Origin of the sequence: Caldimonas mangrovi, assembly GCF_023721835.1 — a bacterium.
GTDB lineage: Bacteria > Pseudomonadota > Gammaproteobacteria > Burkholderiales > Burkholderiaceae_C > Caldimonas > Caldimonas mangrovi.
The window spans coordinates 225186-282856 of the sequence record NZ_JAMKFE010000006.1 but is presented as its reverse complement, the minus strand read 5'-3'; the positions used below and the strand labels follow the sequence as shown (position 1 = coordinate 282856).

34 protein-coding genes (2 of these 34 cut by a window edge) are annotated in these 57671 nt (G+C 66.5%); 12 read left to right on the top strand and 22 right to left on the bottom strand.

The window, feature by feature from the left end:
* The 3 genes in view from lpdA to aceE are tightly spaced (at most 18 nt apart) and all read right to left on the bottom strand, a layout consistent with a single transcriptional unit that may run on beyond the window.
* On the bottom strand, positions 1 to 1666 hold the 5' portion of the coding sequence (gene lpdA / locus M8A51_RS12540) for a dihydrolipoyl dehydrogenase (RefSeq protein WP_251778800.1). It extends 119 nt beyond the left edge of the window; only the first 1666 of its 1785 coding nucleotides appear in the window; it begins with the start codon at positions 1664 to 1666; the stop codon falls past the left edge of the window.
* A 10-nt stretch (positions 1667 to 1676) separates the two neighbouring features.
* Positions 1677 to 3332 carry a dihydrolipoyllysine-residue acetyltransferase gene (gene aceF / locus M8A51_RS12535; protein ID WP_251778799.1) on the bottom strand — a complete coding sequence of 552 codons (1656 nt, stop codon included), beginning with the start codon at positions 3330 to 3332 and terminating at the stop codon, positions 1677 to 1679.
* An 18-nt stretch (positions 3333 to 3350) separates the two neighbouring features.
* Positions 3351 to 6056: a pyruvate dehydrogenase (acetyl-transferring), homodimeric type gene (gene aceE, locus M8A51_RS12530; RefSeq protein WP_251778798.1), complete on the bottom strand. Its 2706-nt coding sequence runs from the start codon at positions 6054 to 6056 to the stop codon at positions 3351 to 3353.
* A gap of 188 nt (positions 6057 to 6244) precedes the next feature.
* Between aceE and M8A51_RS12525 the strand changes: the two genes are divergently transcribed.
* From M8A51_RS12525 to M8A51_RS12505, 5 genes are all read left to right on the top strand, one after another.
* Positions 6245 to 8785 carry a PAS domain S-box protein gene (locus M8A51_RS12525; protein ID WP_259371963.1) on the top strand — a complete coding sequence of 847 codons (2541 nt, stop codon included), beginning with the start codon at positions 6245 to 6247 and terminating at the stop codon, positions 8783 to 8785.
* A 10-nt stretch (positions 8786 to 8795) separates the two neighbouring features.
* Positions 8796 to 9419, top strand: a complete 624-nt coding sequence (locus tag M8A51_RS12520) for a response regulator transcription factor (protein ID WP_251778796.1) — start codon at positions 8796 to 8798, stop codon at positions 9417 to 9419.
* Between the two features lie 73 nt (positions 9420 to 9492).
* On the top strand, positions 9493 to 10344 hold the full coding sequence (folD, locus tag M8A51_RS12515) for a bifunctional methylenetetrahydrofolate dehydrogenase/methenyltetrahydrofolate cyclohydrolase FolD (protein ID WP_251778795.1): 852 nt from the start codon (positions 9493 to 9495) through the stop codon (positions 10342 to 10344).
* Positions 10341 to 12383 (top strand): M3 family metallopeptidase, encoded by a 2043-nt coding sequence (locus M8A51_RS12510; protein WP_251778794.1) that lies wholly within the window; start codon positions 10341 to 10343, stop codon positions 12381 to 12383. The genes folD and M8A51_RS12510 overlap by 4 nt, the downstream gene beginning before the upstream one ends.
* A 35-nt stretch (positions 12384 to 12418) precedes the next feature.
* On the top strand, positions 12419 to 13057 hold the full coding sequence (locus tag M8A51_RS12505) for a glutaredoxin family protein (protein ID WP_251778793.1): 639 nt from the start codon (positions 12419 to 12421) through the stop codon (positions 13055 to 13057).
* A 55-nt stretch (positions 13058 to 13112) separates the two neighbouring features.
* On the opposite strand, the gene rpiA is transcribed toward M8A51_RS12505, so the two are convergent.
* A complete protein-coding gene (gene rpiA, locus M8A51_RS12500; RefSeq protein ID WP_251778792.1) occupies positions 13113 to 13772 on the bottom strand; it encodes a ribose-5-phosphate isomerase RpiA in 660 nt (219 codons plus the stop codon).
* 59 nt (positions 13773 to 13831) lie between these two features.
* Here rpiA and M8A51_RS12495 point away from each other — a divergent pair, with 59 nt between their 5' ends.
* Positions 13832 to 14866, top strand: a complete 1035-nt coding sequence (locus M8A51_RS12495; protein ID WP_251778791.1) for a quinone-dependent dihydroorotate dehydrogenase — start codon at positions 13832 to 13834, stop codon at positions 14864 to 14866.
* A 4-nt stretch (positions 14867 to 14870) separates the two neighbouring features.
* Here the strand turns inward: M8A51_RS12495 and M8A51_RS12490 are convergent, their stop codons facing one another.
* From M8A51_RS12490 to M8A51_RS12475, 4 genes are all read right to left on the bottom strand, one after another.
* Positions 14871 to 15995 carry an NAD(P)/FAD-dependent oxidoreductase gene (locus M8A51_RS12490; RefSeq protein WP_251778790.1) on the bottom strand — a complete coding sequence of 375 codons (1125 nt, stop codon included), beginning with the start codon at positions 15993 to 15995 and terminating at the stop codon, positions 14871 to 14873.
* Position 15996: 1 nt separating this feature from the next.
* The gene (locus M8A51_RS12485) at positions 15997 to 16836 is read right to left on the bottom strand and encodes an N-formylglutamate amidohydrolase (protein WP_251778789.1); all 840 of its coding nucleotides are present in this window, start codon (positions 16834 to 16836) and stop codon (positions 15997 to 15999) included.
* Between the two features lie 117 nt (positions 16837 to 16953).
* The gene (locus M8A51_RS12480) at positions 16954 to 17985 is read right to left on the bottom strand and encodes an SDR family oxidoreductase (protein ID WP_251778788.1); all 1032 of its coding nucleotides are present in this window, start codon (positions 17983 to 17985) and stop codon (positions 16954 to 16956) included.
* On the bottom strand, positions 17985 to 19265 hold the full coding sequence (locus M8A51_RS12475) for a nucleotide sugar dehydrogenase (RefSeq protein ID WP_251778787.1): 1281 nt from the start codon (positions 19263 to 19265) through the stop codon (positions 17985 to 17987). The genes M8A51_RS12480 and M8A51_RS12475 overlap by 1 nt, the downstream gene beginning before the upstream one ends.
* Positions 19266 to 19725: 460 nt before the next feature.
* On the opposite strand from M8A51_RS12475, the gene M8A51_RS12470 reads away from it, so the two are divergent.
* The 3 genes from M8A51_RS12470 to M8A51_RS12460 all read left to right on the top strand — a co-directional run bounded on the left by M8A51_RS12470 (position 19726) and on the right by M8A51_RS12460 (position 34245).
* Positions 19726 to 32493, top strand: coding sequence for a non-ribosomal peptide synthetase/type I polyketide synthase (locus tag M8A51_RS12470; protein ID WP_251778786.1), 12768 nt, complete (start codon positions 19726 to 19728; stop codon positions 32491 to 32493).
* A 142-nt stretch (positions 32494 to 32635) separates the two neighbouring features.
* Complete coding sequence (locus M8A51_RS12465; RefSeq protein WP_251778785.1) at positions 32636 to 33301, top strand: alpha/beta fold hydrolase; 666 nt, start codon at positions 32636 to 32638, stop codon at positions 33299 to 33301.
* Positions 33302 to 33306: 5 nt separating this feature from the next.
* On the top strand, positions 33307 to 34245 hold the full coding sequence (locus M8A51_RS12460; RefSeq protein ID WP_251778784.1) for a serine aminopeptidase domain-containing protein: 939 nt from the start codon (positions 33307 to 33309) through the stop codon (positions 34243 to 34245).
* Positions 34246 to 34252: 7 nt separating this feature from the next.
* Here the strand turns inward: M8A51_RS12460 and M8A51_RS12455 are convergent, their stop codons facing one another.
* Entirely contained in the window at positions 34253 to 36136 is a 1884-nt protein-coding gene (locus M8A51_RS12455; protein WP_251778783.1) for a CocE/NonD family hydrolase, read from the bottom strand.
* 171 nt (positions 36137 to 36307) lie between these two features.
* On the opposite strand from M8A51_RS12455, the gene M8A51_RS12450 reads away from it, so the two are divergent.
* Genes M8A51_RS12450 through M8A51_RS12440 form a run of 3 tightly spaced genes read left to right on the top strand, consistent with a single transcriptional unit; the run spans position 36308 to position 39132 of the window.
* Complete coding sequence (locus tag M8A51_RS12450; RefSeq protein ID WP_251778782.1) at positions 36308 to 37015, top strand: 4'-phosphopantetheinyl transferase family protein; 708 nt, start codon at positions 36308 to 36310, stop codon at positions 37013 to 37015.
* Positions 37012 to 38337, top strand: coding sequence for a TolB-like translocation protein (locus tag M8A51_RS12445; protein ID WP_251778781.1), 1326 nt, complete (start codon positions 37012 to 37014; stop codon positions 38335 to 38337). The genes M8A51_RS12450 and M8A51_RS12445 overlap by 4 nt, the downstream gene beginning before the upstream one ends.
* Positions 38338 to 38358: 21 nt before the next feature.
* Complete coding sequence (locus M8A51_RS12440; protein WP_251778780.1) at positions 38359 to 39132, top strand: YdcF family protein; 774 nt, start codon at positions 38359 to 38361, stop codon at positions 39130 to 39132.
* 63 nt (positions 39133 to 39195) lie between these two features.
* Here the strand turns inward: M8A51_RS12440 and M8A51_RS12435 are convergent, their stop codons facing one another.
* The 13 genes from M8A51_RS12435 to M8A51_RS12375 all read right to left on the bottom strand — a co-directional run.
* Positions 39196 to 41400: an InlB B-repeat-containing protein gene (locus tag M8A51_RS12435; RefSeq protein ID WP_251778779.1), complete on the bottom strand. Its 2205-nt coding sequence runs from the start codon at positions 41398 to 41400 to the stop codon at positions 39196 to 39198.
* Between the two features lie 397 nt (positions 41401 to 41797).
* Positions 41798 to 43615 carry an InlB B-repeat-containing protein gene (locus tag M8A51_RS12430; protein ID WP_251778778.1) on the bottom strand — a complete coding sequence of 606 codons (1818 nt, stop codon included), beginning with the start codon at positions 43613 to 43615 and terminating at the stop codon, positions 41798 to 41800.
* Positions 43616 to 43915: 300 nt separating this feature from the next.
* On the bottom strand, positions 43916 to 45250 hold the full coding sequence (locus tag M8A51_RS12425; protein WP_251778777.1) for an O-antigen ligase family protein: 1335 nt from the start codon (positions 45248 to 45250) through the stop codon (positions 43916 to 43918).
* A gap of 15 nt (positions 45251 to 45265) precedes the next feature.
* Positions 45266 to 46405, bottom strand: a complete 1140-nt coding sequence (locus M8A51_RS12420; protein ID WP_251778776.1) for a polysaccharide deacetylase family protein — start codon at positions 46403 to 46405, stop codon at positions 45266 to 45268.
* Complete coding sequence (asnB, locus tag M8A51_RS12415) at positions 46351 to 48240, bottom strand: asparagine synthase (glutamine-hydrolyzing) (protein WP_251778775.1); 1890 nt, start codon at positions 48238 to 48240, stop codon at positions 46351 to 46353. The genes M8A51_RS12420 and asnB overlap by 55 nt, the downstream gene beginning before the upstream one ends.
* A 39-nt stretch (positions 48241 to 48279) precedes the next feature.
* On the bottom strand, positions 48280 to 49446 hold the full coding sequence (locus tag M8A51_RS12410; RefSeq protein WP_251778774.1) for a glycosyltransferase: 1167 nt from the start codon (positions 49444 to 49446) through the stop codon (positions 48280 to 48282).
* Positions 49439 to 51247: an asparagine synthetase B family protein gene (locus M8A51_RS26535; protein ID WP_251778773.1), complete on the bottom strand. Its 1809-nt coding sequence runs from the start codon at positions 51245 to 51247 to the stop codon at positions 49439 to 49441. Before M8A51_RS26535 ends, M8A51_RS12410 begins: the two co-directional genes overlap by 8 nt.
* Before the next feature lie 37 nt (positions 51248 to 51284).
* Complete coding sequence (locus tag M8A51_RS12400) at positions 51285 to 52478, bottom strand: glycosyltransferase (RefSeq protein WP_251778772.1); 1194 nt, start codon at positions 52476 to 52478, stop codon at positions 51285 to 51287.
* Entirely contained in the window at positions 52462 to 53682 is a 1221-nt protein-coding gene (locus tag M8A51_RS12395) for a glycosyltransferase (RefSeq protein WP_251778771.1), read from the bottom strand. The genes M8A51_RS12400 and M8A51_RS12395 overlap by 17 nt, the downstream gene beginning before the upstream one ends.
* A complete protein-coding gene (locus M8A51_RS12390; protein WP_251778770.1) occupies positions 53663 to 54838 on the bottom strand; it encodes a glycosyltransferase family 2 protein in 1176 nt (391 codons plus the stop codon). Before M8A51_RS12390 ends, M8A51_RS12395 begins: the two co-directional genes overlap by 20 nt.
* The gene (locus M8A51_RS12385; protein ID WP_251778769.1) at positions 54835 to 55623 is read right to left on the bottom strand and encodes a polysaccharide deacetylase family protein; all 789 of its coding nucleotides are present in this window, start codon (positions 55621 to 55623) and stop codon (positions 54835 to 54837) included. The genes M8A51_RS12390 and M8A51_RS12385 overlap by 4 nt, the downstream gene beginning before the upstream one ends.
* Positions 55620 to 57131 carry an oligosaccharide flippase family protein gene (locus M8A51_RS12380; RefSeq protein ID WP_251778768.1) on the bottom strand — a complete coding sequence of 504 codons (1512 nt, stop codon included), beginning with the start codon at positions 57129 to 57131 and terminating at the stop codon, positions 55620 to 55622. Before M8A51_RS12380 ends, M8A51_RS12385 begins: the two co-directional genes overlap by 4 nt.
* Before the next feature lie 138 nt (positions 57132 to 57269).
* Positions 57270 to 57671, bottom strand: partial view of an XrtA/PEP-CTERM system-associated ATPase gene (locus tag M8A51_RS12375; RefSeq protein WP_251778767.1) — the final stretch only. Its footprint extends 1731 nt past the window's final position; the window shows 402 of its 2133 coding nt (coding positions 1732–2133); its start codon lies beyond the right edge, outside the window; the stop codon is at positions 57270 to 57272.

Below are 57671 nucleotides of genomic sequence, written 5' to 3'. Positions count from 1 at the left end.
CTCCCATCTCGATCGCCAGCGCCACCTCGCCGATCATGTCGCCCGCATGCGTGCCGACGATGCCGCCGCCGACGATTTGATGGGTCTCCTCGTCGAACAGCAGCTTGGTGAACCCCTCGTCGCGTCCATTGGCAATCGCACGCCCCGACGCCGTCCAAGGGAACAAGCCCTTCTTGACCTTGCGGCCTTCGGCCTTGGCCTGGTCTTCGGTGAGTCCCACCCAGGCCACTTCCGGGTCGGTGTACGCCACGCTGGGGATCACGCGCGCATCGAAGGCCACTTTCTCGCCGGCCGCCGCTTCGGCCGCGACATGCGCTTCGTGCACGGCCTTGTGCGCCAGCATCGGCTGGCCGACGATGTCGCCGATCGCGAAGATGTGCGGCACGTTGGTGCGCATCTGCACATCGACCGGGATGAAGCCGCGATCGCTCACGGTCACGCCCGCCTTGTCGGCACCGATCTTCTTGCCGTTGGGCACGCGCCCCACCGCCTGCAGCACCAGGTCGTACAGCTGCGGCTCTTTCGGCGCGCCCTCGCCTTCGAACTTGACGAGGATGCCGTCCTTGGTGGCCTCGGCGCCGACCGTCTTGGTCTTCAGCATGATGTTGTCGAAGCGGGGGGCGTTCATCTTCTGCCACACCCGCACGAGGTCGCGGTCGGCGCCCTGCATCAGGCCGTCGAGCATCTCGACCACGTCGAGCCTTGAGCCGAGCGTCGAGTAGACGGTACCCATCTCCAGACCGATGATGCCGCCGCCGACGATCAACATGCGCTTCGGGGTGCCGCGCAACTGCAGCGCGCCGGTGGAATCGACGATACGGTCGTCCTGCGGCAGGAACGGCAGGCGCACCGCCTGTGAGCCGGCCGCGATGATGGCCTGCTTGAACCTGATGGTCTGCGCCTTGCCGGTCTTCTGCTGGCCGTCGCCGGTGGTTTCCTCGACCTGCACGTGGTGCGGGTCGAGGAAGCTGCCGTAGCCGCGTACCACCGTGACCTTGCGCATCTTGGCCATCGCCGACAGACCGCCGGTCAGCTTGCCGACCACCTTGCCCTTGTGCGCGCGCAGCTTGTCGAGATCGACGCTGGGGGCACCGAAGGCGACACCGAGATCGGCGAAGTGCTTGACCTCGTCCATCACCGCGGCGACGTGCAACAGCGCTTTCGACGGAATGCAGCCCACGTTCAGGCACACACCGCCCAGCGTTGCATAGCGCTCGATCAGCACCACTTTCATGCCGAGGTCGGCCGCGCGGAAGGCCGCCGAGTATCCGCCTGGGCCCGCGCCGAGCACCAGCATGTCGCATTCGAGGTCGGCCGCCCCGCCATAACGTGCCGCAGCCGGAGCAGGCGCGGTCGCGGGCGCAGGCGCAGGCGCAGAGGCCGGCGCCGACGCGGCGGGAGCTGCAGCAGGCCCGGCTGCCGGTGTGCTTTCCGAATCAAGCGTCAGGATCACTGTCCCCTGGTTGACTGTGTCGCCGACCTTGACCCTCACTTCTTTCACGACGCCGGCGGCCGACGACGGAATCTCCATCGACGCCTTGTCCGACTCGACGGTGATCAGCGATTGCTCGGCCTTTACGGCCTCGCCCGGCTTGACGAGCACTTCGATGACGCCGACGTCCTTGAAGTCGCCGATGTCGGGTACCTTGATATCGATCACTGCCACGAAGCGCTCCTTACAGCATCACGCGGCGGAAGTCCGCCAGCACGTTGGCCAGGTAGGTGTTGAAGCGCGCGGCGGAAGCACCGTCGATCACGCGGTGGTCCCAGCTCAAGCTGAGCGGCAGGATCAGCCGCGGCTGGAAAGCCTTGCCGTCCCACACCGGCTTCATCGACGACTTGCACACCCCCAGGATGGCCACTTCAGGCGCGTTGATGATGGGCGTGAAGTAGGTGCCGCCGATGCCGCCGAGCGACGAGATCGAGAAGCAGCCGCCGGTCATGTCGGCCGGGCCCAGCTTGCCGTCGCGCGCCTTGGCGGCCAGCTCGCTCATCTCCTTGGCGATCTGCACGAGGCCCTTCTTGTCGGCATCCTTGATCACCGGCACCACCAGCCCGTTGGGCGTGTCTGCCGCAAAGCCGATGTGGAAGTACTGCTTCAGCACCAACGTATCGCCGTCGAGCGAGGCGTTGAAGTCCGGGAACTTCTTCAGCGCTGCCACGCACGCCTTGATCAGGAAGGCCAGCATCGTGACCTTGACGCCCGACTTCTCGTACTCCTTGTTCAGGGTCACGCGGAAGGCTTCGAGCTCGGTGATGTCCGCATCCTCGTGGTTGGTGACGTGCGGGATCATCACCCAGTTGCGGTGCAGGTTCGCCCCGCTGATCTTCTTGATGCGCGACAGGTCGCGGCGCTCGACCGGGCCGAACTTCGCGAAGTCGACCTGCGGCCACGGCAGCAGGCCCGGCAAGGCGCCGCCGGCCGCTGCGGCGGGCGCAGCGGCCTTCTGTGCCTGCGTCCTGACCTGGCCGCTCATCACGCCCTTGACGAAATTGCGCACGTCGTCCTGGGTGACGCGGCCCTTCAGGCCGGTGCCCTGCACCTCGTCCAGCGGTACGCCCAGCTCACGCGCCAACTTGCGGATGCTGGGCGATGCATGGGGCAGCTTGCCCTTGTTCGCGGTGGGCTCATGGGCCGGCAACGCCGCCGTAGGCGGCGTGCGCTCGACAGGCGGGCTCGCCAATTCGGCCGAAGCGGCCACCATGGCCGGAGCCGGCGCTGCTGGCGCGGCCGGTGCCGGCGCGGTAGCGGGCGTCCCACCGGACGCTTCGACCACGGCGATCAGGCTGCCCTTGGACACCTTGTCACCCACCTTGACCTTCAGCGCCTTGACGACCCCGGCATGCGACGAAGGAATCTCCATCGAGGCCTTGTCGGACTCGACGGTGATCAGCGATTGCTCGGCCTTCACGGTGTCGCCGGCCTTGACCAGCACCTCGATCACCGCGACTTCGTCGAAGTCGCCGATATCCGGCACGATCACATCGACCGGACCGCCCGACGCTGCCGACGCAGGAGCGGGGCTTGCCGCAGGTGCCGGGGCCGGCACTGGTGCTGCCGGAGCAGGAGCCGCCGCTGCAGCGTCGCCCGCGCCCTCGCTTTCCAGCAATAGCAGCAAGCTGCCTTCGCTGATCTTGTCGCCGAGCTTGACCTTCAACTCCTTCACCACACCCGCGTGCGATGAAGGGATCTCCATCGAGGCCTTGTCGCTCTCGACCGTGACCAGGCTTTGCTCCGCCTTGACCGTGTCGCCCGGCTTGATCAGCACCTCGATCACTTCGACATCCTTGAAGTCCCCGATGTCGGGGACCTTCACTTCCACCAATGCCATTGCTTGTCCCCGTCGGTTTTATGCGTAAAGCGGGTTGATCTTGTCGGCGTTGATCCCGTACTTCTGGATGGCTTCCGCCACCTTGGCCATCGGCACGGAGCCTTCCTCGGCCAGCGCCTTCAGCGCCGCGACCACGATGTAGTGGCGGTTGACTTCGAAGTGCTCGCGCAGCTTCGAGCGGAAGTCGCTGCGACCGAAGCCGTCGGTACCCAGCACCTTGTAGGTGCGCCCCTTGGGCACGAAAGCGCGGATCTGCTCCGCGTAGTTCTTCATGTAGTCGGTGGAGGCGATGACCGGGCCCTTGTGCTTTTCGAGCTGCTGGGCGACGAATGGCACTTTCGGCGTCTCGACCGGGTGCAACAGATTCCAGCGCTCGCAGTCCTGGCCGTCGCGCGCGAGTTCGTTGAAGCTGGGGCAGCTCCACACGTTGGCCGCCACGCCCCAGTCCTTCTCGAGCAGTTCTTTCGCGAACATCGACTCGCGCAGGATGGTGCCGGAGCCGAGCAGGTTGACGCGCAACGTCTTCGTCGCGCCCTCTTCGAGCAGGTACATGCCCTTGATGATCTGCTCTTCGGTACCGGGCTTCAGGCCGGGGTGCGCGTAGTTCTCGTTCAGCAGGGTGAGGTAGTAGTAAACGTTCTCCTGCTTCTCGACCATGCGCTTCAGGCCGTGCTGCATGATCACCGCCACTTCGTGCGCGAAGGTCGGGTCGTAGGTGATGCAGTTCGGGATCGTGCCGGCCAGGATGTGGCTGTGGCCGTCCTCGTGCTGCAGGCCTTCGCCGTTCAGCGTGGTGCGCCCCGAGGTGCCGCCGAGCAGGAACCCGCGCGCCTGCATATCGCCGGCAGCCCATGCCAGGTCACCGATACGCTGGAAGCCGAACATCGAGTAGTAGACATAGAACGGGATCATGATGCGGTTGTTCGTCGAGTACGACGTCGCCGCGGCGATCCACGAGCTCATGCCGCCCGCTTCGTTGATGCCTTCCTGCAGGATCTGGCCGGCCTTGTCTTCCTTGTAGTACATGACCTGATCCTTGTCGACCGGCGTGTACTTCTGCCCCTCCGGGTTGTAGATGCCGATCTGCCGGAACAGTCCTTCCATGCCGAAGGTACGCGCCTCGTCGACAAGAATCGGCACGACGCGCGGTCCGATGGTCTTGTCGCGCAACAGCGCCGTCAGGAAGCGCACGTAGGCCTGCGTGGTAGAGATCTCGCGGCCTTCAGCGGTCGGCTCCAGCACCGCCTGGAACGCGCTCAGGTCGGGCACCGGCAACTGCTCGTCGGCTTTCGCGCGCCGCTTCGGCAGGTAGCCGCCCAGGGCCTTGCGGCGCTCGTGCAGGTAGCGCATCTCGGGCGTGTCGTCGGCCGGCTTGTAGAACGGCACGTCCGCAATCTTGTCGTCGGGGACGGGGATGTTGAAGCGGTCACGGAACGTGCGGATGTCGTCGTCGGTCAGCTTCTTGGTCTGGTGCGCGGTGTTCTTGCCCTCACCGCTCTTGCCCATGCCGAAGCCCTTGACGGTCTTGATCAGCAAGACGGTCGGCTGGTCCTTGTGGTTCACCGCGCGGTGGTAGGCGGCGTAGACCTTCTGCGGGTCGTGCCCGCCGCGTTGCAGGCGCCAGATGTCGTCGTCGCTCAGCTTCGCGACCATCTCCAGCGCCTTGGGATGGCGGCCGAAGAAGGTCTTGCGCACGAAGGCGCCGTCGTTGGCCTTGCAGGCCTGGTAGTCGCCGTCGACCATGTCCATCATGATCTTGCGCAGGATGCCTTCCTTGTCGCGCGCCAGCAGCGGGTCCCAGTAGCTGCCCCACAGCAGCTTGATGACGTTCCAGCCGGCCCCACGGAACTCGCCTTCGAGCTCCTGCACGATCTTGCCGTTGCCGCGCACCGGCCCGTCCAGCCGCTGGAGGTTGCAGTTGACGACGAAAATCAGGTTGTCGAGTTTCTCGCGCGCGGCCAGTCCGATCGCTCCCAGCGATTCGGGTTCGTCCATCTCGCCGTCGCCGCAGAACACCCAGACCTTGCGGTTGCTGGTGTCGGCGATGCCACGGGCATGCAGATACTTCAGGAAGCGTGCCTGGTAGATGGCCATCAGCGGGCCCAACCCCATCGAGACGGTCGGGAACTGCCAGAACTCGGGCATCAGCTTGGGGTGGGGGTAGCTCGACAAGCCCTTGCCGTCCACTTCCTGGCGGAAGTTGTTCAACTGCTCCTCGGTGATGCGGCCTTCCATGTAGGCACGTGCGTAGATGCCCGGCGACGAATGCCCTTGTATATAGAGCAGGTCGCCGCCATGGCCTTCGTGCTCGGCGTGCCAGAAGTGGTTGAAGCCGGCGCCGAACATCGTCGCCACCGATGCGAACGACGAGATGTGCCCCCCCAGGTCGCCGCCATCGGCCGGGTGCAGGCGGTTGGCGCGAACCACCATGGCCATCGCGTTCCACCGCATGTAAGCACGCAGGCGCTCCTCGATGTCGAGGTTGCCGGGGCAGCGTTCCTCGTCTTCCGGCTCGATCGTGTTGATGTAACCCGTCGTGGCCGAAAACGGCATGTCGATGCCCGATTGGCGCGCATGCTCGAGCAGCTGCTCCAGCAGGAAGTGGCCGCGCTCGCGGCCTTCACTTTCGATGACGGCGGACAACGCGTCCAGCCATTCACGGGTTTCTTGGGCATCGGCATCGTTGGCCGCCGCGCCCGGGAACGAATCCGGCACTGCAGACATGGGGTCTCCTCGCATGGGTGTGAAACTGCGGGCGCCAGTGTGGCATACGACCCGCCGTTTTTCAAATAGTGCGAATCATTTTCACATTATGAATTATTAAGGGGTCTGTCAATTTCGGCGCGCCGGGGCGGCCTGCATGCCGGAATTCCCTCCGGCACCGGCGCCGCACGCGGGATAATTCCGGCCCTATGCCCACCATACCGAGCGAGTTTCGTTCCAGTACCCACGAATTGCCACCAAGACCGCGTCGGCTGTTCGGGAAGTGGTGGCGCAGACAGTCGCCGGCCCGGCAAGACCGCTTTGCCACGCTGGGCCCGTTGGTGTCCGTCCTGCTGTTCCTCGCGGCCATCATTGCGGCCTTCTGGTACTTGCGGATCGAGGAACTGGAGCGCGAGCACGAGTCGGTCAAGCGCGACACCGAAGTAGCGCAACAGCAGATCCGGCTCCGCCTGATCGAGAACCAGGAACAGCTCGTGCGGGTGGCGCGCGAGATCACGACACGGGCGATCGATCAGGACGAATTCGTCGGCCAGGCCACCACGTTCGCCCGCGAACGCCCGGAGGTCGTCAGCCTGACATGGCTCGGCGCCGATCGCTCGCGACGCGTCAGCTACCTGTCGCCCAGTCACACGTTCAACGGCAGCCGCTACGCCGAGCCGGCGGAAGCCGCGGCATCGGCGGCATCCGGTCCCAAAGTGACGAAAAGCGAGCCGGAGTGGGCCTTCGAAGCGGCTCGCGACCTGCGCCAGCCGGTCTACTCCCGGACCTACGCCACGTCCAACGGGCTGCACGTGTTCCAGGTGCAGGTGCCATTGATCGATCGCAGCGCGTTCGTCGGCACGGTCGTCGCCGAATACTCGGTCGAGGCGTTGGTGCGCTACTTCGTGCCGACGGAAGTGTCCAACCGGCACGGGATCATGCTGCTGGACCCCAATGACCGGGTGCTGGCGAGCACGATCTCGCGGGTGAGCGCCAAAAACGGCGAGCGGCCGTCGATCTTTCACGACATCCCCGTCGCGCCGGTCGGCAACGGGCTGATCCTGCGCGGCCTCGGTTACCGCACCTCGATCGGCCTGATCAGCAACACGCTGTTCTGGATGGTGGCGGCGCTGAGCGCGCTGACCGTCTGGATGCTGCTCGGCACCTGGCGCCACATGCGTCGACGCCTGCAGGTGCAAAGTGCGCTGGTGGCCGAGACCAACTTCCGTCGCGCGATGGAAAACTCCATGCTGACCGGCATGCGGGCGATGGACCTGGAAGGCCGCATCACCTATGTCAATGCGGCCTACTGCTCGATGACGGGCTTCTCCGAAACCGAGCTGATCGGCAAGCTGCCGCCCTTCCCGCACTGGCCGCCCGACCGGATGGAAGAGAACCGGCGCCTGTTCGAGCAGGAACTGCAGGGCCGCAGCCCGGCCGGCGGTATCGAAGTGAAGGTGATGCGCAAGGACGGTACGCAGTTCGACGCCCGCATGTACGTTTCGCCGCTGGTCGACGCCAAGGGCAACCAGACCGGCTGGATGACCTCGATGACCAACATCACCGAGGCCAAACGCATCCGCGACCAGCTGTCGGCCTCGCACGAGCGATTCACCACGGTGCTGGAGGGGTTGGATGCCGCCGTCTCGGTGCTGTCGGTGCAGCAGGGCGAGCTGCTGTTCGCCAACCGCTCCTACAGACTGTGGTTCGGCGCCGACGCGCGGGGCCACGCCCTGCTTGCCGGCGAGCACCCGACCGAAGTGGACGTGACGCTGCCCGATCATGATGACAGCGTCGACAACCTGAGCGGCCTGCCGACGCAGGAGTTGACCGAAACCGGCTCCGACCCGCGCGAGGTCTACATCGAGTCGCTCGACAAATGGTTCGACGTCCGGGCCCGCTACCTGCAGTGGACCGACGGGCGTCTGGCCCAGATGCTGATCGCGACCGACATCACCGCCCGCCGCCGTGCCGAAGAACAGGCGGCGCAGCAAGCCGAGAAGGCCCAGGTGACGAGCCGGCTGGTGACGATGGGAGAGATGGCGTCGTCGGTCGCGCACGAGCTGAACCAGCCGCTGACCGCGATCACCAACTACAGCAACGGCATCATCTCGCGTGTCAAGGCCGGCACGATCTCGACCGAGGACATGCTGGTCGCACTCGAGAAGACCTCGAAGCAGGCCCAGCGCGCCGGGCAGATCATCCATCGCATCCGGGCCTTCGTGAAGCGCAGTGAACCGCAGCGTCAGGCGGCGCAGGCGCGCGAAATCGTCGAGGACGCGGTCGAACTGGCGATGATCGAGCTGCGCCGCCGCAACGTCGGGATCCATACCTATGTTGCGCAACGCCTGCCGTCGCTGATGGTCGACCCGATCCTGATCGAGCAGGTGCTGCTGAACCTGCTGAAGAACGCGGCCGAGGCGATCGACAACGCCAAGCTGGCCCCATCGCGCCGCAACATCGAACTGCGTGTGATCCCGCGGCACACGCCGGAAGAAGGCGGCGTGATCGAGTTCAGCGTGACCGACAACGGGCCCGGCCTGAAGGAAGAAGTGCTGGGGCGCATGTACGAAGCCTTCTTCTCGACCAAGGCGGACGGACTGGGCATCGGCCTGAGCCTGTGCCGCTCGATCATCGAGTCTCACCGCGGCCGGATACGTGCCGAGAACTTATACAATGGCCCGAGCGTGGTCGGTTGCCGGTTCTCGTTCACGTTGCCGGTGGACACCGCCACACTCTCCCATCACTGAGAACCCGCCCATGAGCTTGATCCCCAAGAAAGGCACCGTCTATGTCGTCGACGACGACGAGGCAGTGCGCGACTCGCTGCAATGGCTGCTGGAAGGCAAGGACTACCGGGTCAAGTGTTTCGACTCGTCGGAGTCCTTTCTCTCGCGCTTCGATCCCCGTGAAGTGGCGTGCCTGATTGCCGACATCCGCATGGACGGCATGAGCGGGCTGGAGCTGCAGGACCGCCTGCTGGAGCGCAAGTCCCCGCTGCCGATCGTCTTCATCACCGGCCACGGCGACGTGCCGATGGCGGTCAGCACGATGAAGAAGGGCGCGATGGACTTCATCGAAAAACCCTTCAAGGAAGACGAACTCGTCTCGCTCGTCGAGCGCATGCTCGACCAGGCCCGCTCGCTGTTCTCGCAACAGCAGGAAGCCGCCAGCCGCGACGCGCTACTGTCGCGCCTGACCACGCGCGAGGCCCAGGTCCTCGACCGCATCGTCGCCGGCCGCCTGAACAAGCAGATCGCCGACGATCTGGGCATCAGCATCAAGACGGTGGAGGCCCACCGCGCCAACATCATGGAAAAACTCAACGCCAATACCGTGGCCGACCTGCTCAAGATCGCCCTCGGGGCGCAGGCCAAGGCCTGAACTCAAATCCGACCCCAGGGCCGCTTTGCCAAGCGGCCTTTTTCATTTCCAGAACCTCGCTCCGGATTCCGCCATGACAGCACGCATCATCGACGGCCTCGCCGTGTCCCAACAGATCCGAGCCGAGGTGGCCGAGCGCGCTGCCGCCCTGACCGCGCGCGGCCTCAAACCCGGCCTCGCGGTGGTGCTGGTCGGCGACAACCCGGCCTCGCAGGTCTACGTGCGCAACAAGGTCAAGGCCTGCCAGGAGAACGGCCTGCACTCGGTGCTCGAGCAGTATCCGGCCACCCTGACCGAGGCCGAGTTGCTGGCCCGCGTCGAGGCACTGAACGAGGATCCGGCCATACACGGCATCCTGGTGCAGTTGCCGCTTCCCGCCCACATCGACAGCCACAAGGTGATCGAGACGATCTCGCCGTTGAAGGATGTCGACGGCTTCCACGTCGCCAGCGCCGGCGCGCTGATGGTCGGCCAGCCGGGCTTCAAACCCTGCACGCCCTACGGCTGCATGAAGCTGCTGGAGTCGATCGGCTGCGACCCGAAGGGCAAGCACGCGGTCGTCATCGGCCGCTCCAACATCGTCGGCAAGCCGATGGCGATGCTGCTGCTGCAGGCCAGCGCCACGGTCACGGTATGCCACAGCGCCACGCCCGACCTCGCCCACTTCACGCGGCAGGCCGACATCGTCGTCGCCGCGGTCGGCAAGCGCAACATGCTGACGGCCGCGATGGTCAAGCCCGGCGCGGTGGTGATCGATGTCGGCATGAACCGCAACGACGCGGGCAAGCTGTGCGGCGACGTGGACTTCGAAGGCGTGTCGAAAGTCGCATCCGCCATCACCCCTGTTCCGGGCGGGGTGGGGCCGATGACGATCACAATGCTGCTGGTCAACACCATTGAATCGGCGGAACGCGCCGCCAGATGAGCCCCATGACCACGTCGCTCGACCCGAATCCCCTGCTCGACTTCTCTGACCTGCCTCGATTCGCCGACGTTCGGCCCGAGCATGTCAGCCCGGCGATCGACGAGTTGCTGAAAGGCGCCGAGGCGGCGCTCGAACAGGTGGTCGGCGACACCGTGCCCGCCGACTACGACGCGATCTCCGCGGTGCTCGACGTCGCCACCGAGCGGCTGGGCCGCGCCTGGGGCACCGTGGGCCACCTCAATTCGGTGGCCGACAGCCCGGCGCTGCGCGCCGCCTTCAACGAAAACCTGCCGAAGATCACCGAGTTCTACACCCGGCTGGGTGCCGACGAGCGGCTGTACGCCAAGTACAAGGCGGTGGCGGCGCGCCCCGACGTGAAGGATCAGCCTCGAGCGCGGCAGAAGGTGCTCGCCAACGCGATGCGCGACTTCGTATTGTCCGGCGCCGAGCTGCAAGGCGCGGCGAAGGAGCGCTTCGCGCAGATCCAGGAACGCCAGGCTGAGCTGTCGCAGAAGTTCTCGGAGCACGTGCTCGATGCGACCGACGGCTACAGCTACTTTGCGACCGAAGAGGAACTGGCCGGTGTGCCTGACGACGCCAAGGAGGCCGCCCGGGCAGCCGCGCTTCGCGACGGCAAGGACGGCTACAAGATCACGCTGCAGTTCCCCAGCTACTTTCCCGTGATGCAGTACGGCAGCCACCGGCCGCTGCGCGAAACGCTCTACACCGCCTATGTCACGCGTGCATCCGAACTGGGCCAGCCCGAACACGACAACTCGTGGGTGATGGCCGAGCTGCTGGCGCTGCGCCAGGAAGAGGCACAACTGCTCGGCTACCGCAACTTCGCGCAGGTGTCGCTGGTGCCCAAGATGGCCGAATCGCCCGAGCAGGTGATGGATTTCCTGCGCGACCTGGCGCGCCGGGCTCGCCCGTACGCCGAGAAGGACCTGGCCGAACTGCGCACATTCGCACGCGCCGAGCTGGGCATGGACGAGTTGGCGGCCTGGGACCTGGCCTACGTGTCGGAAAAGCTCAAGGAGCGCCGCTATGCCTTCAGCGACCAGGAGGTCAAGCAGTACTTCACCGAGCCCAAGGTGCTCGAAGGCCTGTTCAAGATCGTCGAGACGCTGTTCGAGGTGTCGATCCGCCCCGATCAGGCCCCGGTGTGGCACCCGAGCGTGCGCTTCTTCCGCATCGAGCGCAGTGGCCGGTTGGTCGGCCAGTTCTACCTCGACCCGTACGCCCGCGCCGGCAAGCGCTCGGGCGCGTGGATGGACGACGTGCGCGGCCGCTGGGCCCGGCCCGAAGGCCGGCTGCAGACACCGGTGGCGCACCTGGTGTGCAACTTCGCCGAGGGCGTCAACGGCAAGCCGGCGCTGCTGACGCACGACAACGTCACGACGCTGTTCCATGAGTTCGGCCACGGTTTGCACCACCTGCTGACGCAGGTCGACGAAATCGGCGTGGCCGGTATTTCAGGGGTCGAGTGGGACGCGGTCGAGCTGCCCAGCCAGTTCATGGAGAACTTTTGCTGGGAATGGGACGTGCTGAAGCACATGACCGCTCATGTCGACACGGGCGAGCCGCTGCCGCGCGAGTTGTTCGACAAGATGCTCGCCGCGAAGAACTTCCAGAGCGGCATGCAGACGCTGCGCCAGATCGAGTTCTCGCTGTTCGACATGCGGCTGCATGCCGAACCGGGCAGCGAATCGCGCGTCCAGCAGATCCTCGACGATGTGCGCGGCGAGATTGCCGTGCTGATGCCGCCGGCGTTCAACCGCATGCAGCACAGTTTCTCGCACGTCTTCGCCGGGGGCTATGCGGCAGGCTATTACAGCTACAAGTGGGCCGAGGTGCTGTCAGCCGACGCTTACAGCGCGTTCGAGGAGGCCGGCGTGCTGAATATCGAGACCGGCCGCCGCTACCGGCAGGAGATCCTGGAAGCCGGCGGCAGCCGGCCGGCCGAAGAAAGCTTCAAAGCCTTCCGTGGCCGTGAACCACGCATCGATGCGCTGCTGCGACACGAGGGCATGGCCTGATAGCATCTGAGCCTTGCACCGACAGAGGGACCGGGATGAAGCACATCGCGCGCTGGGCGCTGCCCACATGTTTGAGCCTGCTGGCGCTGGGGGCCAGCCTGCCCGTGCAGGCGCTGTACAAGGTGGTCGGCCCGGACGGCAAGGTCACCTACACCGATCGGCCGCCGACCGAGCAAGGCCGTGCGCAGCCCCTGTCGCCCTCCGGCGGCACCGGCAGCGAAGCGCAGCCGCTGCCTTTCGAGTTGCGCCAAATCGCCTCGCGCTACCCGGTCACGCTGTACACCACCGCCAATTGCCAAGCCTGCGACGCGGCCCGTTCGATGCTGCGCCAGCGCGGTATCCCCCACGCCGAGCGCACGGTCACGACGCAACAGGACTCGCAGGCCTACACTCAGCTGACCGGCGGCAACGAGCTGCCGATGATGCAAGTCGGCGGCCAGCAGGTGCGCGGTTTCTCGTCGACCGAGTGGTCGTCTTACCTCGACGCCGCCGGCTACCCCAAGCAATCGCGCCTCCCCAGCACCTACACCTACGCGCCTGCCACGCCGATGGTCGCGGCGCAGCCGGCGCCGGCTGCACAACAGCCGGCCACCGCACCGCAAGCGACCCCGTCGCCTGCCACCGCAGCACCACTGCCTCCTGCGGGCAACGCGCCCCCGGGTTTCAAGTTCTGAGCACAGCATGCGCAAGAGCCGCCTTCGGGCGGCTCTTGTGTTTCAGCATGCCGGGCTACCAGGCAAGGGTGCGAACGCCATCTGCGGTGCCGAGCAGACACACGGCGGCCTTGTTGCGCGCGAAGATGCCGCAGGTCACCACCCCCGGCCACTGATTGATCTCCGCTTCCAGGGCAGCCGGATCGGTGATCGCAAGCCCGTGCACGTCGAGAATCAGGTTGCCGTTGTCGGTGATCACGCCGTTGCGCAGCGACGGATTTCCTCCCATCGCCTCGAACTTGCGCGCGATCTGGCTGCTGGCCATCGGTATCACCTCGACCGGCAGCGGGAAACGTCCCAGGGTGTCGACCAGCTTCGACGCATCGGCGATGCAGACAAAGCGCTCAGCGATGTCCGCGACGATCTTCTCGCGCGTCAGCGCCGCGCCGCCACCCTTGATCATGCAGCCGGCGCGATCGATCTCGTCGGCCCCGTCGATGTAGACCGGCAGCCGCTCCACGCTGTTCGAGTCCAGCACCGGGATGCCGAGCGCCTGCAGTCGCTCGGTGCTCTTCAGCGAGCTGGAAACGGCGCCGGCGATGCGATCCTTGATCTTTGCCAGTTCGTCGATGAAGCAGTTGACGGTCGAGCCGGTGCCGACACCGACCACCGAGCCGGGCACCACGTGATCGATCGCCGCGCGCCCCACCAGGGCCTTGAGTTCGTCTTGGGTCATGAAGAGGTGCCGGCGCGCCGGCCCGTTTGAGACAATCCGGCGATTATCCAAGACGCCTTATGTCGATCCTGCCCTACGCCCTTGCCCGCCCTTTCCTTTTCGGCCTCGACGCGGAAGCCGCCCACGAGCTGACGCTCGGCACGCTCGCCCGAGTTCAACGCACCCCGCTGGCCTGCCTGTACGGCGAAACCCGGGTGGACGACCCGGTCACCGTCGCCGGCCTGCGCTTTCCGAACCGGATCGGCCTGGCGGCCGGGCTGGACAAGAACGGCCGCTGCATCGACGGCCTGGCGTCGATGGGCTTCGGCTTCATCGAGGTCGGCACCGTGACGCCGAAGGCCCAACCGGGCAACCCGAAACCCCGCATGTTCCGGCTGCCGGAGGCCGACGCGCTGATCAACCGCCTGGGCTTCAACAACGACGGACTCGACGCCTTCGTCGCCAATGTGCGCACCGCCCGCTTTCGCCAGCAAGGCGGCGTGCTGGGCCTGAACATCGGCAAGAACGCCGCGACGCCGATCGAACGCGCCGTGGACGACTACCTGATCTGCCTCGACGGCGTCTACCCGCACGCCGACTACGTGACGGTGAACATCTCGTCTCCCAACACCAAGAACCTGCGCGCGTTGCAGTCGGACGAGGCGCTCGACGCACTGCTCGGGGCCGTTCAGGAGCGGCGCGAACAACTGGCCGCGACGCACAGCCGTCGGGTGCCGGTGTTCGTGAAGATCGCTCCTGACCTCGACGACGCGCAGGTCGGCGTGATCGCCGCGACCCTGAAGAAGCACCGCATCGACGGCGTGATCGCGACCAACACGACGATCGCCCGCGACGCGGTCAAGCATCTGCCGCATGGCGATGAAATCGGTGGCCTGAGCGGCCGCCCGGTGTTCGAGGCCAGCAATCGCGTGATCCGCCTGCTGCGCGCCACGCTCGGTCCCGGCTACCCGATCATCGGGGTCGGCGGCGTGATGAGCGGGGAAGACGCACGCACGAAGCTGGCGGCAGGGGCCGACCTGGTGCAGATCTACACGGGGCTGATCTACCGCGGCCCGGCGCTCGTGCGCGAAGCAGCGCTGGCGCTGAAAGGTTGAACGTTCAGCGCGTCGGCAATGCGAGGTCCGCCGCCACGTCTGCCAGCGCAAGGGCCGCGGTCAGGCCGGGCGACTCGATGCCGAACAGGTTCACCAAGCCCGCAAGCCCGTGTTCGGCCGGCCCTTGCAGCCAGAAGTCGCGCGCAGGCTCGCCGGGTGCCTGGAGCTTCGGGCGCACGCCGCTGTACGCGGGGCGCAGCGAGCCGTCCGGCAGTTCGGGCCAGTAGCGGCGTATCTCGGCATAGAAGCTGTCGGCCCGCATGGGATCGACGCGATAGTCGAGTCGCCCCTGTGCGTCCGGCACGATCCATTCGACATCCGGGCCGAAACGCGCCTGCCCGCCCAGGTCCAGGGTGAGGTGCACCCCGAGCCCGGCCGCCTCTGGCACCGGGTAGATCAACCGCGAGAATGGCGCACGGCCGCTGAGGGCGTAGTAGCTGCCTTTGGCGAAATGGGCGCTCGGGACATGCTGTGGCGCCAAGCCCTGGAACCGAGCGGCAAGGGACGGTGCCCACAAACCTGCGGCGTTGACCAAGACACCGGCTTCCAGCGTCATGGGGGACGCGCCGCCAACGCTGACCACGTGGCCTTGCGATCGGCACTGCACCTCCGCGACCGGGGAGGCAAAAGCGACCGCACCGCCGGCCGCTTCCAGATCAGCCTGCAAGGCAAGCATGTAGCCGTGGCTGTCGATCACGCCGGTCGACGGCGACAACACCGCCGCCACGCATGCCAGCCGCGGCTCCAACACCCGCGCCTGGTGCGCGTCGAGCCATTGCAGGTCGGTGACCCCATTGCGTGCGGCCGCATCGACGACGCCATGCAGCGCGGCCAGCTGTGCCTCGCTCGTGGCAACCACCAGCTTGCCGCAGCGACGGTGCTCGATGCCACGTTCTGCCGCGTATGGATACAGCCTGTTCCTGCCCTGTACGCACAAGCGCGCCTTCCACGAACCCTGCGGGTAGTACAGCCCGGCGTGGATCACCTCGCTATTGCGCGAACTGGTCCCTGTGCCGATGGCAGCTTCGCTTTCGAGAACGATGGTTTCCAGCCCGCGCTGCGCCAGCGCACGGGCGACCGCCAGCCCGACCACGCCCGCGCCGACAACGACGGCCTCAACCCGCTCCATCTCAGATCCGGACGTGACGCGGGTCGAGGCCGATCAGCTGCTCGACCAGTTCACGCAGGTGCGGCTTCAGTCGGTCGTAGCCTTCGTGCAGTTCAAGACTGGCCTCGTCCATGTAGAGCCGGCGGTTGATCTCCAGCTGGATCGAATGCCGTTGGGCGGTGGGGTCGCCGTAGCGCCGCACCAGCTCGACCCCCTTGTAGGGGTGGTTCAGGCTGACGGTGTAGCCGCGCTGTTCGAGGAAGCGCGCCATCCATCGGCCGATGGCCGGGTCGGCCGTGGTGCCGTCGCGGTCTCCGATCACGAAATCGGCATGCACGAGGCCGGGAAACTCCGTCGCGTGCGATGCCGCGACCGCGGGCATCGAATGGCAGTTGACGTGGATCGAGTACCCGTGTCGCGCGTGGGCCGCGCCGATCGCCGTGGCCACCGCTTCATGATACGGACGCCAGCAACGCTCGATGCGCTGCCGCACCTCGGCGACGCTGAGCTTGCGGTCGTACAACGCGACGCCGTCGTCGGTCAGGCGCCAGACCAGGCCCTTGCCCAGGCGCACCTTTGCGCCCTCCTCCACGGGGTCGGGCCAGGCCGCGTCGAGCAGGCTGATGTCGAGCTCCGTCAGGTCGCGGTTGGCGTCGAGATAGCTGCGCGGGAAATGCGCTTCGACCCAGGCCGCGCCCAGCCCGGGCGCGAAGTCGTAGAGCTTGTCGACGTGCGTGTCCTCGGCGCGCCGGAGCACGGCCAGGTCGCAGGCATGCTGGAAGTCGTCGGGGTACCAGGTTCCGCTGTGCGGGGAATCGAGCACCAGCGCCGTGGTGCCGGGGTGGCAGGTTACGTATCGCATGGTCCACCCATTGTGGTGCATGCGCGTTTCGCACACGCTGCGGGTGGCCCGCATGACCTGCCCGCCAGGAATGGAAAAGCCCGCCGAAGCGGGCTGGAGGCCAGGGCCGACCCACACTCAGGCGGGCTGGACCGCGCGGCTGACGTACCAACCGATGGCTTCGCGCAGGCCGGCGCCGACGTTATGCGTCGGCACGTAGCCGAGCAGACGGCGCGCCTTGCTCACGTCGGCGAGCGAATGGCGGACGTCGCCCGGCCGGAAGTCGGCGTATTCCGGTGTCTGAATGCGCAGATCGGCGCGCAGGCCGCCGAGCGCCGCGGCGATCGACTCGTGCAGCTGGTTGAGCGTGGTCCGATCGCCCACCGCGACGTTGTAGACCTGGTGCACGGCTTCCGGGTTGTCGGTCAGGCCGGCGCGCAGGTTGGCCTGCACCGCGTTCGCGACGTAGCAGAAGTCGCGCGAGGTCTCGCCGTCGCCGTTGATCACACAGCGCTTGCCGCGCAGCATCTCGGCCACCCAGCGCGGGATCACCGCGGCATAAGCGCCGTTCGGGTCCTGGCGCGGCCCGAAGACATTGAAGTAACGCAGCCCGACGGTCTCGATGCCGTAGCAGCGGCCGAACACGTCGGCGTAGAGCTCGTTCACGTACTTCGTCACCGCATAGGGCGACAACGGCCGGCCGATCTTGTCTTCGACCTTGGGCAGCGTGGGAGAGTCACCGTAGGTGGAGCTCGACGCGGCATAGACGAAGCGCTTGACGTTCGCGTCGCAGGCGGCGAACAGCATGTTCAGGAATCCAGTCGCGTTCGAGCGATGGGTGGCCAGCGGGTCCTTGATCGACCGAGGCACCGAGCCGAGCGCCGCCTGGTGCAGCACCACGTCGACGCCCTCGCAGGCGCGCCGGCAGGTGTCCGGGTCGGCGATGTCACCTTCGATGAAATGGTGCGACGCCCACGCCTGCTCGCCGACCAGCGCACGGACATCGTCGAGATTGGAGCGGTGGCCGGTCGAGAAATTGTCGAGGCTGGTGACCTGCTGGCCGGCGCGCAGCAGCGTCTCGAGCAGGTGCGAGCCGATGAAACCGGCGCTGCCGGTGACCAGCCAGCGACGCCGCTGCGAACCGAGTGAGTCGAGGACTTCCTGCAACATCACAGCCGCCACACGTTGATGCCGCGGGCCCGCAACGCGGGTGCGTCGGCCGTGCACTTCACGTCGACGAACAGGCCGCCATGCGCGAGCTTGGCCACGTACTCGTCAATGCTGCGGTCGAGCAGGTTCTTGTGCGGCACCGCCGCGACGATCGCATTGGCGCGCGGCAGATGCTCCCACTGCACCAGTTCGACGCCGTATTCATGCCACGCTTCCTGAGGCGACGCCAGCGGGTCGTGCACATGCACGGTCACGCCGTAGCTCTCCAGCTCGCGGATCACGTCGATCACGCGGGAATTGCGCAGGTCGGGGCAGTTTTCCTTGAAGGTCAGGCCCAGCACGATGACATGGGCGCCCTTGACCGGGCTGCCGTCCTGGATCATCTGCTTGACGGTCTGTTCGGCGATGTACTTGCCCATGCCGTCGTTGATGCGGCGCCCGGCCAGGATGACCTGCGGGTTGTAGCCCAGGCGCTCGGCCTTGTGCGTCAGGTAGTAGGGGTCGACGCCGATGCAGTGCCCACCGACCAGGCCCGGCCGGAACGGCAGGAAGTTCCACTTGGTGCCGGCGGCCTGCAGCACTTCGAGGGTGTCGATGCCGATGCGGTGGAAGATCAGCGCCAGTTCATTGACGAGCGCAATGTTGAGGTCGCGCTGGGTGTTCTCGATCACCTTGGCCGCCTCGGCGACCTTGATGCTGCTGGCCTTGTAGACACCGGCCGTCACGACGGCGCCGTACATCTCGGCCACCTGGTCGAGCGTGTCCGGTGTGTCGCCGGAAACCACCTTGACGATCGTCGTCAGCGTGTGCTGCTTGTCGCCGGGGTTGATGCGCTCCGGAGAGTAGCCGACGAAAAAGCCCTGCTTCCACTTCTGGCCCGATTCGCGTTCGATGATCGGGATGCAGACCTCTTCGGTGGCGCCCGGGTAGACGGTGGATTCGAACACCACGATCGCGCCGGGCTTCAGGTTGCGCCCCACGGCCGTGCTGGCGCCGACAAGCGGGGAGAAGTCGGGAATGTGAGCGTCGTCGACGGGCGTCGGCACGGCCACGACGACGAAATCGGCCTCCTTCAGCGCGGCGGCGTCGGTGGTCGGCTCGAGCAGACGGGCCGCCTTGAGTTCGTCCGTGCTGACCTCGCCGGTCGGGTCGACGTGGCGTCGATAGGCCTCGATCTTCTCCTCGGACAGGTCCAGCCCGATGGTGCGGAACTTCTTGCCGAATTCGACGGCCAGCGGCAAGCCGACATAGCCGAGGCCGACAACAGCAACGGTTTTCATGAGTTCTCCCGGAACGCGCGTGATCGCGAAATAGACCGGGCGGATCGTTACAGAATGTGGTTCACTGGGGTATCCCCGATTTACGGGTTGCACGTCGCCGCGCCCGCGCGCGGCATGCCCGCGGGGTTCAGCCCCCCGACGCTTCTGCTTCCGCCCCTGGAGCACGGCACTGGTGCGCAGCGTCCCGCCTCGCCCCGGCGCGCAGTCACCTATTTGGGGGGCGTCCAAATCGATACCCGGCTCGCATAATCGGTAACAGCTGGAGACAGTGGCGGGACGCCGCTGCCCGCCCACCGCCACAGAGGGTCGCAAGACGTTAGGCCTCCCCTTGATCTGGGCATGCCTGCAACCGCGCCCTTCGAGCACCCGACTTCGTCCGCGCGCCTTGACGGAGAGAGCGATGAACCATCAAAGCCCATTTGATGGGAGCGGACCGGATTCCCTGCCGGAGCCGCCCCCATTGCATCACTGGCTGCGCGCAGCCGCACGCCGCTGGCCTGACCGCGTTGCCGTCTTGCACGCCCGTGGAGACAGTGTCGACTACCGGGCCCTGTGGAACGCCGTGACCGAGCGCGCCGCCGCAATGACCGCCGCAGGCATGGGCCCCGGCGACCGCGTCGCCATCGCCGCTGCCCGCTCGATCGAGACCGTGATCGACATCATGGCCGCCGTCGAGGCAGGATTGGCCTATGTGCCGCTCGACCTCGGCTACCCGGGCGACCGGATCGCGGCGATGCTCGACGATGCGAAACCGCGTTCCGTCCTGGGCGACGCCGACGTGCTGTCCCGCCTTGAAGCCGTGGCGGGCAAGCTGCCGACACTGGCCGCGCCCGCGCCCGCGCGCGCGGGCGCGGCGTACGGCGCGGCGCCGGATCTGGCCTATGTGCTGTTCACGTCGGGCTCGACCGGCCGCCCCAAGGGCGTGGCGATGGGCGCGCGCCCGCTGCGCCACCTGATCGCCTGGCACGCGGCGCACCCTCGCCTCGGCCAGCCCGCGACCACGTTGCAGTTCGCTCCGCTGTCGTTCGATGTGCACTTCCAGGAGATCTTCTCGACGCTGGCCTGTGGCGGCACGCTGGTGATGCTCGACGACGCTCAGCGGCGCGATCCGGCGCAACTGTGCGCCGCGCTGCAGGCGCACCGGGTCGAGCGCATCTTCTTGCCCTACGTCGCGCTGCAGATGCTGGCGGAGGCGGCGCGCGAGTGCCTGCCCACGCACCTGCGCGACGTCGTCAGTGCCGGCGAGCAGTTGCAGGTCACGCCGGCGATCCGCTGGCTGTTCGGCCAATTGCCCGACGCGGGCCTGCACAACCACTACGGTCCCACCGAAAGCCACGTCGTCACCGCACATGAACTGTACGGCGACGCCGCCCAGTGGCCGGTGATCCCGCCGATCGGACGCGCCTTGCCGCACGTGGCGCTCGCGCTGCGCGCCCCTGAGACCCAGTCGGTACACGGCGGCGACACCGGCGAGCTCCTGCTCGGCGGCGACACGCTGGCGCACGGCTACCTGGGCCGCGAAGACTTGAGCCGCGAGCGCTTTCGGGATGACGTCGCCCTGCTGCCGGGCCGCTGGTACACGACCGGCGATCTCGTGCAACGCGACGCCGAGGGCGTCTACACCTATCTCGGTCGGGCCGATCAGCAGCTGAAAGTCGATGGCTTCCGCATCGAGCCCGGCGAGATCGAAGTCTTGCTGATGGCGCACGAAGCCGTGCGCGACGCCGTGGTCACCGCACCCGAACTCCCGGGCATCGGCAAGCAGTTGATCGCCCACCTGGTGCTGCGCTCGGGGCCCGTGCAGGCCGACGCCCTGACCCCGGCGCTGCGCGCCTACCTGCGCGGGCGATTGCCGGAGTACATGGTCCCGGTCCGCTACGTGGTGCTCGACCGCCTGCCGACCACGCCGAGCGGCAAGATCGACCGGCGCGCCCTGCCGCTGCCGACGGTCGAGGCCGCCTCCCACCAGGACCCTGCGGCGCTGATACGCAGCCTGTGGGAAGAACTGCTGGGTGTGCCCGACATCGGCGAGAACGCGAATCTGTTCGAGCTGGGCGCGAAGTCGCTGCTCGTGTTGCGCTTCGTGACCCGGCTGCGCGAAGCCGGCATGCGGGGCATCTCGGTGGCCGACATCTACGACCGGCCCACCATCGCCGGCATACGCTCGGCGCTCGAAGGTCGTCCTCAGACCCGGCATGCGAGCAAGGCCCGGACGTCCATCAGCCACGGCGGCATCGCCATCGTCGGCATGGCGACCCGCACCGCTGGCGCGCGCCACGTCGAGCAGTTCTGGGACAACCTGGTGGCCGGCCGCGAAGGCATCCGGCACTTCTCGCCGGCCGAACTCGACCCGTCGATTCCCGAGGCGCTGCGCAACCGCCCCAATTTCGTCGCAGCGCGCGGCGTGCTCGACGACGCCGGGCGTTTCGACGCCGCTTACTTCGGCATCTCGGCGCGCGAGGCGACGGTGCTCGACCCGCAGCAGCGCCTGTTCCTCGAGTTGTGCTGGACGGCGCTCGAGCATGCGGCAATCGACCCGAGCCGAGACGGCGAACGCGTCGGCGTGTACGGTGGCGTCGCGAACAACACCTATATCACTGCGCTGCGCCAGGAACAACCCGAACTGATCCAGCAGATGGGCGAGTTCGCCGCGATGCTGGCGAGCGAGAAGGACTATGTCGCCACCCGCGTGGCCAACCGGCTCAACCTCAATGGCCCGGCGGTCAGCATCCACACGGCCTGCTCGACCGGGCTGGTGGCCGTCGTGCAGGCCTGGCACGCGCTTGCCAGCGGGCAGTGCGACGTGGCGCTGGCCGGCGGCGCGACCGTTGTGGTGCCGCAGGAAGGCGGTTATCTGCACGTGGAAGGCGGCATGGAATCAGCCGACGGCCATTGCCGGCCGTTCGATGCCGATGCCAGCGGCACGGTATTCGCAAGCGGCGGCGGCGTTGTCGTACTCAAGCGGCTGCACGATGCGCTGGCCGATGGCGATACCGTCTACGCCGTCATCCGCGGTGTGGGCTTGAACAACGACGGCGGCGACAAGGCCAGTTTCACCGCGCCCAGCGTGAGCGGCCAGGCCGGCGCGATCCGCATGGCGCTCGAGCACGCCGAGGTCAGTGCACGCAGCATCGGCTACGTCGAGGCGCACGGCACCGGCACCGCACTGGGCGACCCGATCGAGGTGTCGGCGCTCACGCGAGCCTGGCGCGAAGACACCGCCGACGCGCAGTTCTGCGGCCTGGGTTCGCTGAAAGGCAACCTGGGCCACACCATCGCCGCCGCCGGCGTGCTGGGCCTGGTGAAGGCAGCGCTGTCGCTGCACCGTGAGCTGATCCCGGGCACGCTGCACTTTCGCCGGCCCAACCCGCAGATCGATTTCGCGGCGACGCCGTTCCATGTTGTTGCCGACAACACCCCGTGGCCACGCGGCACGCAACCGCGCCGCGCGGCCGTCAGCTCCTTCGGTGTCGGCGGCACCAATGCCCACGTCGTGATCGAAGAAGCCCCGGTGGCGGCCAGGCCCGCCGCCGACGAAAACGACAAGCTGTTCCTGCTGCCCTTGTCGGCACGCACGCCCGAAGCGGCACTGCAACGCGCACGCGACCTCGCCGACCACCTGGAGCGCCACCCTGCACTGCCACTGGCCGATGTCGCCGCCACGCTGATGCGCGGCCGCCGACCCATGGCACAGCGGCTGTGTGCTGTCGCACCCAACGCTGCATCTGCGATCGCCGCGCTGCGCTCGATGAAGAGCCCGGTCGCCGCGGTGAACGCGCCGAGAGTGGTCTTCCTCTTCCCCGGTCAGGGCTCGCAGCACCCCGGCATGGCGCGCAAGCTGTATGACGAGGCTCCTGCCTTCCGCGTGGCGCTGGACCGCTGCTTCGAGCTCGCCGGCCTGGACCTCGGCGCGCGCCTGAAGGGCTGGATGCTGGATGCCGAACCGGGCGACCGCCAGGCGGCCGACGCGCTGGCCGAAACCCGGCATGCGCAGCCGGCGCTGTTCGGCATGTCGTATGCACTGGCGGCCTGGCTCGACAGCCTGGGCCTCCAGCCCGACGCGATGATCGGCCACAGCATCGGCGAATATGCGGCGGCCTGCCATGCGGGCGTGTTCTCGCTCGACGACGCGCTCGCTGCGGTCATCGAGCGCGGGCAGGCGATGTTCGAGCAGCCGCGCGGTGCGATGCTGGCCGCCCGCGCCGGCACCGAGCAGCTCGCCGCACTGCTGCCCGCCGGCATCGAGATCGCCGGCTGCAACGCACCCGGGCTGACCGTGTTGGCCGGTGACGCTGCGGCCATCGACACCCTCGCCACAGCGCTGGAGTCGCGCGACATCGGCACCACGCGCCTGCGTGTTTCGCATGCATTCCACAGCGCGGCGATGGACGCTGCGCTGCCGCGCGTCGCTCAGGCACTGCGCCGCGCGCGACTGCAGGCGCCCCAGCGCACCCTGTATTCGTGCCTCAGCGGTGCGCCGTTGCAGGCGAGCGAAGCCACCGACCCTGAATACTGGGCTCGCCAGGTGCGCGCCACCGTGCAGTTCAGCCGCGCAGTACAAGCGGAGCTGGCGCGCGACGGCGATTGCGTCTTCGTCGAGGTCGGCTCCGGACAGGCCTTGACGGCGCTGCTGCGCCAGCATCGCACTCGCACTGGCGGCGTGCCCCGCGTGGTGCCGCTGCTCGGGCCCGCGCAGGACCCCGGCGATGCCGCGCAACTTGCGTTGAGCGGCATCGGGGCCCTGTGGTGCGCAGGCGTCGAACTCGCCTGGCCGGTCGCCTCGAGCGCGCGCCGCATCGCGCTACCGACCTACCCATTCGCGGGGCAGCACCACTGGTTCGCCCGCCGTTCGGCGCCCAACCTCGGCGCCATCGCAGCCATCGCCACTCCCGACAGCCTCGCCGGCCCTGTGCCGACGAGCCCTCTTCCTTCCGCCGCGCCCCCCCTCATGAGCCGACTGCCTCGCCTCGCACAAGAACTGAAGCGCATCCTCAGCGACGTCTCCGGCCTCGCCGCCGAGGACATGAACGACGACGCCAGCTTCGTCGACCAGGGACTAGACTCGCTGTCGCTGACACAGGCCACGCTCGAACTCGAGCAGGTGTTCGGCATCAAGCTGCGCTTCCGGCGTCTGCTGGAAGACCTCGACACGCTGGACAAAGTAGCGCGCTTTCTCGACACGGAGTTGCCGGCCGATCGGTTCGCGCCGCTGCCTGTGGCGGCGCCGGAGCCGGTCGCCACCCCAGCGGCACCGGCGGCCCCGGTTCAAGTCGGGCCCACGATGGCGCCGGTCACCGCCGCGCCCGTGACTGCCATCGCCGGCGGCACGGCACTGCACCAGCTGATCCAGCAGCAGATGCAGCTGATGTCGCAGCAGCTCGCGCTGCTTGCGGGCCAACCGATCCCCGCCACCATGGCGCTGCCTGCCGCTCAGGCGGCGCCGCCCATCGTTGAATCCCCTCTCCCGCAGCCCGCGGTGTCCGCTGAGCCGGACCAGCCCACGATCAAGGCGCTGATCGAAAAACCCTTCGGCGCCGCCGCGCGCATCACGCTCGACGCGAAGCAGGACGACACGCCCGAGCAGCACCGCTGGCTCGTAGAGTTCATCGCACGCTACAACGCCAGGACTGCCAAATCCAAGGTCTACAGCCAGCAGCACCGCAAGCTGATGGCCGACCCGCGCGTCGTCACCGGCTTCAACCCGCTGTGGAAAGACCTCGTCTACCCGATCGTCGCCGACCGTTCCAAGGGCGCACGCATCTGGGACATCGACGGCAACGAATACATCGACCTGCTCTCATGCTTCGGTGCCAACCTGCTCGGTTACAACCCCTCCGACGTCGTTGACGCGATGGTCGAGCAGTTGAAGGCCGGCATCGAGGTCGGCCCGCAGCACCCGCTTGCCGCCGAGGTCGCGCAGCTCATCTCCGAGTTCACCGGCCACGAGCGGGTGGCCTTCTGCAACACCGGCTCGGAGGCCGTGATGGGAGCGATGCGCATTGCACGCACGGTCACCGGACGCAAGACGATCGCGATCTTCACGAATTCGTACCACGGCATCTTCGACGAGGTCATCGTGCGCGGCACCAAGCAGCTGCGCTCGCTGTCGGCTGCGCCGGGCATCCTCGCCAACGCCGTCGAGAACGTGCTGGTGCTTGACTACGCCAGTGACGACGCATTGCGCGTGCTGCGCGAACGCGGCCCGGAACTCGCCGCGATCATGATCGAGCCGATCCAGAACAAGTACCCGACACTGCAGCCGCGCGAGTTCGTGCAGGAGCTGCGCCGAATCGCCGATGCGGCCGGCTGCGCGCTGATCTTCGACGAAGTGGTGACCGGATTCCGCGTTGCGCCCGGCGGGGCGCAGGAGTTCTACGGCGTGCGCGCCGACCTGTGCACCTACGGCAAGATCATTGGCGGCGGCCTGCCGTTTGCTGCTATCGGGGGCGGCTCGCACTGGCTGGACGCGCTGGACGGCGGCCAGTGGCAGTACGGCGACGACTCCTACCCCGAGGCCGGCGTGACCTACTTCGCCGGCACCTTCGTGCGCCACCCGTTGGCATTGGCGGCAGCGCGCGCGTCGCTGCTGCATCTCAAGCGCGGCGGCCGCGAGCTGTACCGCAGCCTCAACGAACGCACGCAACGTCTGATCGAGCGGCTCAACACGGCCTTCGCAGTGCGTGGTGCACCGGTCAAGGCGGTGCATTGCGCGTCGCTGTGGCGGTTGAGCTGGGACGACGGGCAGAAGTACGTCAGCCTCTTCTACTACCTGGTGCGCTTCCATGGTCTGCACCTGTACGAGCAGTTCGGCCATTTCGTCACCGAGGCGATGGGCGAGTCGGAGCTGGACCGCATCTTCGACGTATTCACCCAGGCGCTCGACGAGCTCATGGCGCTTGGTTTCATCGTCCCGCATGACGGCCCTCCCCCTCCCGGCGGCGGCGACAAGTCCCTTGTCTCCTCGACCACGGAGGGGCCGCTGTCGCCCGGGCAGACGGAGCGCTGGCTGGCGGCCAGCTTTGATGTCTCGGCCGCACGAGCATTGAACGAATCGTTTTGCGTCAGCCTGCAAGGGCCGGTCGACGTCGATGCGCTGCGCGCGGCGGTGCGCGACGTGATGTCGCGGCACGATGCCTTTCGCATCAGTTTCGACCCCGAACAACCGCTGCAACGCGTCGACAGGTCGGCCCCCGTCGCGATCACCGAAGTCGACCTGCGCGATCAACCCGACACCGCCGCCGCACTCGACGCCTATTGCACCGAGGCCAGCGGCAGGCCGTTTCCGCTCGATCGAGCGCCCCTGGTCGCGGTAAGCCTGCTGCGCCTCGCCAGCGGGCAGGTGGTCGTTCATGTGGTCGCCAGCCATCTGGTGTTCGACGGCTGGGCGTCCAGCGTGTTCAATGCCGAGCTCGCCGCCGCCTACCGTGCTCGGAGCTCGGGCATGGCGCCCTTGCTGCCCGAGGCCGAATCGCCCATCACCTTCGCTTCGCGCGAACTCCAACGCATGGAGAGCCCCGAGGGACGGCAATCGCTGCAGTACTGGCAGCGCGTGTTGAACAATCCGCCGGCGCCGCTGGCCTTGGGTGATCGCTCGCCGCCGATGCCACGCCGTTACACGGGCGACACGCTGCGGGCGCAGATCGACGGTGAGCTCTTCGCTCGGCTGCGCGGACAGGCGAAGCAGGCGGGTGCCACGCTGTTCCAGATGCTGCTGACCGCCGTGACCGTGATGTTGCAGAGGCAAAGCGGCCAAGGCGAATTCCTGGTGAGCATTCCTTACGCAAGCCAGAGCCTGGGCCGACATGGGCCACTGATGGCCGACGGAGTGCTGGACCTTCCGCTGCGGCTGGCATGCCGAGAAGACGACACCGGAGCCGCCGTGCTCGGTCGGGTGCGCGCGCATCTGATGGATGCACTGGAGCACCCGCTCATGACGCAAGGCACAGTGGCGCGCGCGCTGGGCCTGCGCAGCACCGGCGACAAGCCGGCGCTGACGGGCGTCTTCTTCAACCTCAACCCCAAGGTCAACCTCGGCGCCTTCGCGCCGCTGCGCGCGACGATGCACGAAGGCCGCAAATGCGGCACGCTCAGCCAGCTTTTCTTCAACTTCTACGAGAAGGAAGACACGCTCACGCTCGACCTGCACTACAGCACCGAGTTCTTCAGCGTCGAAAGGGCGCAGGCACTCGTCGATGCGCTGCAAGCGGCCTGTACAGAGCTGGCTGCATCGCTGCAAGCGCCACTGTCCGCGACGGCGGCCGCTGCAACGACCGCGAGCCTGCCGGCCGTCGACCCCCGACTGCTCCAGTGGAACGCGACCCACGCACCACTGCCGGATGGCGCCCGCGTCGAACAGTGGATCGCGCAGCAGGCCCAGCGCACGCCGGACGCAACGGCACTTGTTGCTCGCGGCGAGCGCCTGAGTTACCGGCAGCTCGAAGCGCGCGCCAATCGCTTTGCCAATCTGCTGGCACAGCGCGGTGTGGGCGCCGACACGCGCGTGGGCCTGTGCCTCAGCCGCAACCCCGATCTGGTGCCGGCCTTGCTCGGTGTGCTCAAGACCGGCGCCGCGTATGTGCCGCTCGATCCGGGCTTTCCGCGGGATCGCCTGCACGACATGGCCGCCGACGCGGGCGTCAAACTCGTCATCACCGAAGCGGCCCATGCCGAACTTGCCGGCGTGCCGCGCGAGCGGCAGCTGCGCGTCGACGATGACGCGGCGTTGGTTGCGGCGGCCCCCGATACCCCATTGCCTCCGCCCGCCGACAGGCCGGAGGGCGCGCCGGCCTATGTGATCTACACCTCCGGCTCGACGGGCAAGCCCAAGGGCGTCGTGCTGCCCCAGCGTGCGGTATGCAACTTCCTCGCCAGCATGAAGCGGGAGCCGGGCTTGCAGCCGAGCGACCGGCTGCTCGCGGTGACCACACTGTCGTTCGACATCGCGGTGCTCGAACTGATGCTGCCTCTGACGGTCGGTGCCTGCGTGGTCGTCGCGCAGCGGGAAGAAGCGATGGACGGCGAGGTTCTCGGCCGCATGATCGCAGACCACCGGATCAACGTGATGCAGGCCACGCCCACGACGTGGCACATGCTGCTCGACGCCGGCTGGCAGGCGCCGGCCGGCTTCAAGGCCTTGTGCGGAGGAGAAGCCCTGCCGCCGTCGCTGGCGGCGCGGCTGCTGGCGCAAGGCGTCGAGTTGTGGAACATGTACGGCCCGACCGAAACCACCGTCTGGTCGACACTCTCGCGCATTGACGACGCGAACCAGCGCATCACCGTGGGCCGGCCCATCGACAATACCCAGGTCTGGGTCGTCGACGACCAGTTGCGGCCGTGCGGCGTGGGCGTGGAAGGCGAGATCTGCATCGGTGGCGAGGGCGTGGCGCTCGGCTACTTCAAGCGGCCCGAACTCACCGCCGAGAAGTTCGTGCAAGACCCGTTCAGCACCGCTGCACGAGCTCGCATCTACCGTACCGGCGACCTCGGGAAATGGCGCGAGGACGGCACCATCGAACACCTCGGCCGCCTCGATTTCCAGGTCAAGATCCGCGGCTATCGCATCGAACTGGGTGAAATCGAGGCCCGGCTCGCCGGCCAGCCGGGTGTCGCGCGCACGGTGGCGATCGCCCGCGAAGACTCGCCCGGCGACGTGCGCCTGGTGGCGTACTTCGTGGCCGAGGCCGGTGCCGCGCCTGATCCGGCCGCCCTGCGTGAAGCGTTGCGTGGTGCGCTGCCCGACTACATGCTGCCCCAGTTCGTGGTGCCGCTGCCGACCATGCCGCTGCTGCCCAACGGCAAGATCGATCGCAAGTCGCTGCCGGTGCCCAGCGGCCCGGTCGTTTCGTCCTCACGAAACAGCACCCCGCCGCGCAACGACCTGGAGCGCACCCTTGCAGCGGCCATGCAGTCGGTCCTCAAGCTGGCCGAGGTCGGCATTCACGACGACTTCTTCTCGCTCGGCGGCCACTCGCTGCTGGCCGCGAGGCTGGTCGGGCAGATCAATCGCGAATTGCAGCTGCAACTGAACCTGCGTGCACTGTTCGAGGCACCCACCGTCGAGAAACTGGCCGAGTTCGTCGAGCGCCAACGCACGAACGGAGCCGGCTTGCCCACGCGCGCGCCCATCGCAAAGCGAGCGCAACAGGCCAACGCGCCGCTGACGTTGATGCAGGAACGCATCCGCTTCGTCGAGGAGATGCATCCGGGCAGCGTGATGTACAACGCGCCCTCGTGCCACAGGTTGCGCGGCCCCATGGACCTGCAGGCGTTCGACCGTGCGTTCCGCGAGCTGGTTCGCCGCCAGACCGCACTGCGCACGTCGATCGTCCACACGGACGACGGCCACATCCAGCGCATCGACGACGAGGTCGGCGTCACCCTGCTGCCGCTGGAGGATCTCAGCGGGCTGCCGGAAGACCGGCGCGAACAAGCACTGCAGCGACGGCTCGACGCGCTGCTGGCCGAGCCCATCGCGCTCGATCGTGGCCCGTTGATGCGCACCCGTCTGTTCAAGTTGGGGGAAGATCATCACGCGCTGTTCTTTACGCCGCATCACGTCGTCTGGGACGGATGGTCCTTCGATCTCTTCTACACGGAGATGTCGGCCCTTTACGACGCCTATCTGCACGGTCGAACGTCGCCGCTGCCGGAGCTGCCCGTCACCTATGGCGACTTCGCGCAATGGCACAACGAATGGTTGAAGAGCGACGAGATCCGTGCGCAGCTCGACTACTGGAAGAACCTGTATGCCCGCAGCCGGTTGCCCTCGCACCCGTACACCGACCTGCCCCGGCAAGCGGGTGCCGAGGGACGGGGCGCCACGGAGTTCCTGTTCATCCCGACCGACAAGGCCGAACGCATCCGGGAGCTTGCGAAGCAGAACGGCACCACCTTGAGCGTCGTGGCGCTGTCCGTCTACGCGGCCGTGATGGCACAGTGGCTGCGTGATTCCCATCCCGCCATCGGCATGCCGGTACGTGGCAGGCCGATGCCCGAGATCGAAGGCGTGATGGGCTTCTTCAACAACATGCTGCCGCTGCGGCTGAGCGTCGATGCTCGTGCTTCGAGCGCCGACTGGATCCGCTCGGTGCACCGGGCAGTGACCGAGGTGTACGCGCACCAGGATATCCCCTTCGAAATGCTGGCGCAGGAACTCGATGTCGGCCGCCGCGGCGCCGGGCACCGGCTGTACCAGGTGATGTTCGGCTTCCAGGATGCCCGTGGCCGGCCGACCCGTTGGGGCCCGCTGGCCCACGAGCGCATCAAGACGAACGTCAAAGGCGCCACCGAGGACATGAACCTGTGGATGGTGGAGATCGCATCAGGCATTGAATGCGGCGTCCAGTACAACGCCGATCTCTTCCTTCCCAGCACGGCCGCCATGTTGCGCGACCGCCTCGACAACGCCTTCGCGCGCTTGCTGCAGGACCCGACCCGGCCACTTTCGCAACTCCTGGCCATGAGCGACGCGGAACAGGCGTCCCTGGCCCGCATGAGCACGCCCGCTGCGGCGGCGCCGGCAGGCGGCGACTTCCTGGACATCCTGCATCTCAACGTCACCAGCCATCCGGACAAGGTGGCACTGCGTCACGCAGGAAGCTCGCTCACGCTGGGCGAGCTGTCGAGGCGGATCGCCGGCTTCGACAGCCGCCTTGCATCTCGCGGCGTTCCTGCCGGCGGCACGGTGGCCATATGCGTCGGTGACCCGGTGGCACAACTGGTCGCCGCCCTCGCCGTGCTGCGGTCCGGTCGCAGCTGTCTGGCGCTGCCGCACGGTGCCGATGCATCGTCCATCCGGAAGGCGCTCGCGGCGAGCAGGGCGCACGCTGTGGTCGCGGATGCCGTGCTGACGAGCGAGGTCCCCGACCTGATCGCGATTCCCGACCATGAAATCGAGGGCTTCCGGGCACCAAGGCTCACCGATCGGCGTGACCTCTGGGGGGTCCAAGCGCTGCCGCAACGTGCCCTCGGCCGCCGGGAGTTGGCTCAACTCGTCGCGTCGCTGACCAGCGATGTCACCCCCCTCGCCAACGACAAGCTGCTGACCTTCGACGGGCTGTCTAGGCCGCAGCAGCTGCTCGATCTGTGCCTCGCGTTGCAGGCAGGCATCGAACTGGTCGTCGCACCTGCATCGCTGTGCACCGAAGGGGCGCAACTGCTGACCCTCGTTCGATCCGAGCAGATCGGCTGGCTGCACGCGCCCGCAGCGACTTGGCGGCGCCTGTTGTCTGCTGCACAGCAAACCTCCCTGCCGCTCGTGGCGATGATCGATGCGCCCGAATCGTCGCGCGAGCTGGTCGCCGACCTGTTGGCGGCCGATTGCTCGGTGCTTTCGGTGTACCGCCCGTGGTCCGTGCAGGCGCCTGTGGCGGCCGCGCATCTGTCCCATGCAAACGACAGCGGACTGATCGGTCGGCCCCTCGTCGGCGACATGCTGCGCGTCGCCGAGGAGCCCGAAGCCCCTGTGCCTCCCGGCATCGCTGCGCCGTTGTGGCTTGCGCAGGCCGACCGCCGCTGGGATGCCACCGGTGCCCTGTGCCGTTGGCGCACGGATGGACAGCTGCAGTACCTGGGTGAAACCGGGGCGACCGCGTACTACGAGGGCGCACGTCTCGAACTCGCTGCCGTCGAAGCGCGGCTGGGCGAGGTCCCCCTCGTGCGGCAGGCGGGTGTCCTCGTGCAGCCGGACCGTGCTCAGCACCATCGACTCACCCTGCTGGTCGAGCCGAGGGACGGTGTACCGCTCGACGAACAGCTCCTGCAGACGGCGCTGAGAGCCGTCCTGCCTGCAGCGACCACGGCGCCCCGTGTCCAGTGGGTTCAGACACTGCGACGCGACCAGGACGGCCGGCCCGACCCGATGCAGTCGACCGCTTTGGAGCGTACTGCAAGCTCGGACATGGCCCGAACCGAAGGCACGCCGACCGAGCACGCGCTGATCGAAACATGGGAAGCCTTGCTGGCCATCCGCGGCATCCGCGTGAACGACAACTTCTTCGACCTGGGCGGCACCTCCCTGCTGGCAATGCAAGCTGTAGCGCGGCTCGAGGAGCGTTTGGGCAAGCGGGTATCGGCGCGCCGGTATGTGTTCGAAAGCCTGGGTCAACTGGCCGCCGCCTATGACGAGACGTCCCTCGTGACGCCGGCTCAGACCATGCGCACCGAAACCGCGGTGCCGGAGCCGCGCGGCGTGATGGACCGGCTGGTGCGGTTCGTGCGAAGGGCTTGAGGTGGAGATTTCGATCCGCCAGTTCGGCCCGCCCGCCCGACCGATGGTCGGCGTGATGCAGCGTGGCGACCCGAAACGCGCCGGCCGACCGGCCTTCCTGCTGTGCCGGCCGCTCGGACAGGAAGCCATTCGCACCAGCGCGATGTTCCGGGCACTGTCTGACCGGCTCGCACGCGAAGGGTGCGACGTGCTGCGCTTTGACTATCACGGCACCGGCGATTCGGCAGGCGATGAAGGGCAGCAATCCATCGAGCGCTGGACCGAGGACGTGATTGCGGCCCACGAGGTCTTGTGCGAGGCCGCTTCGCAGCGCCCGGTGCACTGGTTTGGCATGGGCCTCGGCGCCAACATGGCGGCCCGCGCCGCCGGGCGCGCGCGTATCGCACCAAGCCACGCCGTTCTTTGGGAACCGGTGCTGAACGGGCAAGAGTATCTCGACGCACTGCTGTCGTCGCACCGGAGCGAACTCTCGCGTGAACTGGGGCTGGAATGGAATCAACTGCGCCAGCGAGGGCGGGAACAGGAGCCTTCCCTGCCTGGCGTCGTGCTCGGTTTCGAGGTCGGAGAGGCGCTATTCGGCGAGCTGCAGCGGCTCGAAGCACTGCCGCTCCACGCCGCAGCGCGACGGGGAGTGAAGCTGACGTGCGCAGTGCATGCCCAGCAACGAGAGGCGCTGCAAAAAGCACTGGGTTCCGCAGTGAGGCTGCACACCGTGGAGACGCGCACCAACTGGATGTCGACGGAAGCGCTCGGGACGGCCATCGTCCCTCAGGACGTGCCTCGCATTCTTCTTGAAACCCTGCAGTGACCGCGATGATCGAACACACACTGGTCTTCGGCCCCCAACAGAATCTCGTCGGCACGCTGACCTTTCCCGACGCCGCCCGCGGCGGCAGCAACCCACCGGTCATGGCGCTCTTGACGAACGCCGGCGTCATCCCACGGGTCGGTCCACACCGGATGAACGTCAAGCTGGCGCGGCGCTTCGCGCAGCTCGGCGTGCCCACGTTGCGCTTCGACCTGAGCGGGCTGGGCGACAGCCAGCGCGCCATCAGCACCCAGTCGGCCAGCGCCCAGTTCGTTGCCGACACGCGGGCGGCAATGGACCTCGCCGCCTCGCGCTACGGGTGCCATCGATTTTTCATGATCGGCTTCTGTTCGGGCGCCGACATCGCGCATCTGACAGCACTCGAGGACTCTCGCCTCCAGGCCGCGCTGCTGTTCGATTCCTACGTCTACCCGACGCGCAAGGCCAAGCTGCTCGGCCTGTGGCACCGGCTGCGTCGCCACGGCGTGCCGGCCACTGCGTACAAGCTGGCGCGCTACATGCTGAGGGCCCGGCTCGACACATCCCAGGATGACGGCACTGGCACCCCCGCCGCGGAGGGCCCGGTCATCTTCGGACGCTCCCGCATGCCCGCGCGTGACGAGTTCGGCGCTCGCATCCGCACGCTGGTCGATCGCGGCGTGCAGCTGTACTTCGTGTACTCCGGCGGCGAGCCGGATTGGTACAACTACGAAGGCCAGTTCTGCGAGATGTTCGAATCCTACGGTTTCGTCGACGACGTGCGATACACCTATCTCCGCCAAAGCGATCACACCTTGACGCAGCCGCATGCACAACAGGCATTGACCGGCTTGATCGAGCAGTGGTTGCACGAGCGGGTGCTGGGTGCCGAAGCCCCGGGATCGGTCTCTTCGGTCGGCCTCGCCGCCGAATCCGCGCCGGTCGAGCGGCTCGCTGCAGCCTGATCCTGCATCAACGGTCGCTGCCCACTGCGGGCAGCTCGAGAACAGGCAGTTCGAGGTAGGACAGCCGTGCGCCCCCGTGGTGCACCCTGTTTCGGGCCACCACGCCACGCGATTCTTCAGCGTTGTCCCCGCCAGTGTTGAGGTTGCGTTCCAGCCGTGGAAAGCTGCTGCTCGTCACGTGGAGCCGGAGCCGGTGCCCTTCAGGTAGCAGGTAGGCGATCGACCGCATGTTCACCGCAATTTGGTAGGTCTGCCCGGGAGTCATCAAGGCCGGCTTGTCGGTTCCTTCGCGGTATCGAGCGCGCAGCGCCCCCTCCTGGATGCTGGTCGCGCGTCCATCGGGCCACACGTGCACAAGCCGCGCGACGAAATCGGTGTCGGGCGCGCTGGAAGAGACCGTCAATTTCGCCACCAGGGGGCCGGCAATGCGCAAAGGCCGCTGCAGCGGTGGCGATGTGTAGACCAGGACATCCGAGCGGGTCTCGACGTCGCGCTGGTCCACTGGCCCCGCCCGATCGGCCGGATTGCCGGTGCAGCACAGGGGACCGCCCCGCGACGGGACCGGTTTCGCCGGGTCGTACACGAATTCGTCGTTCGCCTCGCCCGCAGGTGCGGGTGCGGTGAGCAACTGGCCGTCGCCATCGCGACTGTTGGCCCTGCCCGCGCTGTGCAGGTACCACCGCTGTGTCTGCACACCTTCCGGCGGCCAGTGGGACGACGTCAGCCAGCGCCCCTCACCTACCACGTAGAACAGGTACGGCGGCAACTCTTCAAGCGCGTCGGCGTTGCCTCGCAACCAGTGATCGAACCATCGCAGATACCAATCTCGGTACGGCTGTTCGGCATGAGGCATTTCGAGATCCCCGAAACGCCCGGTCTGCGCGATGGCTTCGGCCTCGCAATGGTCGCCCGGTGCGATCACCACGTGATGCCGTACCGGCCCACGGTCGGTTTCCTGGGCCCTGGCATGCCGCGCGAGCGCCAGTGTGCCCTCGATCGTCTGGTCGCCCCAGTTGTTGATGTCCAGGGTCGGCGTCGTGAGTCGGTCTCCATCCGAGACGAAACCGTACCCGCGCCATCGGGGATCGTCGAGCGGCCACCGCAGCAGTTCGTCATAGGCGTTGGGGGCCGGGCGGGCCTGATTCACCAGACCCGCCACCGGCAGACCCCATATCGCCGACCCGATGTCGAGCCCCGCAGGGGCCGGCGCACGCGGGTCCTTCGCCCCATGCTTGACGAACCAGCCGAAGCCCGACGCCAGTTGAAACACCCCGCCCTCGAAGAATCCGAAGTGCGCGGACGTCCCCCTCATGGAGCCGAGCGCGCCGCCTGCCCCCTGAGCGATCATGGCCGCGTGTGCCGGATGGCGTGCGCGCGCCAGGGCATACTGCAGTTCGCCCAGCGCCGAGCACCCAAAGGTCCCGACCTTGCCGTTCGACCAGGGCTGCTGCACGATCCAGTCCAGCGTCGCAGCGCCGTCTTCGGTCGCGCGATACCACGGGGCGAACTCCCCTTCGGATTCGAACTTGCCGCGAATGTCCTGCACCAGCACGGCATAGCCGTGGCGCGAGAAGAACAGCGCCGATGCCAGGGCCTCGCCATAACGCTTGCGGTCGTAGGGCAGACGTATCAGCACGGTCGGCAATGAGCGCCGGGCGTTCGGTGGCAGGTAAAGGCTGGCGGCGAGGTGCACGCCGTCCGGCATGGCGATACGCACGCCATGATCCACCGTCACACCCGAGATGAGCGCACGCACGGCCACCTGCCAGTGCACGGGAACATGGTGCCGCCCTGCATACAGGGCGACGATGCCGGCCCCCGCAGACAACGCCAGCGCCAGCAGCGCCCACAGCCATTTCACCCGACCCCTGCGGCTCATCTCGGCCTCCATGCTTGTTCTGCCCTTCGCCCTGTCCGGCGCACGGCTGCGCATTCCCCTTGGGCAAGGGAGATACGCGCTCATCGCCGCAGCGGATAATCTGCGACCGCTGCGGCACGAGACAGCGCAAGCTGTCTCGGCAAACGGCCATTGTCGCGCCGGAAGGCCGCCGGACAGACATCCATGAGCACACTGCTGCATGCCATCCGCATGGTCGAGTTCACGTCTGTGGTCACACCTCCGCTGGCCCGGCTCTGGCGCGCCGGGCTGGATACCGCGCCTTCGGCGGACGAGCAGGCGTGGCTCTCTGACGACGAGCGCGCACGCGCGCAGCGGTTCGTCTTCGATCGCGACCGTCAACGATTCCTTGCCGCCCATTGCGCACTGCGCGCGCTTCTGTCCCGGCAGACCGGCCTCGCGCCTCACGCCATCCGCTTCTCGCTGGGCCCTTACGGCAAGCCCTTCCTCGTTCCCGCGGCATGCAGCTTCAATCTGAGCCACAGCGCGGACGTCGCCCTCATGGCTGTCGCACGGGAAGGCGAGTTGGGCATCGACGTCGAAATGCTGCGACCGATGCCGGACGCCCTCGAACTGGCACGGCACAACTACACCTCGGCCGAACGGCAGGAGTTGCTCGACACTCCCGCAGCACAGCGAGATCTTGCTTTCCTCTACGGCTGGACACGCAAGGAAGCGTGCCTGAAAGCCATCGGCAGCGGCCTCAGCCTGCCTGCCCAGTCCGTCGACGCAGGCCTGGCTCCCGCACCCCGGATCGTGCCTGTCGATCTGGGCAGCACCTGCATTTCGGTCCTCGTCCAATCCTTTCTTCTGGACCAGAACATCGTCGGCGCAGTGGCCAAGGTCCTCGCCGATCCGAAGGAGATCCCGTGAACAGACGCTGCCATCAGGCGCTCGCCTCCGCATCGGCGGCAGCCCTCGCCATGAGCCTCGGGGCAGATCCATCGCACGGCCAGCGGGTCGACACGTCGACAGCGGTCGAGGCAGCATGCGCCAAGCTTCAGCCGGCGAACACGCTGCCCCGAGCCGCTCAGCACACGGCGCCCGTGCCTGCCCTCGCCAGGCCGGGCAAGGGTGAAGCGCTGCTCGACCCGGTGCACGGCAGTTGTGTCGTTCGGGTCACCGCCCATGACCAGGAGCCGCCCAAGGGCTTCGCCCGCAACGACTACTCCCGCCGGCAGGCCTTCAATGCCGACGACACGCGCTTGCTCGTCGTGGCCCAGGACGGCTACTGGCACCTCTACGACGCCCGCACGCTGAAACACCTGAAGGTGCTGTCCGGCCCGGCCGGCGACGCCGAACCTCAATGGCACCCGACCGATCCCGCACTGCTGTATTACCTGCCGACCAACGGTGTGGGCATGCGCCTGCACGAATTGAACGTCAAAACCGGGCACTCGCGCGTGGTGGCCGATTTCGGCACCCGGCTGCGCGCGCTGTGGCCGCGTGCGCAGTCCGCGTGGACGCGGTCCGAAGGGTCTCCATCGGCCGACGGTCGCTACTGGGCCTTCCAGGTGGACGACGACCGTTGGCAAGGGCTGGGCCTTTTCACCTATGACCTGATCGAGGACAAGATCCTGGCGACCTACGATTTCGCGGCACACGGCAAGGTGCGGGCCGACCACCTCAGCATGAGTCCGTCCGGCCGCCATGTCGTCGTCTCCTGGAACGACGGTCCGACTGCCTTCACCCGCGAACTGACGCAGCCTCGCGTGCTGCAGCGTGTCGGCGAGCATTCGGACATCGCGCTGACCGCCGACGGCGACGACGCGTATGTCGCCATTGATTACAAAGCCAACGATGGCGCGCTGTTCATGCTCAACCTACGCACCGGCCAGCGTACCGATCTGTTCCCGACATACGTCGCCGGCACCGCGACGGCCCTGCATGTCTCCGGCAAGGCCTACCGCCGGCCCGGCTGGGTGCTGGTGTCCACCTATGCCGACTACGGCAAGGCCGGCCAGCAGTGGCTGCACAGACGGCTCTTCGCCGTCGAACTGAAGGCCAAACCACGCATCGTGCACCTCGCGCACCATCACAGCCGCTACGCGAAGTACTGGACGGAGCCGCACGCCTCGGCGAACCGCGACTTCACGCGCCTGATGTTCAACTCCAACTGGGGAACGGCGAGCGAAACGGATGTCGACGCCTACATGGTGCTGGTGCCACCGGGTGCTCTCGCCGCTCGCCCCTGAAGCCGCACGCGCGCCTGTCCCGTGTTTATCAATGCACTGATCGAACTGCTGCTGCCGATGACGTTCTACTTCGTTGTCGGGCTGCTGGCACTCACCGCCCTTTCCTTTCGCCCCCGCTGCGGCCCGGCATTGCGTCGCTGGCGCCCCGGGCTGCTCGGTCTCACGCTGTGGGCCTGGGTGTGCAGCACTCCGGCCGTCGGCAATCTGCTGATCCGCCACCTGGAGGGCCCGATCGCTGTGGCACCGCTCGCGGTGGCCCGCGATCCGCAGGCGTTGGTCATCGTGCTCGGCAGCGGGCAGATGTGGACGCCCGATCGAACCCACAGCGTGCAACTCGACCAAGACGGCTGGCAACGGCTTCACGAAGGCGTCGAGCTGTGGCGGCGTACTGGAGGCTCGATGCTGTTCACCGGCGGCCCACCAGGCGATGACGACCGCTCGATCGCAGCCGAGATGGGCCGCGTGGCACAGCGCCTCGGTGTGCCAGCCGACGCGATCCTCTATTCGCCCCGCTCTCGCACCACCTATGAAGACCTGATGCAGGTGCAGGCAGAGATCCACCGACATCGAGGGGCTGTCTGGCTCGTGACGAGCGCGGTGCACATGCGACGCGCCACAGCGGTGGCCGCGAGGCTCGGCCTCGCTGTCCAGCCTTATCCGGTCGCCTACCGCCAGATCGTCAACCCGACTTGGCGCGCCTGGCTGCCGCACAACGGCGGGCCCGACCGCTTTGCCACCGCCCTGCACGAAATCGTCGGGCTGTGGACCTACCGCCTGCGCGGCCAGGCCGAATGAAAAAAGGCCTCCGCGCTGCGGAGGCCTTCGCGATCTGCAAGCCCTGCAGGGCTCGCGGCGTTCTTACTTCAACGCACCGGCCGGGATCTCGACCATGTAAGCATCGAGGTCCATGCTGCTGTTGACACCCCAGTTGGACGTGAACAGCACCTTCGTGAAGTCGCGGTTGACGCTCGCCTGAGGCTCGGTCCAGTAGCCATTGTCGACCACACGGGTGTGCGCCAGGTGGTACACGGTCGGGTTGGCCTTCAGCTGCACCGCGGTGATCTTCCGGTGCAGCCACTGCATGGCTCCACCGTAGTCGGCATAGGTCGACATCAGCACCCAGCCCGGCTTGCGGAACGCCTTGCCGGAGAAGTGAATGGCCGTCGCCGTCCCGCTGATGTAGGTGCCGAACAGGTCGGTACGCGCCCCGGTGCGCAGGTTGATCATGAACACGGCACCGTTGTTCGACTGGTAGTCGACAGACACGTATACATCGTCGCCGTTCTCGTCGAGGGCGATGTCCGAGTGCTCGCTGCTCTTCTGGATCGTGCGCGGGTTCTGCAGGTTGCGGTCATAGGCCACCACCTTGTCGAGCCACGACACGACGACATAGTTGCCGGACGCACTCATGCTCAGGTGATCGGGGCGGTTGCTGTTGGCCATCGTGCTGACGATGGTGTCGGTCACGCGGTCCCACACGACGATCCCCACCGGCGAGAAGCTGGAGGTCTCGGCCATGAAGGCCCAGTAGCGCCCATCCGCCGACGGCGAACCTTCCGACTTCGTCCACAGGCGCGCGGCATTCGACCATGGCAGCCGGCCAGTGAAGTTGCCTACCACGCGGCTGGTGTTCGTCGACACGTTCAACTCGTTGACCACCATGCCTCCGTTGGTCGGCAGGTAGTGCAGCAGGTTGGGGTCGGTCGGGTGCCATTGCGGCTCGGCGTCCGCAGCAGGCCCGTTCAGTCGCTTGAGGTGCGCGAAGGTCTTGGCGTCGTAGAGATGCCAGAAGCCATCGTACGCATAGACGATCAGGCGGGTACTGTCCGCGTTGAAGGCTTGGCGGCGCGAGTAGTCATTGCGCGCGAAGCCAGACGGCGGCTCGGAGGCGTGGTCGGTCACTCGCACCACACAGGTCTTGTAGGACGGATCGAGGAAGGCCTTGCCCTTCGCCGGCTTGGACAGCGACGAGATCAGGTCGGTCACGAAACCGCTCTTCAGCGTGAGACTGGAAGCGTAGAGCGTGCTGCAGGCGCTGCTGGTGGACGATCCGCCTGAATCGCCGGTGTCCGGCGCCGGTGCGGCCGCGAAGTTCGCCTGGACACTGCGCGCGCTGGACATCGAGACCGTGCAGCTGCTGCTGGTGCCCGAACATGCGCCGCCCCAGCCGTTGAACACCTGGCCGCTCGGTGCAGCAGCCGTCAGCGTCACGCTGCTCGCGGTGTCAAACGACGACGAGCAGTCGGTGGCCGAGTTGCCGCAATCGATGCCGGACGGCGAGCTGCGGACATTGCCGGTGCCGGAGACGGCCACGCCCAGGGTGTGGCTCGTCGGTTGCGCGACGGCAAACGACGCGCTCACGCTGCGCGCTTGGGACATCGTCACCTGGCAGGTGCTGCCTGTGCCGCTGCATGCACCGCCCCACCCCTGGAAGGTGTAGCCTGACGGTGCCTGGGCGCTGAGCGCCACCCCCGTGCCGTTGGCAAACGAGCCGGTGCAGGCACTGCCGCCGCTGCCGCAGCTGATGCCGCCCGGATTGCTGGTCACGCTTCCGGTGCCGGAGACCGACACGCTGAGCGAGTAGTTGGTGACGGCGACCGGTGCCTGCGAGAAGGTCGCCCTGACATCGCGCGAGCGGCTGTTCGATACGCGGCACACCAGGTTGGTGCCCCGGCACGACCCGGACCAGCCGGTAAAGGTAGCGCCCGCCGCCGGTGTGGCACTCAGGCGCACGTAGGTCAGCGCCGAGTAACCGGTCGAACACTTCGGCCCGCCGCTGGCATTGCAATCGATGCCACCGCGATCGCTGGTGACACGTCCGGAACCCTGGACCCCGACCTTGATCAGTCGTTGGCTGTAATAGGTGGAAGACTGGACGCGCTGGGCGCTTTCCTGCTCGGCGCTGGTGGCGTCGGCATCCTCCTGCGGCTCCTGCTCTTCGACGGCCTCGCTGCCGGTCCCGTTTGACGTCTCGGTCGCGGAGGTGGAACTCCCCCCTCCACAGCCCGAGACCAGCAAGGCGAGCCAAATAGCCGCCGGCGCCAGATATGAACGTGTACGCATGATTTATCCCAACGATTCTTAAGGTTCAACCCGATGTAAATGGCCCGAACGTGCGGACCATCCCGAACAGGTTTTCCGCACCGACAGCGCTTTCTGCGCCGTCTCTCGTTCAATCGGAAAACCAAACCTCTCCTGTAGTAACTTTTTGCTGTTCATTTGTGTCTGAAAGTCACTTTGGTTTAAAAACGCCAAGAGCTGCGCGCTGCAATGCAACGCGCAGAAATACCATCAGCTGGGGGACTTGGCGAAGGCTGCTCACGCGCCGACACGGCGGCGCTTCGACCACGCGAGCAGTGATTTTTCATTGGGACGCCGCCGACAGCAGGTACAGCGATCAGCGTTCCCAGAAAGGATGTTTTTGACTGTGCGACGAAGGGCGCCGTGCGCCCGCGCCCGTCTACTTCAAGGCATCTTTGGGCAACTCGATCATATAGGCATCGAGGTCATTGCCGGTATTCACTTCCCAATTAGAAGTAAAAAGTATTTTCGTGAAATCTCGGCTGACACTGGCCTGCGGCTCCGTCCAATAGCCGTTGTCAACCACGTGTGTGTGAGCCAGTTGATAGATCTTCGGGTTGGCGGCCAGCTGCACCGCGAATATCTTGCGGTGCAGCCATTGCAGCGCACCACCGTAGTTCGCATAGGTGGACACCAGGACCCAGCCGGGCTTCTTGAACGCCTTGCCCGAGAAATGCATGGCCGTCGCCGTCCCTGCGAGGTACGTGGGGAACAGATCGGTGCGCGTGCCGGTGCGCAGGTTGATCATGAACACCATGCCTTCGTTGGACTGGTAGTCCACCGAGACGTAGAGATCATCGCCATTCCCGTCGAGGGCAATGTCCGAGTGCTCGCTGCTGCCCTGGATGGTCCGCGGGTTGCGCAGGTTGCGGTCGTAGGCCACGACCCGGTTCAGCCATGACACCACAACATAGTTGCCGGACGCACTCATGCTCAGATGGTCGGGGCGGTCACTGTTGTTGAGGGTGCTCACGATGGTGTCGGTCACGCGGTCCCAGACGACGATGCCCAACGGCGCGAAGCTCGAGGTTTCCGCCATGAAGGCCCAGTAGCGCGCGTCCGCCGAGGGCGAACCTTCAGACTTGGTCCACAGTCGTGCAACGTTCGACCACGGCAGGCGACCCGCGAAATTGCCGACCACGCGGCTGGTGTTCGTCGAGACGTTCAGTTCGTTGACGACCATGCCGCCATTCGTGGGCAGGTAGTACAGCAGATTGGGATCGGTCGGGTGCCACTGCGGCTCGGCATCCGCAGCGGGGCCGTTGAGCTGCCGCACATGCGCATAGCTGTTGGCGTCATAGAGATGCCAGTGTCCGTCGAGCGCATAGACAAGCAGCTTGCTGGCATCCGCATTGAAGGCCTGACGGCGCGAGTAGTCGTTGCGTGCAAAGCCGGAAGGAGCCTCGGCGGCGTGATCGGTCACGCGCACGATGCAGGTCCTGTACGTCGGGTCGGCGAATGCCCGGCCTTTGACGGGGCGCGAACTGGACAGGATCGACTGGGTGGCGGTGCCGCTCACCGGCGTGAAATCAGCGGCATAGAAGCCGTTGCAAGCGCTGACCGCCGGCGCGGCAACGAAGATCGCCGAGATGGTCCGGGCCTGGCTCAGCGTGACGGTGCACGTGGCGTTGGTGCCGGTGCAAACGCCGTCCCAGCCGGCGAAGGTATAGCCGCTGCCAGCCGCGGCGGTCAGCGTCACTTGGGTGTCCTTTGCGTAGCTCTCGCTGCAGTCGGAACCGCAGTTGATGCCGGACGGGCTGGACAGTACCGTTCCGGTGCCCGAACGCTGGAGGTTCAGCGCAACCGTGTCGGCTGCGACGGGCGTGAAAGTAGCCGTCACCGTACTGGCGGCCGCCAGTTCGATCGTGCAGCTCGTCGAACCGTCCGAGCAGGATACGCCGCTACCGCTCCATCCCGAGAACTGGTAACCGGCCGCCGGGTTCGCGCTGAGCGTCACTTCCGTGCCGACCGTGAAGCTCTCGGAGCAGTCGTTACCGCACGCGATGCCGCTCGGCTGCGATGAAACCGCTCCGGAGCCGGTCACGCCGATCTGCAACGTCGTCGTCTCCGTACCGCCATTGCCGCCCCCAGCCGGTCCTTCGTTCCCTGTATTGGAACTGCCGCCGCCGCCGCCGCCGCAAGCGGCCAGGGCCATCATCAGCGCAGCCAAGCTGCCAAGTCGAAGCACAGAAGTCATCACAGGTCCACGGTCGGTCGTTCGACGGGGGCTGATGCCACCCGGCCTGCAAGGGCGTTCTGACGGCAGCTCTCTTGAGCCGCACTGACCCTACCCTCACACGTTGGCTGCCATGGTGCCGTGCCTCGGCCGCGGCAAGTAACTAAATGAAACATTCTCTCCCTGTTTTGACCAGGGTCTCCGCGTGGAAAAATTACGCGCCCCGCAGGCGAGGGATTGAATTTCTTACCTCTTTGGCTATACGCAACTCGTATCCAGGGCCGTTACATCTATCTCCACACTCCGCACAGCGGGCGTGCACTATTTCGCACCCTCCTGCCTCAGCGGGGAGCGGCTTCCGGGGGACGACCGATTCACATCGGCCCCCACGGTGGCCCACGAAGCCTCTTTTGTCAGCGCGTGATAGCGGGCGACGATCCCTGCGAGGATCCAGAAGTTGCCCATGACGTCCCCATCCAGAAAACGGCTGCCATAGACATTGCCGAGAGCGACCGCGATCACGGACATCGTGAACCCGACGCCCAGCAACTTCGACTCGTCGCTCGCATCGACCTTCTCCACGCGCCGGCCCAACCGCCACAAACCAAAGAGGAGTGTCAGCGTTGCCAACGGGCCCAGCAGACCCGCTTCGGTGGTGATCAGGACGTAGAAGTTATGCGCGTCCATGTTGCGATACGTCGGTACGTATGCTCCGATCTCGCGCTTGAAATGGTTGAGGCCGATGCCCCATGGACGCTCGGCAATCAGTTGCGCCGCGCCTTCCCAGATGATGAACCGGCTTTCCGTGCTCTCGTCGTACTCACCCTCGCCGTCGGCATGCTCGGCACCGGTCCTTGGCGAGGCATGTCCGCCGCCGTCCTCGCCCTGTGTGGTCGACTGCAGGCGCTCGACCGCGGTCTCCGGCGCCCACGACTCGAAGGTCAGCAACGCCACGACGATCAGCCCGGCAAGGAACACGCTGCGCCGCACGGCGAGCAGCAAGGCCAGCAACGCCAGGATGAAATACGCCTGCCGAGAATAGGTGAAAAAAACGACGAAGGCGCCGAGCGCCAGGCAGCCGGCGGCAATCAGCCGGAACATCGGCTTGGACTTGTAGAACAACGCGACCGCAGCAAACATCGGCAGGAAGATGACGAAGAACACCGCCGCGCGGTTGGCATTGGTGTAGCTCCAGCCGAAAGGCGCCGAGACACGGCGCGTCTCGTTGTAGACGGTGATGCCATAGTCGAGCGCCTGCCGCAGCCCCTGTACCGATGCGACAAAGGTGACGAACAGCATCACCGCGAACAGAAAGCGCACCGTCTTCATGTCGTTGGCGCCGTGATAGAAGAGAAAGAACAGCAGCATGTAGAAAATGCTGTTCTTCAGCACGGTCAGGTCGTTGACCCACTCCGAAGGATCGTGCATCACGCCCATCAGGTAGCCCCAGACCAGCATCGCAAAAAAGAAGTAGAACGGACCCTTCAATGGCGCCGGCGTCCCGGACTTGGGCTTCAGCAACAGCATCAGCATCAGTGCCAGCAGGAACAGCACGTTGATGACGTTCAGCCCCTTGACGGTGAATTCGATGCGAAACAGCTGCTGGTTGGGCAGATAGACGATGATGGCCGCCAGCAACAGGCGCAATGCCGTCATGGCGATCCTCCGCGGTCAGGCCGGTGCATGCTGCGCTCGACCCGGTCGCAGCATGGTGGCGCTCAGTGCGCGCTTGAAGTCTGCGACAGGAGAATCCGGCATGCCGATGCGGCACAGCTTGAAGTGGTCGTACGGTGCACGGTTCACCGCGCTGATCGTGGCCACGGCATAGCGGAAACCGACAGCTCGCGCGGCAACGGCAGTGGCGTCGTTCATGCGCCCTCCCGGATAGGCAAAGCCTTCGACCGGCGCCTGGCACAGCGATTCGAGCATCACGCGTGAAGCGATCATCTCTTGCTGCAGATCGGCCTCGGAGACGAGTTTGAGGTTGGGGTGCCGCACCGAATGTGCACCGATCTCGACGCCGCGGCGGTGCATCTCGCGAATCTGTTCTGCCCCCAGCCGAGCCGCGGGCACTACCGGCCGGCACGGCGGACCCAGTACCCGTTCGATCCGGTTCACCACTTCAAGCACCTGCTCGATCGGCAGCGTCCAGAGTTGTTCCAGCACCGCCTCCGCCGTTGCAACCCTGTGCCATGACGAAAGCGGCAGCCGCGGGTGCGAACCATTCAGTCCCGCTGCCCGCATGTCCAGCGCCTGATGTGACGTGCCGGCCAGCGCAGCGATCACGCGATCCCACCAGAGCAGCTCACCGGTGTCGAGCCCGCCCGTCGGCACAAACAGCGTGACCGGCACACGATGGGCTTCGAGGATGGGCAGGGCTACCTCGAAGTTGTCGAGATACCCGTCGTCGAACGTGATCGAGACCGCACGCTCTGGCAGGGGTTCACCGCGCTCGAGCCGGTCGACGGCGTCACGCAAGCCGATCACGTTGAACTGCCGGCGAAGGTAGCCGATCTGCGCCTCGAAGCGATCGCGCCGGACGCACATGCCGAGCCGAAACGGATCGGCCATCGCCTCGGCGACCACCCGGTGGTACATCACGATGGTCCATTGGCACGGAGCGGACACCGCCCGACCGATGCGACGGTCGTAGACCCCGACTGCATCGAGGAGCGGCGAGACCGTGTCCTTGAGAACCGACTTGGCGTACCGCTTCAACATGTTGATCCCGACCCGAAGAAACCGTTCTAGTTGTTCTATGCAGCGGCGGCGACAGGCGCCGCCGCCGCATCGACAAACCTGCGAGCCCATAGCTCGTAGGTCAGCAACAGCCATAGCGGTTCGCTGTAGTCGTGCGTACCGGCCAGATGGTCAGCCATGCGCTGCTGCACGCCCGACGCATTGAAGATACCCCGCTCGCGGAAACGCCGATCGGCCAGCGTGTCCAGCATCAGCTCGCGCAAGTCTTCGCGGAACCATTGAGCCACGGGAATCGCGAATCCCTGCTTGCGCTTGTTCAGCACCGCAGCAGGCAACAGATCGTTTGCGACCTGCTTGAGCAGGTACTTGCCGACGCCGTTGCGCAGCTTGAAGTCGAGCGGCAGCCGCGCCGCGAACTCGAGCAGTTCGTGGTCCAGCAGCGGCGCCCGGGCCTCGAGCGAATTCGCCATCGTCATGCGGTCGACCTTGACGAGAATGTCGTCGGCCAGATAGGTTTCCATGTCGCCGGCGAGAATGCGCTCCATCGGGTCGTGGATATCGGCACGCTCGAACAGGCCGCGCACACGCACGAAAGGGTCGCTGCCGGCGACCTCGGGCGCAAGCAGCATGCGCAGGTCGGCCGCAGTGTTGAGCGCCACGCCGGACAGATAGCGGTCCGGGTAGCGCTGGTCGACACGATCGGCAATGCGGCGCATCCGCACGCCGCGTGCGCCGCCAACCAGGCCCGAGGCCACTCGCAACGCCGGACCGCCGAGCCCGAACGCACGGCGTGCAAAAGTGTCCAGTCGCTGGTATTTGCGATAGCGCTCGTAGCCCGCGAACAGTTCGTCGCCACCGTCGCCCGACAGCACCATCTTCACGTGCCGGGCCGCGAGCTGCGAGACCAGGTAGGTCGGGATCGACGACGAATCACCGAACGGCTCGTCGAAATACCAGACCAGGTCTTTCAGCATCGACACCGCGTCGGCCTCGACGATCAGCTCGTGATGCTCGGCGCCGATGTGCTGCGCCACCGCCCTCGCATCCGGCAACTCGTTGAAGGCGGCCTCCTTGAAGCCGATCGTGAAAGTCTTGACCGGCGACGACAGGTTGCGCGCCATCAGAACAGCAACCACGCTGGAATCGATGCCACCGCTGAGGAAGGCACCGAACGGCACGTCGCTGACGAGGCGCGCGCGCACTGCATCCTCGAGCTTGCTCGACAGCTGCGCCTTGAGTTCCGCCTCGGGTGCCTGCCATTTCGGCTCGAACTCGACCTGCCAGTAGCGTCGCACCGACACCTGGCCCTGCTTGACGACCAGGCAGTGGGCTGGTGGCAGCTTGTGCACGCCGTCGTAGATCGACGCAGGCGCCGGTACATACCCGAGCGTGAAGTAATCGTGCGTCGCTTCGAGCGAGATGCGCGGGTCGAACCCCGGCACCGCGTACAGGCACTTGAGTTCGGAGGCAAACGCCAGCAGGCCGTCCTTCGTGGTCGTGTAGTACAGCGGCTTCTTGCCAAGCCGGTCGCGCGCAAGCACCAGCTTGTTTTCACGCAGGTCGAGGATGGCGATGCCGAACATGCCGCGCAAGCGCTGGAAGCAGTTCTCACCATACTGCTCGTACGCATGCACGATGCACTCCGTATCGGTGTTCGTGTAGAAGCGATGCCCCAGCGCTTCCAGTTCGCGTCGCAGCTCGCGGAAGTTGTAGATCTCGCCATTGAAGACGATCCAGATGCTGCGGTCCTCGTTGTGGATCGGCTGGTGTCCGCTGGACAGGTCGATGATGCTCAGCCGGCGCATCCCGATCTGCGCCCCACCGTTGACATAGACACCCTGATCATCCGGCCCGCGGTGCACGATCATGCGACACATCGCGTCGACGATCGAAGGGTCGGCCGAGCGCCGCTCGTCCAACGAATAGAGCCCGGCTATGCCGCACATGAAGAACTCCTTGGAACGAAGGTGTCGACCATCTTCGGTTCACGCAATTTGCGGTACTCCGTACAGCGCGGCGAGTTGTTGCACGACGGAGCCGATCGACGCGCGCGAGACGACCAGGCCGCGTGCATTGGTGCCCATCCTGTCGAGGACGGGTGGCCCTGCTTCAGCGGCCGCGCGCAGTGAATGCTCGAAGTCACCCACATCGCCCGGTTCGAACAGCCAGCCGGTCTCGCCCGGCCGAACGAAGTCCTCGGTGCCGCTGACGCGTGACCCGACCACCGGCAAACCGGCTGCCATGTACTCGAGCAGCGTGTTGGACAAACCCTCGCTGAGCGAGGTGAGAACACCGAAATCTGCCAATGCGAGATAGCCCTCGACGGCATCGCTCGGCCCGGTGAAATGCACTTGGTCTGCAATGCCCAGCCCTTGTGCCCGTTGCACCAGGGCGTCGCGCAGGACGCCGTCGCCGACAAGAATCAGCGCGGCGTCCGACCGCTCGCGGAACACCCGTGCCCAGCCGTCCAGCAGCAGTTCCAGCCCTTTCTCCGGCACGAGACGCCCGACGTACACGCCGATCAGCGGCCGTTCTCCGCACAACTCGCGCCGCACAGCCGCATCTCGCTCGACCGAGGCGAAGCGGTCCGTGTCGACCGCGTTCGGAATCAGGCGCACCTTGCCGGCATCGAACCCGCTTTCGACCAGCATCCGGCCGATCCGCGAGCTGGTCGCCTGGTAGTGGTCAGCGCCGCGCAGCGCCAGCCTCTTCAGACGATTGAGCCAACTCGGCCGGGGATCCAGAATGCCTCCCAGCATTTCGGTCATGCCGGTCAGCTTCACGACCACCGTTTTGCCGAGCAAGCGCCCCATCAGACAGCTCACGGCGGCCATGTTGCCGGCGATGTGCGCGTGAATCACCGAGTATTCCCGCCGGCGCGCATACAGCAACCAACCGAGCTTGAACAGCATCGACGCTGCACCGAGGAGGGGCAGCTTCGGATAGGTGATGCGCCGCACCGTGATGCCGTCCACCGAGTCGCACGCCAGCTGCGGTCCGTAGGACACCATCGGAACCACCACCGAAACCTCCAGATGGCGAGCCCGCATGTGACGACCGAGGGTGCGTACCTGCGACTCGGCCCCGCCGCCGCCCTTGGTCGGGAAGACGCTCTCGAGCACCATCAGGACAGAGGCGACGCTCTTATCCATGCTGACCGTCGACATACTGGCGATGCCACAGTTCGAGCATCAGCAGGAGATAGATCTCGGCAGAGTGATCCCACGCGCCGCGTTCGTGGCGTTTCATCAGATGCTCCACGTGTTCCCGGTTGAAGTAGCCGCGGCCGGCCGCCTTCGGTGACAGCACGACCTCGTTCACCATGTCGCGGAAGGGGCCGGGGCGCCGCAACCACACGCTGACGGGCAGGCCGAAGCCCTGCTTCTTCTTCTTGCGAATCTCCACCGGAAGAATGTCCTCGGTAGCGCGCTTGAACAGGTAGCGCTTCTCCAGGCCCCTGACCTTGTCGTTGCCGGGCAGGCGCCCGGTGTACTCGACCAGTTCCCGGTCCAGATAGGGAAAGGCCACCTGCGTGCCGGCAAGGCGCGAAGCGCGCACGACCTTGACCACGTCGTTGTCGGCGATGGTCATCTTCAGGTCCAGGTACATCAGACGATGCAGGTTGCAGTCGGCCTGCGCCATGCGATAGATGGCGCGCTGCACATCCAGCGAATCGTCGCGGCCCACGTGGTCACGGAAGCTGGCGCTCAGCAGTTCCTCGAACTGTTCCGAGGCGAATGAGTCGTCGCTATAGAAGCGGTCGGGGTTGGGCAGGCTGCCACGGTAGACGAAGTTCTTCACACGGTTTGCAAGCCGTGTGTCCACACCCTTCAGCGCGCCGGCGAGCATGGCGCCCGCACCGCGCACCAGCGCGGGTGATCGGTGGAACCATTCGAAGATCCGGTCCTTGCGGTAGCGTTCGTTGCCACCATAGATCTCGTCGCCGCCGTCACCGGCCACCAGCAGCTCGACACCGTTTTGCGCGGCCAGATCGGCGCAATAGTAGGTCGGGATGGCCGACGAGTTGCCGAAGGGCTCGTCGAAGGCATCGACCAGCCGCGGAATCGCCGCCAGTGCATCGGCCTCGCCGACCGAGCGCTCGTGCCCGTCGAGCCCAAAGCGTTGTGCGGCCAAGCGGGAGTAGGCCAGCTCGTCGTAGCCTTCTTCGGCAAAGCCGATCGAGAAGCTCGACACCTTGTGCGAGCCGGCCGTGCGCGACAGGATGCTCGCAATGCTGGAGCTGTCGGTTCCGCCGCTCAGAAAAGTGCCCCAGGCGGCGTCGGACAAAGGACGGTAGCCCGAGACCGCGTCGATCATCCGTTGACGCAATCCGGAGGCCCGCTCGTCGTCGCTGCCGCGCAAATCTGCGGGATAGACCGCGTCCCAGTGCTTGCGCACCTCGGTCGCGCCAGGACGGCCTTCGAGGCAGTGACCTGCCGGCAGCTTCGCGATGCCTTCGATCGCGCAGTGCGGCGCCGGCACGTACGAAAAGTTGAGGTAGTGGTACAGCGCCGGCAGCGACACCCGCGCCGGCACCAGCCCGGTGGCGAGGATCAGTCGCAGATCACTGGCGATCAACAGGCAGTCGCCGGCAGCCGCATGGTAGATCGGGTAGGTGCGAAACGGGTCGACGCAGGCCATCACGCGGCGCGCGCGCGCATCCCACAGCACGTAACCGTAGCGCCCGCGCAAGCCCTCGTTCGACCAGCGTCGCTCAGCGATCCAGCGTCGCAGCGCGACAGCTGCCGGCTCGCCTGCGCCACCCGGCTCCATGGCCAGGCCAATGCCACCCGCGTGCGAGTCGCCGGCCTGCTGCACGTCACCGCGCGTCCATACCGCAATGCCGGGGGCCGGGGTGCTGCAGTGCACCTCGGCAGGCGCTCCGCGCCAGGCCGGCCACCGGCCGAGGTCGCGCAGCCGATCGAGCGGCGGCACCTCGCCTGCGGCACTCACACAAACCAGAAACTCTCCCAAAGGGCCTGACATACTTTCAACCTACCGTTCTTCTTGTCGACATGAGGGCACCGGCGCAGCGGAGCGCGGCGGCCTCTGCATAGCGGTTCTCGAACGCCCGCACCATCGCGGGCACACTGTAACGTTCGTGGGAACGTGCGCGGCCGGCGTCGGCGAGTGCACGACGACGCGCCGGGTCCTGCGCCAGGGCCTGGATCGCATCGGCCAGCGCCGCGGCATTCTCGGTCTCGAACAGCAGACCGGTGCGGTCGTGCTCGACGAGTTCAACGTTGCCCCCGGCGCGCGAGGCAATGACCGGCTTGCCGCTCATCATGGCCTCCAGAATCACGTTGGACAGTCCTTCCCGCAACGACGGCAGCACGACGAAGTCGGACGCCGCCATCAGTTCGGCCACGTCGGAGCGCTGACCAAGCAGCAATACCTCCTGCTGCAGCCCGAGGTGGAGGATCTGCGCCTCGAGTTCACTGCGCAGCGGCCCGTCGCCTGCGATCGCGAAGCGCAACGCCACGCCACGTTCGCGCAACAGCCGGCACGCGCGCAGCAGCGTCGGCAGGTTCTTGTGGACGATCAAGCGCCCCACGAAAACGCCCAACGCAGCCTCTGCATGCGGGCTCAGCGACTCGCGCAGCGCATCGACCGTACCGGATGCCGTGACGGGCATCTCCACACCGTTGTAGATCACATCGATCGCATGTCCGGCAAGCCCCATCTTCTGTTGCGCGTAGACAGCGCCCGCGGTGGAGTTGGCAATGACCGCCGTCGACTGCCTCGAGACCCAGCGTTTGACGCGCCACTGCAGCGGTGAATACCACTCGTAGGTGCCTCGTACCGACGACATCAGCGCAGGCCGCTTCGCCGGCAGGAGCAAGCGCCTTGCCGCTGCGCCCCACAGCTCGCCCGAGAAGGCGAAGCAGTGCATCACGTCGTAGCGCCCGTCACGCAGCCGGGTTGTCAGCTCGCGCACGAAGCGCAGGTCGATGCGCCCACGCTTCTCGACCTGGATCACCGGCACGCCGGCGGACTCCAGTTCGTCGGCAAAGAAGGAGCGGTTGCGAAAGAACAGCACGCTCGGCTCGAAGCGACCGCGGTCCAACCCCTTGGCAATGTGGACGATCTGGCGCTGCGTACCACCGACTTCCATCTCGTCGGTCAGCAGCAGCACTCGGGTCTTGCCGGTATCGTTCATCGCGGCCTCAGGCGAAGGCTTCATAGAGCTTGCGTGCCTCCTTGGCCACGTCGAACTCGCGTTCGACCTTATCGCGCGCATTCTGTGCCAGGCGCATGCCGAGCGCAGGTTGCGTCAGCAGCCGCCTCAAGGCGCCTGCCAGGCTTTCGGCCTCGCCCGGCTGCACCAGCAAGCCGCTGACGTCGTCCTCGACCAGCTCCGGAATACCCGACACATAGGTCGAGACGACCGGTGCGCCGCTGGCCATGGCCTCCATCATTGCGACCGGAATGCCGTCGCGGTCTCCAGCTGCCGTCACGACCGACGGCAGCACGAAAGCGCTGGCGCGAGACAGGTGGCGGCGCACTTCTTCCTGCTTGCAGGCACCGGGCAGGTGCACCCGTTCTTGCAGCCCGGCCGTCGCGATCTGCCGCTCGAGATCGGCTCGCAACCGGCCTTCGCCGATGACGATGCACTCGAACGGCACCTTCCAGTTCGCCAGCAATTCGCAGGCGGCGACCAGATGGCAAAACCCCTTGATTTCGTCGAGCCGCCCGACGGCCACGATCAAACCCGGCTCACGCCCGCCCGCCTGGAACGGAATCTCGCCCGGCGACACGCCGCAGTGCACGATGCGCATGCGCTCGCTCGCCTGCTCGTTGATGCGCTCGGCAAGGTAGCGCCGATTGAACTCGGAGATCGTGACGCCGAAAGCCGCACGGCGGATCTTGTCAGCGAGCAGATGGTGCTCGAGGAAAATGTCGTGCGCATGCGCAGTGAAGCTGAACGGCACCCCGGTGCGGCGCGAGACGATCATCGCCGCGGTCGAGGGGTAGGTGGCCCAATGGGCATGCAGGTGATCGGGCGCAAGGCAGCGCACCGTCGGCACCAACGCCAGCGTGCGCCACCAGACCACCAGGGTCTTCGCCAGCGCGGTGGGGTGCCGCGCCAGCTGCAGGCAGATGGAGCCCAGCTCCTTCAGTGTCTGCACCGGGCGACTCGCCGTGCCGCGCAACACCTCCCACGCACCACGCCAGCCACGGACCGGGTAGCTCACCCGGTCCAGCAGCGCCTGGGCGTCGGATTGCACGAGCTTCTCTTCGGGATCCTTCAACGAGATGATGCGCACGTCCACGCCCAAGCGCAGCAGCTCGTGCAGCTCGCGGACGATGAAGGTCTCCGACCAGCAAGGAAACAGCGACACGAAATAGACGACTCTCACCTTGCCCTCACCTCGGGGGATGCGCATCGGTCGCCGCCACCCCGGAGGCCGTGGGTTTCGAGCGCCAAAGATGCGCGTTCTTGTTCGACAGGAATTCGCGTGCGCCGAGAACGACGCACCAGTTGAGCAGCAGGAAGGCGCTCGCGATCTTCACCGGCTTCCAGCGCGCCGCGCGCTGCGACACAGCACCCAGCAGCGGCAAGGCGTAACCGGCAAGCTGCAGCGCGAAGAACCCTCGGTAGAACCCGCCCTTGCCCAGCAGCGCCAGGTTGGACAACAGCAGGGCCCCCATCGCCACCGGCGCGAGCAGCCGCATCAGCTTGTGCGAGACGAACTGCAGCACGATCGGGTTGCGCCACGGCAGCAACAGCTGCGGCGTCATCGCCACGAGCTGGAAGTTGCCCGCCAGCGTCCGCACCTTGCGCATCCTCTCTTGTTGCGGCGCGTGCGACGGCCGGTCGTAGGCGTGAGCGCGCTTGTCGAACACCACGCGCAGGCGCTGCATCGCGACGTTCATCGGAATGGCAACGTCATCGAGTATGGTCTGGGGCGGAATCGGCCGGAAGCTCGTGCGCCGCAACGCATACAGTGCCCCGGTGACGCCGACCACCGAGTACGCCTGCGACTCCTGCTGGCGGATGAATTTCTCGTACTTCCAGTACGCGTCGACGCCCTCGGCAAAGGGCGTCATGTCGTCCGCGACGAACACCAGCTCACCGCTGACGGCTCCGACTTTCGGGTCGGCAAGATTCTCGACGAGACAGCGGACCGCCTCGCGGTTGAGCCGCTGCCGAGCATCGGTGAATACGATAACGTCCTCGTCGCAGACGGCAACTGCATCGTTCAGGCAGGCCGCCTTGCCGCGACGCTGCGCGAAGGGCAGCAGCGTCACGCCCCGGTGGCGGTAGGACTCGACCAATTCGTTCATGCCGTCGTTCGAGCCATCGGACGCGACGACCACACGCAAACGCCCGGCATAGTCCTGCGCCAGGCAGCTCTCCAGCTTGTCACCGAGGCGACTGGCCTCGTTATAGGCGACAACGACGATCGCGACCGCCGGCTCGTGTGCCGCGCGCGCCACCGGCTTCGGCCACACACGCGCCCACATCCAGACCACGGCCGGGTAGCCGGCGTAGGTATAACCCAGCGCCGCCAGCGACAGAAAGAAAAGCGCCTCGATCACCGCCCCCCCTCCCCGGCGCCGCCGAGCAGTGCACGCCGCACACGTTCGTAGCGGCCATTGCCGAGGGCGCTCTTGGCGGCGGCAAGCACCCGGTAACGCAACTGCCGTGCCGCCAGTTCCCAAGTGCGCTGCTCGACCCACCGGCGCAGTTGAACATCCGTCGTTGAGGCCAGCACCGCCAGCCGCGGCACGTCCCAGGCGCCGGCGTCGCGCTGCCAGAGACTGACGCGCGAGCTGCATACCGCCTGATAGCCCAGCCGCCCGGCCAACTCGCCGAGGCCTGGGGCGACGCGTCCGCCCGGCGGCGCGAACAAGGTCACCGGACGGCCGATGCGATCTTCGATCTCATGCTTGGAGTCGGCCAGCTCTGCCTCTACCTCACGCTCGGGCAGTTCGTCGAGATAGCGATGGTGCTGCCCGTGCGACTGGATCGACATGCCGACGGTCGCCATGTCCTGCAGTGCGGCCCAGCTGAGATGGTGCGGCGTGCCGACCGTGCTCGGGTTGACGAAGAAGTCTGCGCTGCCGCCATGCTCGACCAGGTCCGCCGCTGCATCGGCATTGCTCGCATGCCCATCGTCGAACGTGAAGCCGACGCGCGGATTCCCGGCGTCCGGCTGGGCCAGCAGGCTCGCCACGCTCGCCGCCCGGCCCCCGGCTGCCGAGACCAGCTCGAGGTGACGCCTGAACTGAGTGCGCGTGACCGAGTAATGCGGATCGGCCCCCTGGCTTTGCCCTGTCACGTCGCTCACGGCGTGGTACATCAGGACGGTAACGGTTTTCATGTCGGCTCCGTGTTCGTCGTTGCAGCAGGGCCGCCGGTCTTGAGCCGGCGCAGCTTGTTCCAGCCGGTCGTCAGCAATTGCCGCGCGTCGGCGTCGACGAGCAGCGTCAGCGCCATGTAAAGGGCAGCACCTGTCGTCATGCGCGCAGCCAGTGTCGCGAAATCGCCGCCGACATCGATGCGCACCAGCACGAGGTACATTGCCCACGCGATGCCGCCGAACTTGAGTACCGACACCAGCGGAATCTGCGCCGGCAGGCACCGCCTGCCGAAGGCCATCGACAACGCCAGCAGCCCGGCATAGGCGATCAGCGTCGCCGCAGCAGCGCCGACCAGTCCCCAGACAGGGATCAACACCAGGTTCAGACCGATGTTGACGGCCGCACAGGCAACGACCAGCAGCATCACGGTCTTGGTGCGTTTCTCGATGTATAACCCCGCGCCGGCCACCATCACGAGGCCGTCGAGGGCCATACCGCCGATCACATAGGGCACCACCTGCGCGCCAGCCCGGTACTTATCGGAGGCGAGAAAGGCTATCAGCTCCCCGCCGACCGCCGAGAGTCCAGCGACGACCAGCATCGCCACCATGGTGTAGATGTGCATGAAGCGGCGCAGGAAGGCAGCCGTCTCGTCACGCCCTTTCTCTTCCCACATGCGCACGTACATCGGCAGCACGGCGGCGCCGAACGACGCGAGGAAGATCATGCGCACGTAATCGCACAGGTTGTAGGCGGCCGAATAGAAGCCGAGCGGCTCTGCCCCGAGCAGCGCCTGGATCACATAGCGGTCCCCCATCGACAGGATGATCGAGGCCAGCTCGTAACCGATCATCGGGATGCCGAAGGCCAGCATGGAGCGAAACAGCGGCGCATCGAAATCGCGCAGCCGCGGACGTAGCTGCTTCCACATCCACGCTGCAAGCACCAGCGTAGCGGCTGCCTCGCCGATGATGGTCGCGGCGTAGAAACCCCACAGGTCGCGCGCCACGAAGAACAGCACGAACAGCAGCAGCGCCAGCCCCGCATAGCGCCGCACGACGTTGTAGACGGTGATCTCGCGGCTGCGCTCCTCGGCCCTCAGCTGGTTCACGAAGGAGCTGTCGACGACGCGGATGAAGATCAGTCCGGCTGTCAGCAGCAGCAACGGCTTCAAGCGAGCGTCGTTCCAGAACGAATCGGGCATCAGCTGGCTCGCGCCGGCCCACGCCAGCGTGGCGATCAGACCGACGCCCGCCATGCCGAATACCACGGTGGCGACATACGCGTCGAGCCCGACGTTGCGCTTGCCGGCCTTGATCTCGCTGTAGAAGCGCACGGCGGAATGCTGCACACCGAGCTTGGCGACACCGACGAGCAGCGACAACGCTGTCGCGACGAGGTTCATCACGCCGTATTCGTCGACCGTCAGCAGGCGCGTGAGAATGGGGAACGAGACAATGCTCGCCAACGTCACCAGCAGGCTGCCGGCAGAGTAGTTCGAGACGTGGAAGATGAGGCGTTTCAACATGGCATCGCGAAGCAAGGGACGGCCGGAATGCGCCGGCCTGCGAGGGCCGCCGATACACCGGCCGATCGTGAAGTGAGCACCGCGCGCGGGCGCAGCGCAAATGTCCCCTGCGCCTCCCTCGTCAAATTCGGCCGAACTTCAGGACGCTGCAGACCACGTCGCATCGCTCGCGTCCCCGGCTGCGTCCCGCTTCGGCAGCACTCCGCGCAGATGCTGCGCGATGCGCATTGCCGGGCCTCCGTCCCAATAGGCTTCGACTTGCTCCTCCTTGTTGCTGCGCATGCGGATCGCTTCGTGCACTGCGCGCACCGCCTCGTCGGCATTGCGGACGACGGCTTGTCCCGCAGCGTCGTCTGCCGACGGCAGGGCACTGCCACGCACGGCGAGCACAAAGCAGGGAACGTCGAGCGTGGCGCATTCCTCCGACCAGCGCGTGTCGGTGCCCTGCAGCACGCAGGTCGCACGCCGAATCAGACTTGCCATCTCCAGATAGCCGAACCGAGGCAGCACGATGACGCCGGACTTGCGCAGTTGCTTCTC

Excerpts from the sequence above, each read along its gene's own strand:
- aceF (WP_251778799.1), bottom strand. The coding sequence starts at position 3,332 with ATGGCATTGGTGGAAGTGAAGGTCCCCGACATCGGGGACTTCAAGGAT.
- aceE (WP_251778798.1), bottom strand. The coding sequence starts at position 6,056 with ATGTCTGCAGTGCCGGATTCGTTCCCGGGCGCGGCGGCCAACGATGCC.
- M8A51_RS12525 (WP_259371963.1), top strand. The coding sequence starts at position 6,245 with ATGCCCACCATACCGAGCGAGTTTCGTTCCAGTACCCACGAATTGCCA.
- M8A51_RS12520 (WP_251778796.1), top strand. The coding sequence starts at position 8,796 with ATGAGCTTGATCCCCAAGAAAGGCACCGTCTATGTCGTCGACGACGAC.
- folD (WP_251778795.1), top strand. The coding sequence starts at position 9,493 with ATGACAGCACGCATCATCGACGGCCTCGCCGTGTCCCAACAGATCCGA.
- M8A51_RS12510 (WP_251778794.1), top strand. The coding sequence starts at position 10,341 with ATGAGCCCCATGACCACGTCGCTCGACCCGAATCCCCTGCTCGACTTC.
- M8A51_RS12505 (WP_251778793.1), top strand. The coding sequence starts at position 12,419 with ATGAAGCACATCGCGCGCTGGGCGCTGCCCACATGTTTGAGCCTGCTG.
- rpiA (WP_251778792.1), bottom strand. The coding sequence starts at position 13,772 with ATGACCCAAGACGAACTCAAGGCCCTGGTGGGGCGCGCGGCGATCGAT.
- M8A51_RS12495 (WP_251778791.1), top strand. The coding sequence starts at position 13,832 with ATGTCGATCCTGCCCTACGCCCTTGCCCGCCCTTTCCTTTTCGGCCTC.
- M8A51_RS12490 (WP_251778790.1), bottom strand. The coding sequence starts at position 15,995 with ATGGAGCGGGTTGAGGCCGTCGTTGTCGGCGCGGGCGTGGTCGGGCTG.
- M8A51_RS12485 (WP_251778789.1), bottom strand. The coding sequence starts at position 16,836 with ATGCGATACGTAACCTGCCACCCCGGCACCACGGCGCTGGTGCTCGAT.
- M8A51_RS12480 (WP_251778788.1), bottom strand. The coding sequence starts at position 17,985 with ATGTTGCAGGAAGTCCTCGACTCACTCGGTTCGCAGCGGCGTCGCTGG.
- M8A51_RS12475 (WP_251778787.1), bottom strand. The coding sequence starts at position 19,265 with ATGAAAACCGTTGCTGTTGTCGGCCTCGGCTATGTCGGCTTGCCGCTG.
- M8A51_RS12465 (WP_251778785.1), top strand. The coding sequence starts at position 32,636 with ATGTTCCGGGCACTGTCTGACCGGCTCGCACGCGAAGGGTGCGACGTG.
- M8A51_RS12460 (WP_251778784.1), top strand. The coding sequence starts at position 33,307 with ATGATCGAACACACACTGGTCTTCGGCCCCCAACAGAATCTCGTCGGC.
- M8A51_RS12455 (WP_251778783.1), bottom strand. The coding sequence starts at position 36,136 with ATGGAGGCCGAGATGAGCCGCAGGGGTCGGGTGAAATGGCTGTGGGCG.
- M8A51_RS12450 (WP_251778782.1), top strand. The coding sequence starts at position 36,308 with ATGAGCACACTGCTGCATGCCATCCGCATGGTCGAGTTCACGTCTGTG.
- M8A51_RS12435 (WP_251778779.1), bottom strand. The coding sequence starts at position 41,400 with ATGCGTACACGTTCATATCTGGCGCCGGCGGCTATTTGGCTCGCCTTG.
- M8A51_RS12430 (WP_251778778.1), bottom strand. The coding sequence starts at position 43,615 with ATGACTTCTGTGCTTCGACTTGGCAGCTTGGCTGCGCTGATGATGGCC.
- M8A51_RS12425 (WP_251778777.1), bottom strand. The coding sequence starts at position 45,250 with ATGACGGCATTGCGCCTGTTGCTGGCGGCCATCATCGTCTATCTGCCC.
- M8A51_RS12420 (WP_251778776.1), bottom strand. The coding sequence starts at position 46,405 with ATGGGCTCGCAGGTTTGTCGATGCGGCGGCGGCGCCTGTCGCCGCCGC.
- asnB (WP_251778775.1), bottom strand. The coding sequence starts at position 48,240 with ATGTGCGGCATAGCCGGGCTCTATTCGTTGGACGAGCGGCGCTCGGCC.
- M8A51_RS12410 (WP_251778774.1), bottom strand. The coding sequence starts at position 49,446 with ATGGATAAGAGCGTCGCCTCTGTCCTGATGGTGCTCGAGAGCGTCTTC.
- M8A51_RS12400 (WP_251778772.1), bottom strand. The coding sequence starts at position 52,478 with ATGAAGCCTTCGCCTGAGGCCGCGATGAACGATACCGGCAAGACCCGA.
- M8A51_RS12395 (WP_251778771.1), bottom strand. The coding sequence starts at position 53,682 with ATGCGCATCCCCCGAGGTGAGGGCAAGGTGAGAGTCGTCTATTTCGTG.
- M8A51_RS12385 (WP_251778769.1), bottom strand. The coding sequence starts at position 55,623 with ATGAAAACCGTTACCGTCCTGATGTACCACGCCGTGAGCGACGTGACA.
- M8A51_RS12380 (WP_251778768.1), bottom strand. The coding sequence starts at position 57,131 with ATGTTGAAACGCCTCATCTTCCACGTCTCGAACTACTCTGCCGGCAGC.